Here is a 42,724-nt window from a genome sequence, read left to right on the forward strand (position 1 = left end):
GAAACTCATGCCCATCGTCTGCCCTGGTGCGATCTTCGGCGCCAGACCTCCGCTCTCGATCAGAACGACCGAGTCCTGCAGCTCGGTTTTGCCGTGGTCCAGCCACTGGAAGATCCGCTTGGCCTGTGCGGCAGTGGGCAGTCCGAAGGATGCCGCCTCGAGGTTCACGTACGTCGCGCCATAGTCGTGGACCACGCCGTCGACATCGATGCACTGGATGTACCGGCCGTCTGCATTGTTCCAGAACGTCTCGTTGTAGCGCTTCTGCACCAACGGGCGCAGAGCTCTCAGCTGCTTGGCGCGCTTGGCGTTGTGGACGTGGTCTTCGAGCTGAGCCATCGCCTCGAGAGCACCGTAGAAGTATGCGTTCAGGTAGGCGTCGAGATGGCCGAACGAGGTGATGTCCCAATAGTTGGAACTGACCGCTCCGTCGCGGCCGGTGTGATCGGCCGACGTGATTGTGACGATCCCGCTCGAGCCTCCGAGCGAGTCGAGATAGAAGTCCATCGCCTTTCTCACCCTTGGCAGCATTGTGGCGAGGAAAGAGGAGTCACCGGACCACGAGTAGTACCGCCAGGTGCCGAGGATGTACATGGCGTTCGACGTGAAGTGCCTCGCGTCGTAGAGCGTGGGGTCGGGGAAGGGCCAGCCAGGGGCATCCGTCCACGACCAGACATAGCCATCGTCGTTCTGCTTGATGGCCAGGATGTTGGCAGCCTGCGCCGACCTGCCGGCCGTACCGGTCCAGTCGAGGATGCGCCCGTTCCAGTCGGCCCAATCGGCTGCGTGCCCGTCGAAGCGGAAGCTGAGCGCCCGCTCCCAGTAGAACGCGGATGCCTGTGTCGCCCGAACATTGTCCGAAGCCGTGAAGACCGGGAAGACCGCGGGCAGAGCATCGGAGTGGGCCTGCACGTCGAAACTCAGGCTGCGCGAGATCACCTTCGCCGCGTCGGTGTTCCCGGTGCTCAGCGTGAGCGCCATCGCGTCGGAGGACATGGTGCCATCGAGGATCGGTTGTTGCGCTGTGATGCGGAGGTCGTACGGACCGGTACCGGTCGCGCCGATCCACTTCGTGCCGGGGACGGGGTTCGTCCACGCGGTGCGACGCTTCAGCTGCTGGGCGGGGAGGTAGGCGCCGTTGTCGGCGAAGAATCTGCTGAACAGGACTCCGTCGTCGTAGTCGACGGAGTAGCCGTCTTTGACCCACGATGTGTTCAGCGTCATTCCGATGTCGGCGCGGGGATCGCCCTGCCACGTCATCCCGTAGTTCATGGCGAGCTTCGAGCCGCTGAGCACGAAATCCCACGTTGCAACGCCCTCGACGTTGTAACCGACGACGTCGAGGGTCATGGTCCGACCCGTGAGCTGCACGCGGTCGGCGTACGACGCACCCCCGACGTCAACCGTGGTGTCACCGCTCCTGCCCCACCAGCCGGGTGTGCCCGAGCCATCGGAGGCCTCCAGGTAATACGTGCCGGCCGGCTGCGCCGGCACCTCGACATAGGCCCAGCCGTTGTCCTGCACAGGGTCGATCACCGCACTGCCGATCTCCGTCAGGCCTGTCGCAGGGGTCCCGGAATAGAGCGTGAGCGTGAGGGACGTGGAAGAGCTGCTCCAGGTCGGGAATTGCCCGCCGACCTTGGTGAAACGGAATGCCGTCGATGTGAAGCTCTGACCGAGCGTGTGTCCGGTGCTGAGCTGGATGGGGTCGCTGAGTTGCGCCTGCTTGAGGTCCGTGGCCGAGGGGAGCTGAATTCCGGTCAGGCTGAGCTTTCCCGCGCTCGTGGTCCACGCGACGCCGTCGTTGAAGCCGTCGTCGAAGAAGTCCGTGCCGCCGAGGAAGACCGAACTGAACGCCGTGGGCTCGTAGTTGCCGTGGCCGCTTGGGTCACAGGCCAGTTGCGTGAGCTTGCCGTATGCCCCCGACAGGCTGATGAAGCCGTTCTCGAGGCGATAGGTCTTGTCTTCGGCGGCGGCGGTCGCGCGAATCGGTTGCGTGAGTGCGCTTGCGGTTGCGGTAGCCGCCGCCACGAGGCCGGCACCTTTGAGGAAGGAGCGCCTGTCGGTAGTGAAACGTTCAATATTCGGATGCATCAAGATCTCCGATTTCTGACTCTGGCCATGTGAAAAGGAGGAAGAGTGCCACAGTGCGACTCGCCACCCAGAAGTGAAGCGTTTCAAGAAGGCTATTCACGGGCCTTGGGCGTGTCAATGATTGATCTCGCGTGGGAGACGATCGATGGCTGCGATCGGGGTAGTCGGGGAGGCTGCGATCGGGGTAGTCGGGGATGAGGCGGCCGCGGTCAGGCCGCAGCGGGCGCCGGCCCGCTGCTGCCGCGCGTGATCACGAGTGGGCCGAACGACAGGTTGTACGCGGGCGCCTGCCCGTTCAGCAGGGCCCACAGCCGCTCCCACGCCTGGCGGCCGAGCTCCTCGATCGGCACCGACGCCGTCGTGAGCGGCGGAGTCGTGTAGCGGGCGAACGGGATGTCGTCGAAGCCGGTGATCGAGACATCCTCCGGCACGCGCACGCCCCGCTCGGACAGCGCACTGAGCAGTCCCATCGCGACGAGGTCGTTGAACGCCAGCACGGCCGTATCATCGGATGCCGCCACCGCGTCGGCCGCGGCGTGGCCGTCTTCGAAGCCCACGCCGCCCTGCAGCTCGGTGACCATGACATCCGGATGCCCGTCGGCGAACTCGCTGATCGCCGATAGCCTCTTGCGATTGGACTGCGCCGCCGCACTGCCGGGAAGGTAGGCGATGCGACGATGGCCGAGGCCGTAGAGGTGCTCGAGCAGCTGCTGCATGCCGGAGTGGTAGTCGGCCGAGACGGTCGATGCCTTAGCCGGGGATGGATCGCGGTTGATCAGCACGACCGGCGCCAGCTCCGGGAGCAGGGCTGTGAGCTCCTCGTCTGGCATGCGCGGGGCGCAGAGCACGATGCCGTCGCAGCGACGCCTCGCCTCGACGGCGAGCACGCGCTCCTCCTCGAGGTTCTCGAACGAGTCGGCGACCAGTACGTGGTAGTTCTGGCGCGCGGCGGCGGAGCTCAAACCCCGCAGCATGCCCTGGAAGACGGGGTTCGCGAGATCGGGCACCACGACGGCGACGGTCTGCGTCTTGCCGAGCACCAGGCTGCGTGCGAGCGGGCTCGCTGTGTAGTTCAGAGAAAGCGCTGCCTCGCGCACGCGCTCTGCCAAAGCGGCGTCGACAGTGGTGCTGCCGTTCATCACACGGGACACAGTGGAGAGCGAGACGCCGGCGAGTTCCGCGACGTCCGAGATCGTCCGCCCGCGGGAGGAGGGGTGAGAACGTCGCGCCATCAGGCCTTCCGCCTTTCGCAAGCTGGAGGTCGCAAGCATCCGACCGGTTTCACACTATCGTGTACCGTGAGAGAAAGCGCTTTCTGATGGCAGCGGAACCTGCCTTCCACGCCGTCAGCACCCAAGCGCCCGTTGAACCAGAACCCAGAGAAGCAGGGCCCGCGCAAGTGGTGCCCGCGAAAGCCAAAAGGGAGCAACCGTGCCGCAACGCACGCGCTACGCCATCGTGGGCACCGGCTCACGCGCGGGCATGTACATCGACGCCATCACGGGCGTCCATTCCGACGTCGCCGAGTTGGTGGCGCTGCTCGACCCCAACGCCGGGCGACTCGACCACTACGCCAGGCGCATCGCGGAGCGGTTGCCGGATGCGGGGCGGCCGGTGCTCAGCGATCCCGGCGAGCTCGAGGCGGTCATCCGTGACGAACGCGTCGACAGGGTCATCGTCACGTCGCCCGACTTCACGCACGCCGGTTACGTCGCCCGCTCGCTGAGAGCCGGGGCGAATGTGGTGGTCGAGAAGCCGCTCACCGTCAACGAAGAGGGCAGCCGCATCATCGCCGAGGCGGTCGAGCAGACCGGCGGCGAAGTCGTGATGACCTTCAACTACCGCTACGCCCCCCGAAACAGCGCATTCAAGCGCGTGATCTCCTCCGGCGCGATCGGGCGTCCCGTGTCTGTGCACTTCGAGTGGGTGCTCGACACGTCGCACGGCGCTGACTACTTCCGCAGGTGGCACCGGCAGAAGCAGAACTCCGGCGGCCTTCTCATCCACAAGGCATCGCACCACTTCGACCTGGTCAATTGGTGGATCGCCGACACCCCTGCGCGAGTGTTCGCGTCGGGCGGGCTGCGATTCTACGGAGCCGGCAACTGGCGCGCACGTGGCGGTGGCGAGCGTCCCGAGCGCGGGTCCGGGGCGTGGGAGAAGGACCCGTTCGCCCTCGACCTCGTTCAGGACGAGAAGCTGAGCGAGCTCTACCTGCAGAACGAGTCGTACGACGGCTACCGTCGCGATCAGGATGTCTTCGACAGCGGCATCACGATCGAGGACAACCTCTCGCTGGTCGTGGACTACGTCAGCGGCGCCAGCATGAGCTACTCGCTGAACGCGCACAGCCCGTGGGAGGGCTACCGCATCGCCGTCAACGGCACGGAAGGACGCGTCGAGCTCGACGTCGTCGAGCGTGGCGATGTCGGGCTGGATGCCGAGGGTCGCGTCGTCGACCCGTCCGCCGTGGTCGACACCGCCGGCTCGAACACCCTGCGGCCGCGCGGGGAGCGCATCCTGCTGCAGCGGCACTGGGAGACCCCGCAGCAGATCGAGATCCCTCAGGGCGAGGGCGGGCACGGCGGTGGTGACGCGATCCTGTTGCGCGACGTCTTCGTCGGGCGCAGCGACGACGACCTGGGCCGCGCAGCGGACTACGTCGACGGCGTTCGGGCGATCGCTGTGGGCATCGCGGGCAACCGGTCGCTGGCGACCGAGCTGCCGGTTCGAGTCGACGACCTCGACCTCGGGGTGCGCCTGCAAGGCGCTCACGGCTCTGAGGACGCGAGCGGTGTTCAGGGCACTCGCGGTGTTCAGAATACGGAGGCCGGCGGCCGATGAGCAGGATTCTGGTCACAGGGAGCGCGGGACGTCTCGGCCGCAGCGTCGTCGCCGTGCTGCGAGAGCGAGGCGACGACGTGGTCGAGGTCGACCTCGCCGTGCCTGACGACAACCCGGAGGCGATCGCGACCGACCTGACCGACCCGGCAGCGGCATCCGCCGTGGTCGCCGAGGCCCGGGCGGATGCCGTCATCCACCTCGCCGCCATCGCGGTGCCGTTCAGCGCACCAGAGCAGCACATTCTGCGCACGAACGCGACGCTGGCGATCAACGTGATGCAGGCGGCGGTGGATGCCGGCGTGCGCAAGATCGTGACGGCATCCAGCCCGACCGTGTTCGGGTATGGATCTCCTGCCGGCTGGACTCCGGAGCGCCTGCCGCTGGACGAACAGGTCGAGCCCCGGCCGTGGAATGCGTACGCTCTGTCGAAGCTCGTGGCCGAGCGCACGATGCAGATGTTCGCGGCGCAGCAGGGCGACGCCGTGCGGCTCGCGGCGTTCCGGCCCTGCTATGTGATCGCGCCTGAGGAGTGGGGCGGTGAGCCGACCCAGCAGGGTCACACCGTGCTCGAGCGGCTCGACGACCCGGCGCTCTCGGCGCCCGCGTTGTTCAACTATGTGGATGCCCGCGACGTCGGCGCTTTCCTGCACACGCTGGTCGGCGGGCTCGACGACATCCCGAACGCGCAGACCTTCATCGTGGGCGCCGCGGATGCGCTCGCCCGCCGGCCTCTCGCCGAACTGATGCCGCAGTACTGGCCGCAGACCGCAGCGGTCGCCGCCGAGCTGACCGGAACGTCGCCCGCCTTCTCGATCGAGAAGGCGCGGCGCATGCTGGGCTGGGAGCCCGAACACGACTGGCGCACCGAGTTGCAGCCCGTGGTGCGCGAGACCGAGCCGGCCGGAGGTGCCTGATGCGATTCGATGGTGTTCTGTTCTTTCCGGTGACCGCCTACGCGGCGGACGGGACGGTGGATACCGTCCTTACCGCCGAGCACATCGCGTCGCGCCTCGAGTACGGTCCCGGCGGCGTGTTCGCGGCCTGTGGCACCGGTGAGTTCCACGCGCTGAGTGCCACCGAGGTCGGCGATGTCGTGCGTGCGGCCGTCGATGTGGTCGGCGCACGCGTTCCGGTCGTCTCGGGTGCCGGGGGGCCGCTCGGCCACGCGATCGAGTGCGCGAAACGGGCGGCGGATGCCGGTGCCGACGCCCTCCTCGTGTTGCCCCCCTACCTCGTGTCGGGTCCGATGGCAGGGACCGTCGCGTACGTCGAGGCGCTGCTGGCGGCATCCCCGCTCCCGGCGATCGTCTACCACCGCGGATCTGCGGCGCTGACGGCGGATGCCGCGGCCAGGCTCGCCGACAACCCTCGCGTGATCGGCTTCAAGGACGGCGTCGGCGACGTCGGCGTCGCCCAGCAGATCGTGCGCGCGGTCGAGGCGTCCGGCCGGGACGACATCGCGTTGTTCAACGGACTGCTCACCGCCGAGCTGACGCAGGAGGCGTACCGGGCGATCGGCATTCCGTTGTACTCGTCCGCCGCGTTCGCAATGGCCCCCACGGTGGCGAAGGCGTTCTACGACGCGTACGTCGCGGGCGACGACGCACGGCGGCTCGAGATCCTCGACGCGTTCTACCTGCCGTTGGTGCGGTTGCGCGACGAGGTTCCCGGGTTCGCAGTCGCGCTGGTGAAGGCCGGCGTACGCCTCGGCGGGGCTTCGGTGCGTGGGCTGCCGGTGGGCGGCGTGCGGCCGCCGCTGGTCGATCCGAACGAGCGGCAGGTCGAGGATTTGCGGCGCATCCTCGCGATCGGCGACGAGCTCGTCGCCCGCGGAGCATGAACGCGGCTGAGCCGGCCAACGACGCGGGTCTGGGTCGCAGCACCGGTCCCGGCCCCGGCCTGGGCCGCATCACCGACCTGCGCACACGGGCGATCGACGCTCCATTGATCAGGCCGTGGGGCGCCGACGTGACCGAGCTGCACGTGATCGAGGTGCTCGTCGACACCGAGGCCGGAGTCACGGGTCACGGCTTCAGCTGGACGCCGTCGATCGGGGCATATGCCGTTCGCGGAATGCTCGACCACGACATCCGCGACTTCGTGATAGGCCGACCGGCGGATGCCGTCACCCTCTGGCCGCCGCTTTGGGAGCACCTGCACGAGGCAGGGTCGGGTGGCGTGACGACCATCGCGATGGCCGGGCTCGATCTGGCCCTGTGGGATGCCGCCGGCCGGGCCGCCGAACGGTCCGTCACCGAATTGCTCGGCGTTCGGCGGACATCCGTCGAGGTCTACGGCAGTGGTGTGAACCGGCACTATCCGCTCGACGAACTGGTCGCTCAGGCGCAGCGCTGGCGGGATGCCGGCCACCGGCTCGTGAAGATGAAGGTCGGCCTGCCCGTACTGGCAGATGACGTCGAGCGCGTCGCCGCCGTGCGCGAGACCGTCGGACCCGATGTGCGTCTGGCGATCGATGCGAACCAGCTCTGGGATCTGCCACGCGCGGAGGCCGCCGTTGCGGAACTGGAGCAGTTCGATCTCGCTTGGCTCGAGGAGCCGCTGCGGGCGGACGACCTCGCCGGGCACGCGCGGCTGCGTGCGGGCACCGACGTGCCGATCGCGCTCGGGGAGAACCTGCACACGGTGTACCGCTTCGCCGAGGCGATCGATCTCGGTGCGTGCGACATCGTGCAGCCGAACGTCGTGCGCGTCGGCGGCATCACGCCGTTCCTCGAGATCGCGCGGCTGGCATCCGATCGGGGCGTCCCGCTCTACCCGCACCTGCTGCCGGAGTTGTCGGCGCAGCTGGAGCTCGCGATGGCCGACGTGACCGCGGTCGAAGACGTCGAGGATGCCACGTTCGAGCGGCTGGGCATCCTCGCGGGCCCGTCGCCGATCGTCATCGCCGACGGCGCGGTCTCGTCACGAGGACTTCCCGGCCTCGGCATCGTCTTCGCCTGAGGCGGGCCGCGGCGGGCGCAGGCAACCATCCGATCGCGGCCGCTTCGCGGTTGGCGGTCGGGCGGCGGGTGGTCGGTGGCGGCCGCGGCTAGCGGGCCGGCGCGGATGACTCGCGCACGACGAGCTCGAAGCCGGCGCGTTCCCGGCGGCCGGGGCCCGTGTATCCGGCGATCCGTTCGGCCAGCATCTCGACGGAGCGCCGCGCGATCGCGGCCTTGTCGGGGGCGATCGTGCTGAGCGACGGCATCGCGTAGCGGCTGTCTTCGATGTCGTCGAACCCGACGAAGGCGATCTGCTGCGGAATGCTGAGGCCGCGCTCCCAGGCAGCACGCATGGCGCCCAGCGCGAGCAGGTCGTTGAAGCAGAAGACGCCGTCGGGCGGATCCGGTCGATCGAGCATGGCGTGCATGGATCGCAGACCGCTCTCGCGGGTGTATTCCACACGTGACATATATCGAAAAGGGTCAAGGCCCGCTTGTTCCATTGCGGCGACGAAGCCGGCTTCGCGCTGAGCTGTCGTGCCGGCCTCTCGACTCTGTCGCCCGAGTGCTGCGATGCGCGTTCGACCACTCTCGATGAGATGCGTCGTCGCCACGAAGGCGGCCTCGACGCCGTCCACGGCGACCTGGTCGACGCTCGGTCCGTAGTCCTCTTCGCCGAGCAGCACGATCGGCTGCGTCGCGGCGGCGGCTTCGATGTCGCCGGCCGTGAGGTTGAGCGCGTTGAGCAGCACGCCGTCGAACGTGGCGGAGACCGAGCCGCCTCGGAGCACGGCGCGCTCCCTGGATGCGTCACCGCTGGTCTGGTCGACCACGAGGGTCAGTGATCGCTGGTCGAGCTCGGGGATGAGTGATCGCGCCAGGTCGGAGAAGTACGGGATGTCTAGCTCGGGCACCACGAAAGCGATCAGCCCGGTGCGCCTGGTGCGCAGTCCTCTGGCGTGCGGATTCGGCCGGTAGCCGAGCTCGTCGATCACGGCCTGCACGCGCTTGCGGGTCTCCGACCCGACCCGATCGGGGAGGTTGACCACGTTCGACACAGTGCGCTGCGAGACGCCGGCCACCTTGGCCACGTCGCGGGCGGTCACTGCCATCGAGGCCTCCTGGTGCATCCCTCGAGGGACCGGAACGGCGCGGCCGCGCGTCCGGTGTTCGGGCAAAGGTTACTGCCGCACCCTACGCGGCAAAGGATTTGGCAAACGTTTGCCAATTTCTTGTGCTACGTAGCACAAGCGAATTACCGTAACTCGGGTTCGCCCCCGTGCACGCCGTCGAAGGAGATGCGCACCATGCCAGTCACCACCCCCGTGATCGTTCAGGAGGTCGGATGAGCGCCCTGAACGAACTGCGAGCGCTGAAGGTCCCCAAGGGCACGAAGCGCATTCGGGACAAGTCCGACACCCGCGACAACAAGGCGGCGGCGGTCTTTCTGCTGCCGTGGCTGATCGGCTTCTTCGCGATCACGCTCGGACCGATGGTCGCGTCGCTCTATCTGTCCTTCACCGACTACAACCTGCTGCAGAACCCGAACTTCACGGGGCTGACGAACATCGAGCGGATGCTTCAAGACTCCGATCTCGGAAGCTCGCTGATCGTCACGCTCGTCTACGTCGTGATCTCGGTGCCTCTGCAGCTCATCGTCGCGCTCGCCATCGCCGTTCTGCTGGACAGGGGGATGCGAGGGCTCTCGTTCTACCGCTCCGTGCTGTACCTGCCGTCCCTGCTGGGCGGCAGCGTGGCCATCGCCGTGCTCTGGCGCCTGGTGTTCGGCGGCGAGGGGCTGCTCAACGCGTTCCTCGCGCTGTTCGGCATCCACGGCCCGTCGTGGATCGGGTCGCCGAACACGGCGCTGGGCACGCTGATCATCTTGCACGTCTGGACGTTCGGTGCTCCGATGGTGATCTTCCTCGCCGGCCTCAGGCAGATTCCGCGAGAGCTCTACGAGGCGGCGTCGACCGACGGCGCCACGAGGTGGCGCCAGTTCCGCTCGATCACCGTGCCGATGCTCAGCCCGATCGTCTTCTTCAACCTCGTGCTCGGCATCATCGGCGCGTTCCAGTCGTTCACGCAGGCCTATGTCATCTCCAACGGGTCTGGCGGCCCGACGAACTCGACACTCTTCATCACGTTGTACCTGTACCAGAAGGCCTTCGGGAGCCTGCAGATGGGCTACGCATCCGCCATCGCCTGGCTGCTGCTGCTGATCGTCGGTGCAGCGACAGCGATCAACTTCTGGGCCTCCAAGTATTGGGTTTTCTACGATGACTGATCAGCAGACCATCCAACGTCCGCCGCTGTCCGTGCCCGCGGTCGCCATCCGGCCCGCCCGAGCTCCTCGGGACGCCGCGTCACGGCGCAGGCGTGTCTGGAGCGTACTCAGGCACGTGCTGCTCATCGTGCTGTGCCTCGTCATGCTCTATCCGGTGCTGTGGATGGTGGCGAGCTCGCTTCGTCCCAACGGGTACATCTTCAACAACCCGAGCCTCGTGCTCAACACGTTCGAGGTGCAGAACTACACGCGCGGTTGGGATGCGCTCCAGGCACCCTTCAGCACCTACCTGGCGAACTCGGCGATCATCGTCATCGGGGCGATCCTCGGCAACCTGATCAGCTGCTCCCTCGCCGCCTACGCGTTCGCGCGGCTGCGCTTCCGGTTCAAGCGACTGGCATTCGGGGCGATGCTCGTCACGATGATGCTGCCGATCCAGGTGCTGATCATCCCGCAGTACGTGATCTATGCCCAGCTCGGCTGGATCAACACGTTCGTGCCCCTGATTCTGCCGAAGTTCCTGGCGACCGACGGGTTCTTCATCTTTTTGATGGTGCAGTTCATTCGCGGCATCCCGAAGGAGCTCGACGAGGCGGCGCGCATCGACGGCGCAGGCCACGCTCGCATCTTTCTGCAGATCATCCTTCCGCTGATGAAGCCGGCGCTCGCGACGGCGGCGATCTTCACGTTCATCTGGACGTGGAACGACTTCTTCAGCCAGCTGATCTTCGTCACGGCGCCCGACAAGTACACGGCATCCGTCGCCTTGCGCCAGTTCGTCGACCCGACGGGGCAGTCCGACTTCGGCGCTCTCTTCGCCATGAGCGTCGTCACGCTCGTCCCCGTGTTCCTCGCGTTCCTGTTCGGCCAGCGCTTTCTGCTGCGCGGCATCGCGACCACAGGGGGCAAGTGAGCGGATGGCCGCCCCGGCATCTGCCTGAACCACCCGTCTGAACCACCCGTCACACAGTCCATTCGAAGGAGAATCATGAAACGTCATTCCCGCATGCGTCGTCACGGTGTCGCCGCCGTCGTCGCGGTCTCCGCACTCCTGCTCAGCGGGTGCGCCGTCGGCGGCGGAGGTGCCAGTGCCGACAAGGGCGCCAAGCTCAGCGACAAGCCGGTCACCATCTCGCTCTACTGGTGGGGATCCGCGTCGCGCGTCACGTCGACCGACGCAGCCGTCAAACTGTTCGAGAAGGCACACCCGAACGTCACGGTGAAGCTTCAGTCCACTGACTGGGGCAGCTACTGGGACAAGCTCGCGACCAGCGTCGCAGGCGGACAGGCACCGGATGTGATGCAGTTCGACCAGCTGTACGTCGCGTCGTACGCGCAGCGCGGCGCGCTCGCCGACCTGAACGACTACAGCAAGTACCTCGACACGTCGAGCCTGACGAAGAACGTTCGCGACACGGGCGAGTACGACGGCAACCTCTACGCGGTGCCGATCGGACTGAACTCGGTGGGCGTCGCCGTCAACCGCAGCGTCCTCGACAAGTACGACGTGAAGCTGCCCGACACCAAGTCCTGGACCTGGGACGACCTCGACCGTGTGGCCAAGGAGGTCACGAAGGCGTCGGATGGAAAGGTGCTCGGTCTGGACCCGTTCGGTGGAGACACGCCGTCACTGACGCTCTGGGCGCGGCAGCGCGGGAACACGCTGTTCAACCAGAAGGGAGAGGTCGTGCTGAAGCCGTCGGTGCTGGCCGGCTACTGGCAGTACGCCCTGGACCAGATCAAGGACGGCGTCACTCCGAGCGCCTCGCAGCTCGCCGAGGGCGCCAGCGTGCCGCTCGACCAGTCAGACCTCGCCAAGGGCAAGGTGGCCATGACGTTCCTTCCGTCGAACCTCACCGCCTTCCAGGTGGCTGCGCCGACTCAGAAGCTGGACATGCTGCCCTTCCCGACGACCGACAACGCGAAGAAGGGATGGCAGTACCTGAAGTCGTCCATGTACTGGACGATCTCGAGCAAGTCCAAGCATCCTGCCGAGGCGGCCGAGCTCGTCGACTTCCTGACCACGAACTCGAAGGTCGGCAAGCTGTTCGGTGCCGAGCGGGGCACGCCGGCCAACCCGGACTTCCAGAAGGTGATCACGCCTGATCTCGCCGGGTCCGACAAGATCGTCATGGACTACATCAAGCAGGTCACGGCCGAAGCCGGTACTCCTGCACCCATCACGCCGGTCGGCGGGCAGGATGCCGACAGCCTCCTTGCTCAGTACTGGCAGAACGTGCAATTCGGCAAGGCCACGCCGAAAGAGGCCGCTGTGCAGTACATCGCAGCCTTGAAGAAGGAACTCGCCGCAGCCAAGGGCTGATACCGCAAGGAACCTGCGGTGGGGTGTCATCGGTCGACACCCCACCGCACCGCGCTGTTTTCGACCCCGGTTCGCACGCCACGACTCTTTGGAACGACACACCATGACACACCCACTCACCTTTCCCGCTCCGCTTCCGAACGGACGCGACGACACGCATCCTGGGCCACGACCGGAGTATCCACGACCCCAGCTGGTACGAGACGGCTGGCTGAATCTCAACGGCACGTGGGAGTTCGAGATCGACGCAGGAGACAGCGGCCTCGAACGCGGACTAGTCGAACGCGAGCTGGCCGATCGGATCACGGTGCCGTTCGCGCCGGAGTCGGCGGCATCCGGGATCGAGCACACCGACTTCATGGAGGCGGTCTGGTACCGCACGCGCTTCACGGTGCCGGAGGGCTGGGCCGGCAAGCACGGCATCCTGCATTTCGGCGCAGTCGATCATGACGCGACCGTGTGGGTGGACGGTGAGGAGGCGGTGCGTCACCGCGGCGGATTCACCCCGTTCCGTGCCCAGCTCGGTGAGCTGACACCTGGTGCCGAGGTGACGGTCGTCGTGCGTGCCCGCGATCTGCGGCGTGAGTCGAAGGCCGGTGGCAAGCAGTCCACCTGGTACGAGAACACGGACTGCTACTACACGCGCACCACCGGCATCTGGCAGACCGTATGGGTGGAGGCAGTGGACCCGCTGCACCTGCGGCGTGTGCGGATCACCCCCGACGTCGATGCCCGCGCCTTCCAGTGCGAGCTGGTGCCCAGTCGCAACATTGCGGAAGCGACGGCGACCCTGCGGCTCTACGCGAACGGCTCGCTCGTGGCGACGACGACCGCCGAGCTGGGCACGAGCCTGTCGAGCACAGCGCGGCTCGAGCTCAGCGAGTCGAATGTGCGGCTGTGGTCTCCGCGGGACCCCTTTCTCTACTCGCTCGAGATCGATGTGGCGGATGCCTCGGGTGCGGTCACCGATCGTGTCTCGAGCTACGCCGGGCTGCGCGGTGTCGCCATCGACGGCACGGCGGTGCTGCTGAACGGCGAGCACGTGTTTCAGCGGTTGGTGCTCGACCAGGGGTACTGGCCTGAGTCGCTCATGACGGCGCCGAGCGACGAGGCGTTGGTGCGCGACATCCGTCTCGGCCTCGACGCGGGCTTCAACGGCGCGCGACTGCACCAGAAGGTCTTCGAGGAGCGCTACCTGTATCACGCCGACCGACTCGGATATCTGGTGTGGGGCGAGTTCGGCGACTGGGGTGTCTCAGGTGCCGGAACGATCGGGCACAACCAGGGGCCGACGGCATCCTTCACCACCCAGTGGCTCGAGGCGCTCGAGCGCGATGTGAACCACCCGGCGATCATCGGATGGTGCCCGCTGAACGAGACACATCAGACGCTGCACGACCGCATCACCGTGCTCGACGATGTGACGCGCGGGATGTTCCTGGCCACGAAGCTCGCGGATCCGTCGAGGCCCGTGATCGACGCGTCGGGTTACTCGCACCGCGTGCGCGAGGTGGACGTGTGGGATGCCCATTCCTACGAGCAGAATCCCGCCGCGTTCGCCGAGCAGCAGAGCGGGCTTGCGAGCGGTGACCCGTACTTCAACACCGAGGACGAGCGCCCGATCTCGATCCCGTACGCGGGCCAGCCGTTCTTCGTCTCGGAGTTCGGCGGCATCTGGTGGAACGCGGAACTGGCCAAGGCCGATGACGGCAGCTACTCATGGGGATACGGGCAGCGGGTGGCGAGTCTCGCGGAGTTCCACGAACGGTTCGAAGGGCTCGTCGGTGTGCTGCGCGACGATGCCGGCATGTTCGGCTACTGCTACACGCAGCTCACGGACACGTTCCAGGAGCAGAACGGACTCTACGACTTCGACCGCACGCCGAAGTTCGATATGGATGTGATCCGTGCTGTGCAGAGTGTGGCCGCGGCGTACGAGGGGCGGTCGCGGCAGTCGCCATCCGGGCGCCGATGAGCGTCAGTTGATGATCTCGCCGCGCTCGTCTTCACGGAGCACTGCGAGCCGGTCGCGCCAAGCCTGCAGCGCCTCGGGTGTCAGACGAGTCCAGTCGTGGAATTCGCCGACGACTCTGACCGGCTCGGTGCTGCGGAACGAACGCGTCGGGTTGCCGGGGAACTTCTTATCGGTGACGTTCGGGTCGTCTTCGAACGCTCCGGTCGGTTCGACGATGTAGACCCGTGGCGCTCCGTCACCGGCGGCGAGTTCTGCGGCCAGCCCGGCACCGTCGGGGAGCGCCGTGAAGTAGATGTGGTTCATGACGATCTCGGGACGATAGTTCGATCGGAAGCCCGCGGACAGCAGATCGCCGACCTGTAGATCGGCTTTCGTGCCGTGATAGAACGGTCCCTCGTCCAGTGCTTCAGCCACCGCGACAGCCTACGCGGGTGCGAGGCCCGGAGATGGTGGATGGGCGGGTGCTGGGGTGCTGGGGTGCTGGGGTGTGCTCAGCGCGTCCAGAAGTCTTCGGGACGTGTGCCCGGTCGGAACCCGAAGTACTCGAGCATGGCCATCGCCTCAGGGAAATTCGCTGCCAGAGTGTCGGCGTCGTGAGCGTCACTCCCGAACGAGACGGTGCGCCCGCCTTCCTCCGACCACCACTGTGGGATCCACGGCCAAAGGCGGCGAGTGTTCATCTCGAGAGCTCGACCCGACTGGGCGATGGAGCGCATCGCGGCCCGGAACCCCTCTTCGAACCTGCGCGGATCGAAGGGCCCGGATGTCTCGGCCGGCCACGAACGCACGGCGTAGTCGATGTGCGTGAACACGGCGAAGGAGTTCGAGCCGGCGACCATCCGCGGGACCTCCTCGAGATATGCCCACATCACCTCGTGTGCCGGCCGGTACCGGTAGAGCGTGGTCGGTTCGGTGCGGTCTCCATCGACGAAAGGGAGCATATGCAGTGAACCGTTGACCCGATCGATCGCGCCACTCGACAGCAGGGCGGCTGCCTTCGCGTCCCAGAGGTGCGGCTGGCCGAATTCGACACCGGTGAGGATACGAAGCTCCGGATACTCCCTTCTGGAACGGTCGATTGCATCGAGGTAGCCGCCGATGTCGAAGGACGGCAGCCTCACGTGTCCGGTGTCGTCGACGTACTTCTGCGCGTGCTCGCCGATGTCGCCGTCGTCGACTCTCCAAGCAGCTTCGAAGTCGAGATGTTCTGTGAAGACGACGGCCGGTAAGCCGATCCTGATCGCTCGTTCGCAGGTGCGATGCATCGATCCCGCCGATGCCGGATCGGAACCGGCATCCCACGACCATTCGCTATGCACGTGGGCGTCCGCCGTCAGCATCGTCACCTCGCCGAGGGTACTCGCGGCTGAGTTCCGCGTCGCCCGTCGTAGTGTTTCCGCATGGCTCAAGTTCTGATTTACGGGCGTCGCGATTCGTTGGAACGACGGCGGGCAGCTCTGTCGGATGCGATCCACGAGGCCGTGATGGTGGCACTGGAGTACCCGCCCGAAAAGAAGTTCCAGCGCTTCATCTCGCTTGACGCCGCCGACTTCATCTATCCCGAGGACCGGGGCGAGGACTACACGATCATCGAGATCTCGATGTTCGAGGGCCGCTCGGATGCCGCCAAACGCACACTCATCGCCGAGCTGTTCGCCCGAATCGAGGCGAAGGTCGGTACCAGCCCGCACAGCGTGGAGGTCACGATCACGGAGACGCCGAAGCTCAACTGGGGCATCCGCGGACAGAATGCCGCCGACCTCGAGCTGGGCTACAAGGTCACCGTCTAACGGCAAGCGCGCTGAACGACATCGAAGAGCGAGCGGCATGCGGTGCTATCGCCCGCAGCCTTACGTCACGGGTTCACGGGAAGCCTGGTGTGCGTCATCCGCCAGTTGATCGGGGCCCACGTCGCACCGTCGTCGAACGAGAAGTCCTGCGCCCACACGGGGTTCGGCGTTGTGGTGTCGAGCCATTGAAAGCGCGCGAGATAGTGGATGCCATCGTGTTCGGCCGGTCCGATGAACGTACCGATTCCATCGCTGAAACGACCTCGCACCGGATCGTCCAGCACCCCCGGATGCGACGCGGATGCCCACCAGATGGCCCACTCGTCGGTCTCCGGTGTGTAGAGCCGTAGCGAGTATCCCGCGAAGGGGCTGCCATCGGGGAGGATGCCCCGCGTCTGATCGGCGGTACCGAGGCCGTCGAGGATGTGATCCACCTCGGCGACGGTCTCGAACCTCGACCACGTCGTGCAGCCGGGTTCGAATTGATCGATCAGTCGCTCGTGCCGAACGGCCCATTGGCCGATGAGGAAGTCGAAGTCGGAAGAACTCATCCTGCGACCGTAGGCCGTGCGTGCGACATAGCGGGGAGACGGGCGCCTACTTGGGATCGAGGGCGTCGAGGTAGCCGCGCAAGGCATCCCGCCGCGCTTCCATGCACGCCACGCACCGGCACATCCGCTCCCACTCGTCCTCGACGGTCGAGAGAGTGGCCGGATCGACGTGCTCGGGATAGATGCCGCCGGCATCCGTCAGCGAGTCGATGAGTTCGGCGACGATCCGCGTCGGAAGGCCGGATGCGAGCAGATCACGCGCTCGCGCCGCGCGGTCCAGCTGGGAGGGGTCGTAGATTCGATACCCGTTCGCACCGCGTTCGGCCGGGCCCAGCAGACCGGTCGACTCGTAGTGCCGGATCACTCGTGGGGTCACCCCGAGCGCCTCAGCGAACTCTCCGATCTGCACCGTCACACCCCTTCTGGTTGACCTTGACGCTAGCGTCAACCGGCGACCATCTTCACATGACATCGCAACTGCACTCCGTCGTCCGCGGCTCGGGCACACCGCTCCTGTTCATCCACGGCTTCACCGTCGATCATCGAATCCTGCTTCCGTTCGACCAGAACTTCGCAGCGGATGCCGCCTGGCAGCGCATCTACGTCGATCTGCCCGGTTTCGGGCGGAGTCCGGCGATCGCCCGGCCCTCTAGCGCGGACGAATGCCTTCGCGCGCTGGTCGAGTTCGTCGAGGAACGCATCGGCACTCGACGTTTCGCGGTGATGGGGAGTTCGTTCGGTGGCCTGATGGCACGTGGCCTGGTCGCGGAGTTCGGCGATCAGGTCATCGGACTCGGGATGCTCTGCCCTGTCGTCGGCCCCCTCGCCACGCGCACGCTCCCTGCCAAGAACGTTCTCCAGTCCGACGCCGCGCTCCTTGCGGGGCTCGAGCCCGAGGACGCACGCGACTACGCTGCGATGGCCGTGATCCAGTCGGAAGAGAACTGGGCGCTGTTCCGCGATCACGTGCTCCCTGGCATCCGCTGCCACGATCGCGAGGCAGCAGCCGAGCTCGCAGAACGCTTCGACCTGTCACCCGCGGCCGACGGCCACGACACGTTCACCGGACCGTCGTTGCTGATCACCGGCCGCCAGGACCATGCCGTCGGCTATCTCGACCAACTGGCGTTCATCTCGCGGTACCCGCAGCTGACCAGCCTCACCATCGACGGAGCTGGCCACAACGCGCATTTCGACAAGCCGATGCTCGTGCATGCCGCGTTCCGCGACTGGCTGGCGCGCATGGAGTAGGCAAGTGCCCTGTATCTGCCAGTCCCAGCGCCTAGCCGACACGGCGGATGGGTGGCAGCACGTAAGTTCCGTCGAGGACGGCTTCACGCGGTTGGTAGATGCGGAGCATCGGTCGGAAATCGCCGCTGGGTGCAGGTAGCCAGTTGGCCTTCTTGTCGGCCTCGGCAGGTTCGCTGTGTTGCAGATAGATGGTCAGAGAACCGTCGTCTGCATAGTGGATGCCCGGCGTCCGGTCTCCGATCGAGTAGCGGTCGAGCGGATTCTCGACCAGGTAGTAATCGGGCATCGAGTACATCGTGAGTGACCAGAAGGCGTCCACCGGAGGCAACTCGGTGAAGGTGATCTCATAGTTGCGGCCTCCGGTGAGCTGGTCGCCGTTCTCGTCGACGTAGACCTGCGGGTAGACCGCCTCGTAGGCATGGTTGCCCCACAGGGCATTGCGGGCTGCGACCGCTCGGTCGAGGTACGCGTCGTCGCGGTCGTCGATCTTCCACACGTCGGAGTCGATCGCACCGATACTGAACGCATCGCGGTTGTAGTCGAAGAGGTGAAGGCTCATCTGCCAGCCGTTCACGGCGTTGGAGTCTTTCGCTGTCGCGGCATCCTCGACCCGCTTCTGCCCAGCGAGCAGCCCGGCCGTGAGTGCGTTCGCGAGGTCGGCGGAGGCATCCGGGTAGGGGTTCGTCGCGTCGAGGAGACCGAGCGGCTCGAGCGTCTCGAGGAAAGCAAGGTCCTCGTCTCCGGCGGGAGCGTTCAACCGCGACCACAGGCGCAGCTGGTCCCAGAACTGCAGCGGCTTGGACAGACCGGCGTCGGCCTGCGGGATGCCGGAGGGCGAGGCGTTGCCCACCGCAGGAGTGAGGATGAAACGCTTCTGCAGGGACAGGACCCTCGCGAGATCGTCGATGCCGTCGCAGGCGAGGCGTCCGACGATGCTGACGATCGTGGTCGGTGCGGCGATGATGGGCAGGCCGTTGCTGTCGCCGACCCAATCCGGTGGGGTGATCAGGTACTCGGTTTCGGCAGTGCCGGTGGCGCGGCGGCCGATGTAGGCGAAGTTGTTCGTCCAGGCATCCACGAATTGCAGCACGTAGTAGGCGCCGCCGGTATCGGGCACATGCAGAGTGAGGGGGCCGCCCGAGAGGTCGAGCTGGGCGAGCGCGTACACGGTGTCGTTGTTGACGCTGACGAAGGGATCGTCAGGCGTGGCGAGCTTCTGCGCGAACCCGAACTCGTTGAACGCGGTGGCGGGCAGCGTTCCCATCCCGTTGTGGGCGATCGCCTGAAGCGCGTTGAGGTTGTAGACCAAGGGGTAGCCGAAGACATAGGCATCGGCGGCGAGATCGGCGAGTTCGGTCATCGTGGCTTCCGTTCAGTCGACGCGAGTGATGGCGGGGAAGACGTAGCTCTGGTCGAGGATCGAACCGTCGGGTTCGTACATGCGCATCACGGGCCGGAAGTCGCCCTCGGGAGCGGGGAGCCAGTTCGCGGCCGTCTTCTGCTCGGTGGGCTTCTCGTGGCTGATGGTGATCGTGAGTGCGCCGTCCTCATCACGGATGATGCCAGGGGTGCGATCCCCGATCGAATACCGGTCGATCGGGTTGTCGATCAAGAAGAAGTCGGGCACCGAGTACATGGTGAGCGACCAGAACGCTGATACCGGCGGGGCGGGATCGAGCCGCAACGTGTAGGTGTGGGCGCCGGTGAGTTGCTCACCGCGGTCATCGAGATAGGTCATGACGTACGCGGCCTCATACGGATGGTTGCCCCAGAGTCCGCCGAGGGCGGCGGCCGCGCGTTCGACGATGCGCAACTTCGGGTCGGCGATCTTGAATCGATCGTCGTCGAGGGCACCGACCTCGAAGTAGTCGAGGTTGTAGTCGAAAGCGTGGAAGGTGAGCTTCCAGCCGTTCACCTGCGGGCTCGCGCCGGACACGAGTGCCGTGTGGAGGCTGGCCTGCGCGCCGCCCAGCCCGTCGTCGAGTGCTTTCACGGTGTGATCGGGCAGGCCGACGTAGGGGGATGCCCCGCTCACCGTGATGCCGACGGGCACGAGCGACTGCTGGAGCGGGACGTCGCGCGGCGCCGGCGGGAATTGCTGGGACCAGACCCGAAGCTTCTCCAGGAACGACAGTTCGGCGGGCACTTCAGGGTCCGTCGCGGCCAGGCCAACCGGCGTGGCGCCCGGGTCGAGTGGGCGGAGGACCGTCTGGTCCTGCAGGGCGTGAACGATCGGCAGATCGTCGTCACCCGCGACAGCCCACCTGCCGACGATCGATGAGACCGTCGTGGGAAAGCGGATGATCGTGGTTCCCGCTGGGGCATCACCGTCCCAGCCCGGCGGGACGAGGAGGAAGTCGCCTTCCGCGGTCCCCGTGGCGCGATGCCCGACGTAGGCGAAGTTGTCGGTCCACGCGTCGACGAATTGCAGCACGTAGTATCTGCCCGCGGTGTCGGGAACGTGGAGGGCGACCGGGCCGACACTGAGGTCGACCTGCGCCATCGAGTACACGGTGTCGTTGTTGATCGTGACGAACGTGTCCGCCGGGCCGGCGAGGGCACGCGCGTGGCTGAAGGTGTTGAACGCGGCGGCCGGGTTCGCACCAACCCCCTCGGTGACGTACCTGATGACCTGATCGAGATTGAAGACGAGCGGGAACCCGTAGAGATAGGCCCGGCTGAGCAGGCCGGTGTCGGTACTGAGTTCGGTCATAGCTGGTTCCCCCGTGAACGTGCGCACTCGATCCGCGCGCGTGCGCGGCGGTACGTCCGACCCTACGGGCGGATGCGCGTGCCGTCACTGCGAGTTTCGGCGCGCCCCATAGGGCGGACGCCTTCCGCGGAGATCCCTTGCCAGGGAGCCGAAGAGCCGTCCGACAGGCATCAGCCTTCTGGCGCAGCGCTGGCGGACTCGAAGGGCGAGACGAGGTCCGGATGCGACGCGATCGCTCGAATCGCGCTCGGGTCGCCGCCGGCGATAATGCCGGCTGCGTCGTCCAGCACCCCGTCGTAGTCGGGTCCCGTTGTTCCCTGGTACGCCGCGGTCATCCTGCCCCATTCGTCCCATGGCAGCGTCTCGACCTTGACCAGCGAGGCGAGGTCTCGGACGAGGTTGCCGCGAATCTCCGATGGCCCGAAGTTCGTGGTGCCGTAGACGCCGTAGGTCGACGCGTCGATCTCTCCGCGCCGAAATGCCTGCCACGCCTCGCCTCCCGTGAGGAAGGCTCCCGGAGCCAGGTCATCGGGGGTCGGAACGATCCCGGTGCCGAGGACCTCGGTGTCCATGCGGATCCAGCGCTCCCCGTTGTTCCACTCCACGATCCAGTGGTCCAGCGCCTGACCGGGCTGGAAATAGGTCGCGAACCCGCAGCGCGCCCTGGCCTCGATTCCTGCCCGTCTGAGCAGTGCGACGCTGAGGACTGTGAAGTGACGGCACGTTCCCACGGCACGGTTCTCCACAGCTCTCGGCTGCGAAAGAGATGTCGGGTCCAGCTGCCACAGTGCGTCGACGAGATCGCCGGCCGCGCGGACCTGATTCGTGACCAGCCGATCAGATGGCACGCCGAGGCGCTCCATCTCATACGGCTGAACGAAAAGCGTCGGCACGGCGCCACAGACGTTCGGGGCAGCACCGCCGATGCCCTCGAACCGGTCGGATGGCACGTCTCGCAGGTCGGTGAAGACTCCGGGTGCTGAGTAGTCGATCGTCACGCTCCGACGCTAATGGCAGGCACAGACATCCGCCTGTCCGCGAACCGTTCCTCAACGCTCCAAAGCCACCGGCCGGTCGCGCCCCTCGACGCGCTCGGTCGGCCACCGCTCATCGACCGTGATCGTCTCGATGACCGGTGCATCAGCGCTGCCCGCCAGCAGCACAGTGTCCTCCACCTTCGCGCCCGGCACCCACGGATTCCACGTGAACGCCTGGCCGAGCCGCACGATGTCGTCCGTCGTCGGAGTGGCACGGGGGTCGCGCCCGTTGTAGCCGGCGGCCCCGCCCTGGTGGTGCCGAGTCCACTGATCGGCGGGGAACCCGTTCGCCGGATACGCCGCGGCGATCGTCGCGAGCACATCGTTCAACGGCGTGCCTGGGCGCGTCGCGTCGAACGCCGCGGCTTCCACCTGCAGGATGCGCCGCTGCGCATCCTGCTCCGGCTCCGTCTGCGGACCGAACGACACCCACCGGCTGAGGTTCGCGATGAGACCGTCACGGCGCGCGCAGACCACGACCATCGCGCGTCGGCCGAGCGGGGCATCCGTCGGCAGGGGATGGGGGAGGGACGCCCGCGACTCGCCGGCGACGAGCAGCACGAGCGGATCCGCGCCGACGGAGACGAGCCGTGCGGCGAGTTCAGCGGCGCCACGGCGCTCTGACCACGTCGGATCGGCCTCGAGCAGCACGTCGGTGACGGCGTGGGCGGCATCCTCGCTCAACGCACGGAATCGCGTGAGCTCGCCCGGAAGCAGAACGGCCCTCGCCGCGCGCAGCTGAGGGTCGAGGTCCCGCTCGAGTAGAACGCCCGGCTCGTGCGACGCCTGCAACGGCTCATACCAGGGGCGTTCCCGCACGGTGATGCCGGCCGGCAGCTCTTCCGCGACGAGCCGCGCCGTCTCGTTCGACGTCACGAACGCCTCGTCACCGTCGTGCGAGACGCGCAGGGTGACGATCGGATCCGCCGCGAGGCTCACGTACTGTCGCCCGCCGTCGAGATACCAGGCGACAGCCGTCGCACTCGTGAGCAGAACGGATGCCGCATCCGCCTCCTCGAGCAGCGCGAGCACGCGACCGCGTTTGACGGCCCTGTCGTCCTGCGGTCGGGCCGGAGGGGCCCCGCCGTCGCTCACCGGTCGCCGCCGTCGGATGCGATGGCCTTCGCGATCGCGCTCGCCGCGCGCGCAGACACTCGGCCGTCGACAACGGCGGCGCGGTACGACCGGGCGAGTCCCGACGCGGGGACCGGGGTCGGGGCATCCCACGCGACAGAGGAACCCAGGCCGGGGTAGTCGCGCGCGCGCACGAACCACGGGTCGGATGCAGTGACCGCGTCGCCTGCCGAGAGCACGATCGACGCTTCGCCGGAGCGACCGGCCTCGCCGGCGAACCGCGCGGACCACGCCAGCCACGGGGCGACGGAGCCGTTGACGGCATCCTCGCCCGTCGCATCCGCGGTGAAGACCTCGACATCGGTGCACTCGGGCAGTCGCCAGAAGAACCCGCCGTAGCCGGCGCCGACGCGACCCTTGCTGCCGGGGCTGCCCAGCATCACCTCGGCGCTCGCCGCGGGATTCAGCCGCACGTCGAGGTCGAGCGCCCATGCCGTCGTGCCGTCGGCGTCGAGAGGGTGCCAGCGCACGGAGCGTTGCTCGCGGAGCACCGGCGCGCCGTCCGGCCCGATCCACACGAGGGCGAGGGTCGTGCTGTCTGCACTCGCATCCGTGCCCTCGACCACGATGCTGCCGTGATCGTCGAGCGACTCGTAGCCGCTGTCGCGCACATAGGTGCGGCCGCCCCAGAAGTTGATGCCGGCGGCATCCTGCACAGTGAAGCCCACGCCGGTGTGCCAGTCGTGATCGGCCGGATGCGTCGCCGTCACCGTCACTCCGCCGAGGGTGCGCACCGGATGCAGATAGGGATGCGGGCTCGAGAACGGAATGGTCGCCGTGCCGTCCAGCAGCTGTGCCACCAGCGTGCCGCCCACCTTCGCCTCGGCGAGCACACCGTCGACCGCGCGCACTGCCCAGCTCGTGCCGAGCTCGGTGAAGGTCGAACCCGTCCGTGCCGCGTCGCGCACCGTGTCGACGATGCCGTCGATCACCGGATACGCGTCCTCGCCCTCGCCGTGCCAGACGACCGCGCCCGGATCCACCTTCGTCGGATCCGGCGCGAGGCGGATCGCCTCGACGACCCGCATGAACGCACCCGTCGCTTCGAGCGGCACGATGAGGTCGACCCCGCCGAGACGATGCTCGACGAGGTTGCGGAGCAGGTCGGCGCGGCCGAACGTGCGATCCGCGCCGTCGAGCGTGACGACATCCGTCGTGTACGAGAACGCGGCGGATGCCCGTTCGCCGGTCACCGTCACCGATGCGCCGCGATCCGCAGTGTCGACGTACGACGGCGGTGCACACAGCGTCAGAGCGCACGTCACGGTCGGATGCCCCGGCCCACTGACGCGAATGACAGACGTGTCGTCGGCTTCGATGGCGTTTGCGCGATAGAGATCGACATCGACCCGATCGACGGACTGCGCGGTGTCGTAGCCGGCGATACGCAATGCTGTCGCGACGGCGTGCGCGAGCGGATTCGTGGCGACACCGTCGACGACGGCGTGGCCGTCGAGCATGCGGCGCCCGGCCCAGCGGGCCCGCTTCCAGTACTTCAGGGGGCGGCTCCACAAGCCCGTCGCACTCACGGCGACCGTCGAGCCGAGGCCGAGCGCATCGCCCGCAAACGCCTGGACGGCTTCCGACCCGAGGCTCTGGAAGCCCACCTGCACGGTACGGCCCGTCTCCCGTTGCACCGCGAGGAGCCGCTCGAAGTCCGCCATCGTCGGCACGGGCGGCTTCTCGAGCAGCACGTCAGCGCCCGCCAGCATCGCCTCTTCTGCGAGGTCGGCGTGGGTGTCCAACGGCGTGGCGACGATCACGATGTCGGCGGGTGCGGCGGCGAGGGCTGCACCGAGGTCCGCGTGCACGGGCACCTCGCCGTCGTGGTCGCGCAGGGCAGCGACCGCAGGATCGACCAGCCCCGCGACGTGCAGCAGGCCCTCCGCCTCGAGCCGCCGCGCGTTCTCCAGGTGCAGGCGCCCGTAACCACCGACACCGGTTATCACGACCTGCGGGATCGGACTCGACGGATTCATCTGCCATCACCTCGCTGAGATACGGATGCCGACGCGTTGCGGCGCCGCCCCTCCATCATGTCAGAAAGCGCTTACCGAGGTTCGATGGCCGAGACTCGATGGCCGGGATTCCGCGGCCGAGATGCTGCGCGGATCAGAGTCCGAGCAGAGTGCGCTTCGCCGCAGTGAACTCATCATCGGAGAGAGCGCCGCGGTCGTGCAGTGCGACGAGCTCCGAAAGCCCCGCCGTGCCTGCGACACCCGGGATGCCCATCCGTCGACGCTTCGCAGTTTCGAGGTCGAACCACATTCCCGCGTCGACGCGATCGTGCGCCGACACCGCGAGCACGGTGCTCACGGTGACGAGCATCGCGATGCCGACGACGAGCACGGCGACGCCGACCCACAGCCACACGGTCGCCGTGCGGATTCCGGCGTCGTCTGCGAACCCCGTGCTGTTCGACAGCGTGTGCGTGAACCAGTAGAGGCTCTGCTCGCGGTCCAGGGCGCCCTTCGCGACTCCCCACGCGACGGAGCCGGCGACGGTCAACGTCAGGCCGATGATTCCGAGCACTCGCCATGCCACGCGTCTCTTGTCCATGCCGGCAGCGTAGGGCGACGAATGCCGCTCGCCGCGGGAAAGCAGAAAGGTCTAGCCGATCGTTGGTCGCGGCATCCACCGATCGGTGAGGTCTCGAGAGAAGAGGCTCTCTGAAGAAGCACGGATGTCGGAATCGCGTCTCATTGTTCGACGCCAAGACAGACCCGCCGACAGGCGGGACAGGAGGCATGATGTACGACACACTTCGCTCGGCCACACCTCGCCCGACCTCACTCGGTGCCCGAACGCCGCGCGCCGAGCGCGCCGCCGTGTTCGCCCTGTTCGCGACGGCCGGACTGCTGATCGGCATCTGGGCGGCCACGATCCCTGCCGTCTCGCACCGCGCCAACGTGTCACCAGCGGAGCTCGGCGTGCTGATACTGATCAGCTCGATCGGCATCGTGGTTGGCGCCCAACTCGGCGGACGTCTTCAGGCCCGCCACGGAAGCATCGGATTGTGCCTCGGCGGTCTCGTCACCGCCGCGTTCGGAGCCGCGATGATGGGTCAGTCCGGAGACGCCGGAGTGCTCTGCGTCGCCATGACGATCTTCAGCTTCGGCATGGGACTCAACGACGTCGGCATGAACCTGCAGGCGGTGTTGGTCGAGCGCGCCTACCGGCGGCCGATCATGGCCGCGTTCCACGCGTTCTTCTCGCTTGGCGGCGTTGTCGGGGCCCTGCTCGTGCTCGCTCTCGCCTCCGCCGGGTGGGATGACCGCACCCAACTGCTCCTGACGGCTGTCGTCGTCGCGGCGAGCGTGAGTGTCGCCTGTCGGTGGTTGGTGCGGACTCCGCTGCCGCTCGCGCCAGGCGGTGCGCTGAGCGCAGGGGGTGGGCGTGAGGGGCGGACATCCGATGCCTCCCAGCGTGTGCCGACGGGGCCGGCAGGCTGGCCGGACGATGAGTACGCGGTGTCCGTGTCCGAGCGTGAACCGCAGCCGCGTCGCGTACGGGTACGGATGACTCGCGTGGCGTGGATGCTCGGCCTCAGCGCCCTCGTGCTGATGTTCACCGAAGGGGTCGCCACCGACTGGAGCGGACTGCAGCTCACCCAGGCATTCGGGGCCGCTGCCGGCGTCTCCGCCTTCGGATACGCCGCGTTCTGCGTGACCATGACCGGCGGTCGGCTGCTCGTGGATCGCGTCGTCGCCGTCGTCGGCCCCGTGGTCGTTGTGCGCGTCGGCAGTGTGGTCGCCGCGGTCGGTCTCGCGACAGTCGTGTTCTCGCCGTCCATCTGGGTGACGCTCGCAGGCTGGGCGATCCTCGGCGTCGGACTCTGCGGATGCGTGCCCCAGATCTTCAGCGCCGCGGGCAACCAGCCGGGTTCAGGAGTCGTACTGTCCCGCGTGATCACGCTCGGGTACGTCGGCATCTTCGGCGGGCCTGCGGTGATCGGATGGCTCGCCGGAGCGACGAACGTCACTGTCGCACTCGTCATGCCGTTCGTGCTGCTCGCCGTGCCCGCGGTACTGGCGTCGGCAGTGAGGCGACCCGGTAGCGAGACCGCCGGGCTCAGGCCTTCTGCGCGGCCGCGCCGTCGCCCTGCACCTCGGGGAGCGTGATGCCGCGCGTCGGCACCGCGAACGTGACACGCACGCGGCGCTCGGCGATGGCGAAGCGCATCCCCCGGAAGTGCACCATGTAGTAGATGCCGATCACGGCGGCCGCTATGCCGGATGCTCCGCCCACGACCAGCGCCCAGCGCGGCCCGAAGGCGTCGGCCACCCACCCCACGATCGGCGCGCCGATCGGCGTTCCGCCCATGAAGATCGCCATGTAGATCGCCATCACGCGGCCGCGCAGGAGTGGATCGGTCGACAGCTGCACAACGCCGTTGGCTGTGGTGTTGAAGGTCTGGGATGCCACCCCGACGATCGCGAGCATGGCGCCGAAGAACCAGTAGCCTGGCGCCGCGGCGGCGGCGATGCATCCGATTCCGAAGATGACGGCTGCGACAGCGAGGAGCGACCCTCGTGGTTTCTCGCGCCGGGCGGCGAGCAGCGCGCCGACCACCGAGCCGACGGCCATCACCGACGACAGGATGCCGTACTCCCCAGCCCCCTTGTGGAACACGGTGCTCGCCATGCTCGCCACGAAGATCGGAAAGTTGAGGCCGAACGTGCCGATGAGGAAGACCATTGCGAAGATGGCCAAGAGGTCTGGTCGACCGCGCACGTAGCGGAAGCCCTCGACCAGACTGCCGCGCGACCGGCTCGCGCGCTTCTCGGTGTGGAGCTGAGCCCGCCTCATGAAGTTCAGCGAGATCAGCACAGCGACGAAGCTCACGGCGTTGATCAAGAAGACCCAGCCGGCGCCGACGGCGGCGGTGAGCAGCCCGGCGACGGCCGGCCCGATCAGGCGCGCCGCGTTGAACGAGGCGGAGTTGAGGGCGACGGCATTGCCGAGCAGCTTCGGCCCGACCAGGTCGCCGACGAACGTCTGGCGGGCGGGTGCGTCGAATGCCGCGACGATGCCGAGCAGCAGCGCGAAGATGTAGACCTGCCAGAGCTGCACGGTGCCCGAAATGGTCAGGATGCCCAGCCCGAGCCCCAGGATGCCCATGCCGGCCTGCGTCGCCATCAGCAGTTTGCGCCGGTCGAGGCGATCTGCGGCGTATCCGGTGATCGGCAGCAGTACGAGCTGCGGCCCGAACTGCAGCGCCATCACGATGCCGACGGCGAGGGCGTCGTTGTGGGTGAGCTGGGTCAGCACGATCCAGTCCTGCGCGGTGCGCTGCATCCAGGTGCCCACGTTGGACACCAGGGCGCCGGCGAACCAGATGCGATAATTCAGCGCCGTCAGGGAGCGGAACATCGCGTTCACGAGTCGGCGAGCTCTCTGATCACCTTCGCTGCTTCACCGAGCAGGGCCCGCTTCGCGGGAGGAAGCTTCGCCAGACGCTTGTCGAGCCAGGCGTCGCGGCGGCGGCGGGTCTCTGCGACGAGCTCGCGGCCGGCATCCGTCGGAATGAAGTACACCTTGCGGCGATCGTCGACGGATGCTCGACGCACCAGATACCCGGCGGCCTCCAGCTGGTTGACGGTGCGGTTCATCGACGGCGGCTTCACACGCTCGAACTCGCTGAGCTCGCCGAGGGTCTTCTCGCCCTCGCGGCAGAGGAAGGCGAGCACGCTGTACTGGCCGTCGCCGAGCTCGTTGTCGGCTTTCTCGGCGCGGAGCCGTCGTGACAGCCGGGTGACGGCGACACGCAACTCCGACGAGAGCTCGTGCGTCGTGATGCGCTTGCCCACGGGAGCCGAGTCTGTCGAAGTCATGATGTTTAGCATAGCAAATTAGCCAGGCTAACTATTCCGCGTGGAGGGCGAGTCTCGAATGTACTGGCCCGAGTCGTCCGGCGCAGCCACAAATCAGGACATGCGGGCAGTCGCCGACATATCCGGTTCCGCTGCCGGTATGTCCTGAATCATGGTGGATCCCGACGGCCGCCCCGCCCACCCAACTGAGATGCGAGAATCAGCCCGTGCCGAGCTTCGAAGATGAACAGGGCGTCACCGTCACCTACTACGTGTGGAAGGTCGAGCATCCGCGTGCCGTGATCAACCTGGTGCACGGGCTGGGTGAATACGCCACGAGGTATGAGCCGCTGATCGCGGTGTTGAACGAGTCGGGCTTCAGCGTCTACGCGGCCGACCAGAGGGGACACGGACAGACCGGCCTCGATCAGTGGCACGGCGATCGCGCGAAGCTGGGGCGGCTGGGACCGGGCGGGCTGCGGGCGGCCGTCGAGGACATCCGTCGGCTCGGCCGCATCGTCCGCGAGGAGAACTCCGGCGTTCCGCTGGTGCTGCTCGGGCACAGCTGGGGGTCGCTGATGGCGCAGATGCTGGTGAACGATCATTCCGACGAGCTCGACGCGCTCGTGCTCACCGGAACCGCGTACCGGATGCCGCTCCACATGGAATCCGGCGACCTCAACAAGCATCACAAGCACCTCGGCACCACCGGATACGAGTGGCTCAGCCGCGACGAGCAGGTCTCCGCGGACTTCGCAGCCGACCCGCTCACGTTCGACGCCGACGTGCTGAAGCTGTTCGGCGTCGCGGACGGGCTGCGTCTGTTCGGGCGACCGCGGGCGGGCATCCGCGACCTGCCGCTTCTCGTGATGATCGGCGAGGAGGACTCGCTCGGTGGGCCCAAGAGCGTTCGCATGCTCATTGCGGCATATGAGAAGCGGGCCGGGTTCACCGACACGACGCTGAAGATCTATCCCGGTGCGCGGCACGAGGTGTTCAACGAGACCAATCGCGACGAGGTCATCGCCGATCTCGTGCACTGGCTGGATGCTCGGTTCCCCGCCTTGGTCTGAGGTTCGACGGCAGGGTGCCCGCTCGCGCGCGCGTCGCCCGAACGAGGGGCATCCGTCGTCTTGACAGTGGGCACCACGACGCCCACACTACTGAGAGCGCTCTCTCGGTTGCGGAACCCTGAGGCGCGACATCGGTTCACTCCGATCGGCTGCAAAGCCATACGATCGCGGCGGATGCCGGGGGCATGGCCCGGCATCCGCCGCGTCTTCGTCAGCGGCCCTCGGCCAGCGGCCTGCGGCCCTCACCCGCGCGAGCGCCGCGCCATACTCTTGAGGGATGCACGGTGAGTACAAGGTCCCTGGCGGAAAGCTCGTGGTGGTCGACTTCGACGTCGTCGACGGTGGGATCGCGAACTTCCACCTGGCGGGCGACTTCTTCCTCGAACCCGACTCGGCCCTCGAGGCGATCGACGCCGCGGTGAACGGGCTGGCGGCCGAGTCCGATTCCGCCGCCATCGCCGACGCCGTTCGTCGGGCCCTGCCGGCGGATGCCGTACTGCTCGGCTTCTCCCCAGAGGCCGTCGCCGTGGCCATCCGTCGTTCTCTCTCGAACGCGACCACCTGGCGCGACTACGACTGGGAGATCGTGCACGCGAAGGCCGTTCCGCCGCGCCTGCACCTCGCCCTCGACGAGGCCATGAGCAACTCGCTCGCGGAGGGGTTGCGGAAGCCGACCCTGCGCATCTGGGAGTGGGACGAATCCGCCGTCGTCATCGGCAGCTTCCAGTCGGTGAAGAACGAGGTCGATCCACAGGGCGCACAGCGCTACGGCTTCGACGTCGTGCGCCGCATCACCGGCGGCGGCGCGATGATGATGGAGAAGGGCAACGTCGTCACGTATTCGCTCTACGTGCCCGCAGAGCTGGTCTCGGGCATGAGTTTCGCCGACAGCTACGCCTACCTGGACGACTGGGCCCTCGTCGCCCTCCGATCGCTCGGGGTCGACGCCACCTACAAGCCGCTCAACGACATCGCCAGCCCGCAGGGCAAGATCGGCGGAGCAGCCCAGAAGCGTTTCAAGAACGGCGCCGTGCTGCACCACGTGACCATGAGCTACGACATGGACGGTCAGAAGATGACCGAGGTGCTGCGCATCGGCCGCGAGAAGATCAGCGACAAGGGCATCACCTCGGCCGCCAAGCGCGTCGATCCCCTTCGGGCTCAGAGCGGGCTCAGCCGCGCCGAGATCATCGAGCGCATGAAGCAGACCTTCACCGAGCTCTACGGTGCCGTCCCCGGCGACATCACGGATGCCGAATATGCGGAGGCGGAGCGCCTCGTCGCCGAGAAGTTCGGCACCGACGACTGGCTCTACCGTGTGCCGTAGGGGAAGCATCCGCTGAGCCCGAGGCTCTCGGCTTGTCTGTGCAGTAGTGATGCCCGACCCTGAATGCGGGTGCACAACGAGGTATACGAGCTCCACTAAACTACCCGCGTGGGTTGGTGGGTACTGGTCGGCGTGATCGCGGTCTGCGTGCTGCTCTGGGTGGCCCATCGGCTCGGCTGGATCGATCTCTCCGACAAGAGCCGGTCGTCGTCGAGCGGCTCGCGAAGCGGCGGCGGCGTGCTCATGATCGGCGATGAGGTCTTCGCACCGGCGAAGCACGAGGCCCAGCTCGAGCTCGACAGGCAGGCGCGTCTGCCGGTCCCTGCTCCCATTCCCGGCGACGGCGACAAGGGCATCTTCGGCGACGGCCCAGTGCGCATCGAACTGGATGCCGAAGGCCGCCCGCGCCGCTGAGCGTCGTCACGCGAGATGATGGCCGCATGGATGCCATCGATGCACTGAACGAGATCGCGTTCCTGCTCGAGCGCGACCTCGCGCCCCGGTTCAAGGTGCAGGCGTTCCGCAGGGCGGCCGGCGCGATCGAGGGGATGAGCGCGTCCGAGCTGGCCGATCGCCTCGACGACGGCCGCCTCGCGCACACCAAGGGGATCGGCGCACGGACCCTCGAGGTCATCACGCAGGCGGCCGCCGGTGAGACGCCCGACTACCTGGCGTCGTTGCGGGCGCAGCAGAAGGATGCCCCAGCCTCCTCGCTCGCCGCAGCCCTGCGCGGGGACCTGCACTCGCACACGAACTGGTCGGACGGCACCGTTCCGATCGACGCGATGGCGGATGCCGCCACAATGCTCGGCCGCGAATACCAGGCCATCACGGACCACTCGCCGCACCTCACGGTGGCCAACGGGCTCAGCACCGAGCGCCTCACGCAGCAGCTCGCGCGCATCGCCGAGTGGAACGCGACGCATCAGGGGGAGGTGACGTTGCTCACGGGGATCGAGGTGGACATCCTCGACGACGGGTCGCTCGATCAGACCCCCGACGTGCTCGCAGCGCTTGACGTGGTCGTGGCGAGCGTGCACTCCAAGCTCCGTGCCGACGAGACGGTGATGACGAGGCGGATGCTCGCGGCCGTGCGCAACCCCGCCACCGCCGTGCTCGGACACTGCACCGGCCGGCTGGTTCAGGGGTCACGCGGCACGAGACCGCAGTCCGCGTTCGATGCGAAGCGCGTCTTCACGGCGTGCGCCGACAACGACGTGGCCGTCGAGATCAACTCGCGTCCGGAGCGGCAGGATCCGCCGGACGACCTCATCGCCCTCGCCCTCGACACAGGATGCCTGTTCAGCATCGACAGCGACGCCCACGCTCCGGGGCACCTCGACTTCATCGCCCTCGGCGCGGCGCGAGCGGAGGCAGCGGGCATTCCGGCGGACCGCATCGTCACGACGTGGCAGCTCCCGCGGCTGCGCACCTGGCTCGACACCAAGCGCTGACGATTACTTCTGCAGGTCCTGGTAGTCCGGGTGGCGCTGCAGCCACGCACGCACATACGGGCAGAGGGCCACGACGCGCAGCCCCGACGCGCGAACGTCGTCCAACGCCGCCTGCACCAGATCGGACGCGAGACCCTCGCCCTGATGACCCTCGTCCACCTCGGTGTGCGTGAAGACGATGTGGTCCGGATACCTGTTGTAGTACGAAGCGCCGACCATATTGCCGCCGACCTCGATGACGTAGCGGGAGGCATCCTGGTCGTCGCGTACCTGTGCACTCATGTCGCCACTCTATGCACACCGTGCTGTGGCGGTCGGCCGAACCACGACAATGGAACAATGCCCGCTTGGACTTCCGATGGCCAGAACTGCGTGTTCGAGGCCGACAACCTGGCGGTGCTTCCAACCCTTCCGGATGCCGCATTCACGGTCATCTACATCGACCCGCCGTTCAACACGGGCCGCAGCCAGCAGCGGCAGACGCTCACCGTCGTGCGCAGTGAAGCCGAGGGATCGGTCGCCGGATTCCAGGGCCGCAGCTACGAACGCATCAAGGGCGACCTGCTGCGCTACGACGACCGGTTCGACGACTACTGGGAGTTCCTGGAGCCGCGCCTGATCGAGGCGTGGCGGCTGCTCGCCGACGACGGAACCCTCTACCTGCACCTCGACTACCGCGAGGCCCACTACGCGAAGGTGCTGCTCGACGCGCTGTTCGGCAGGGCGTCGTTCCTCAACGAGATCATCTGGGCATACGACTACGGCGCGAAGGCGAAGCGGCGCTGGCCGGCAAAGCACGACACGATCCTGGTCTATGTGAAGAATCCGCACGCCTATCACTTCGACTCGGATGCCGTCGACCGCGAGCCCTACATGGCGCCCGGTCTCGTCACGGCGGAGAAGGCATCAAGAGGCAAGCTGCCGACGGATGTCTGGTGGCACACCATCGTGACGACGACCGGCCGCGAGAAGACGGGCTACCCGACCCAGAAGCCGGAGGGCGTGGTGCGGCGCATGGTGCAGGCATCCTCTCGTCCTGGCGACTGGGTGCTGGACTTCTTCGCGGGAAGCGGAACAACCGGCGCGGTGTCAGCGGCGCTGGACCGCCGCTTCGTGCTCGTCGACAGCAACCCCGACGCCGTCGCGGTGATGCGAACGCGCTTCGCACGGATGCCCGACGTCGTCTTCCGCTGAGCCGCGCTGATCCTTCGCTACTCGACCACGGGGTCAGCTCGAGCCGCGCACGATGAGGCGCGTCTGCAGGATGGTCTGATGTTCAACGTCCTGACCCTCGATGCTCTTCACCAGTGTGCTCGCCATCACCGCGCCCAGCTCGTTCGCCGACTGGTGCATGGTGGTGAGCGCCGGCGAGGCGGCAGACCCGAGGGCGTCGTCGTCATATCCCACCACCGCGATATCGCGGGGGATGCTCAGACCGTTCTCGGCGATGACGGCGTACGCACCGAGCGCCATCTGATCGTTCGCGGCGAACACGGCATCGATCGGAGTGTTCCGGGCGAGAAGGCGACGCATCGCCATGGCGCCGGATGCGGGCGAGAAGTCGCCCCACTCGATCAGCGAGGTGTCGAACCCGGCTTCGTCCATGGCCCGTCGCCATCCGAGTTCGCGATCGAAGCCTGCGGGCATGTCGGCCGGTCCGGCGATGGTGGCGATGTTGCGTCGTCCGCGCTCGATCAGGTGCCGCGTTGCGGTCATCGACCCCGAGATGTTGTCGACGTCGACGAACACGCTGTCGTTGTCTTCCGCGTGCAGCGGCCGGCCACCGAACACCACGGGAACCGACCTGCCCAGCCTGGCGTAGGAGTGGTCGCCGGAGTGATGGGAGACGACAAGGGCTCCGTCGATGTTGCCGCCGGTGAGGTAACGGCGGGTCTTGTCGGGGTTCGCTTCCGACGCCACCACGATGCCGAGCGTGTAATCCGTGGTCGCCAGGTGCATGGCGACGCCCTGGATGATCGAGGCGAAGAACGGATCGGTGAACACCCTCGACGTCGACTCGGGAATGACGAGCGCGATCGACTCCGTGCGGCGGCTCGCAAGCATGCGCGCCGCGCGATTCGGAACGTAGTTCAACTCGGCGATCGCCTCGTTGACCGCCGAGATGAGTTCCGGTTTCACCTTGGGCGAGCCGTTGACGACGCGTGAAACCGTGGCTCGCGAGACGCCGGCTCGCGCCGCCACCATCTCCAGCGTCGGCGCCTGTGCCTGCGCATTCACGCTCATGAAAGTCCCTTCCCGCCTGTGCGAACCTACCGCGATTCCGGCGGTAAGGCGACTCTCCGTGAGAGCGCGCTCATTTGTGCCCGCGAACGGGAGCGGGCCGGCACAACGAAGGATGCCGCGACCCGGGACGAACCCGTGGCCGCGGCATCCGCGTTGCTGTCGCTCCGGTCAGGGAGTGGCGACCTCGCCCGTTCCACCGTTGTGGCGCGGCGGGTGGTGCGGATGTGCCCCGGCGGCGTCGTCGACACCGACGGCGCGCCGTCCGTGCCCTGTCGGCAGGTCCGTTGCGATCACGCGATCGTCGTCCGCGACGGCATCGGGGAGAGCGAGCGAACCGGTCTCCACTGCGGCGACCTTGGCGAGCGTCGCCTCGTCGTCGGCGGCCTCCTCGAGTGCCGACTTCGCGCGCAGCGGCGGCGTCTTGAAGAACAGCGACAGGATGAAGGCGAGCAGCACCACGAACATCGCGACCCAGTAGACCAACACCGCCGACGCGTTGAAACCGACCAGGAACGGCTTCGACAGCCGGTGGTCGGCGCCCTTGAGGAACGACGTGTCGTTGATCGCGTTCCCGTTGACGCTGGAGGTGCTGCCGGACTTGGCGAGCTGCGTGTGCAGCGTGGGCTCGATGGTGTCGACGAAGTCGCTGCGCTGGGATGCGTTCGTGAAGTCGAGCGTGACGGTTCCGTCAGACGCCACCCGTGCGACGGGAATCTGCTTCTGGATGGCGGTGGCCGCAGCCTGTTGCGCCTGCTGCACTGCCTGTGCTTCCGCAGCAGCCTGGGCATCAGCCGGGATCAGGCCCGCCGCGACCTGCTTGTCGACGGCGGCCTTGGCGGCGGCCGTCGCCTTGTCGACGCCGGCTTGCGCCTGCTTGGTGGTCTGTTTGGTCACGTTGTTCACGATCGGGTCGTAGATCGTGCCCATGATCCCCTTGTTCTCGGGGGCCTTCGCCACGGCAGGATCGAACGCGGCGTTCAGCGCTGCGGTCAGGGTCGGCTTGTCGCTCAGCGACGACTGGATGTTCGACGGCATCACCGCGAACAGCAGCGAGATGAGCACCGCGGTGCCGAGCGTTCCACCGATCTGACGGAAGAACGTGGACGCACTGGTTGCGACACCCATGTCACGCAGGCCCACCGAGTTCTGGCTCGCGATGGTCAGCGTCTGCATCAGCTGACCCAGACCGAGGCCGATGAGCAGCATGGCACCCGCGATGAACCAATACGAGCCGTCGTACTTCAGGAACGTCAGCCAGAAGAACCCGCCGGCGAGCATGGCCGTTCCGATGATCGGGAACTGCCGGTAGTGCCCGGTGCGGGCTATCAACTGGCCGCTCGCGATCGAGGCGATCATCAGCCCCAGGATCATCGGGAGCAACTGCAACCCGCTCTCGGTCGGGCTCGCCCCTAGAACCAGCTGCAGATACAGCGGCAAGGTGAGCATTGCGCCGAACATGCCGAATCCGACGAGCACACCGATGACAGTGGCCATCGAGAACGTGGACGAGCGGAACAGCTTCAGCGGGATGAGCGCGTCATCCTTCATCAGCATCTCGGCGATGATGAACGCCACGATGCCGATAGCTCCGATCACGTAGCAGGCGATCGACTCGATGCTGCCCCAGCCCCAGTCCCTGCCCTGCTCGGCCACAAGCAGCAGCGGCACGAGAGACAGCACGACGAAGCCCGCACCCCACCAGTCGATGCGCACCCGGCCGTGGCTGTTGTGCGGGATGTGCAGGAAGCGCAGCACGATGATGAGCGCGACGATGCCGATCGGCACGTTGATGAGGAACACCCAGCGCCAGCCGGCGATCCAGAGGATCTGGTTCGCACCGGCGAAGAGACCGCCGATCAGCGGTCCGAGCACACTCGACACACCGAAGACGGCGAGGAAGTAGCCCTGGTATTTGGCGCGCTCGCGGGGAGCGAGGATGTCGCCCATGATCGCCAGCGGCATCGACATCAAACCGCCGGCGCCCAGACCCTGGATGGCGCGGAACGCCGCGAGCTCGATCATCGACGTCGAGAACGAGGACAGGATCGAGCCGACGACGAAGATGACGATCGCGATGATGAAGAGCGGGCGACGGCCGAAGATGTCGGAGAGCTTGCCGTAGATCGGCGTCGCGATCGTGGAGACGATCAGATAGGCGGTGGTCACCCACGCCTGCTGGCTGAGGCCGTGCAGATCGTCGCCGATGGTGCGGATGGCGGTACCGACGACCGTCTGGTCGAGTGCGGAAAGGAACATGCCCGCCATCAGTCCGAAGATCACGAAGAGGATCTGCCGGTGGGACATGATGGGAGCTCTGGGCGCGGATTGCGCCGACGCGGGCGTGGCGGCTTCTGACATGGATCCCCGAAGTTCTGAAGTGAATGAGAGCGGAGACAGGCCGAACGACGTGAATTCCGCCGTCGTTGGCTGATGAAGAAAAAATTGCGGAGACTGCAAATTTACACCCGCATGGTTGCGACGTCGAACGATCCGGCAAGACGGGCCGCAGAGTTCGCCCCGGGCGAACGGATGCTCGTGCGAGCGCCCACAGCCGCCGCTACGCCTGCCCCCCATGCGCGCGTCACCGGAGATTCCAATACTCGTCACCTAACGTGGTGTGGTCATGTCTTACGCCCCCGATGAATCGACGAGCCGAGATCAGGCCGCGCAGCACGAGTTCGCGCGCGGAGTGCAGACCCGATCGGATGCCGGTCTCCACCTGCCGTCTCGGCGCCAGGTGATGCTGGCTGGCCTGGGTGCGGCATCCGCGCTGCTTCTTGCCGGATGCTCGGCCCCCGCCGACGCCGTTCGCGGTTCGGCGACCCCGTCGACGACGCCCGTTGCGGTGAAACCGGCGGTGGCGGCGGTGTCGCCTGCACAGGCATCCGTCATCGGGCAGCACGTGACGATCACGGGCACCGGGCTGAAGGATGTCAAGCAGGTCACGTTCGGAACCACGAAGGTCCCGGTGACATCGGCGAGCGCCACCAAGGTCGTGGTCGCCGCGCCCGCCGCAGCGAACTACCAGCCTGGGACCGTGGACGTCGCGCTGCTCGACGGCACCGGTGCGACCCTGGCGAGCAAGCCCCAGGCCCTGACGTACGTCGTGACGGCGGGCGTCGGTGCCCAGATGCAGTACGCCCTCGCGCACTGGACGAACTACAACACGGCCGAGTACGGCGACCTGAACCCGGTAGGTGGCGACTGCGCCAACTTCGTGAGCCAGACGCTCATCGCCCGCGGCTGGACCATGACCGACCAGTGGTACAACCACAACGCGGCCGCCGACTGGGGCTCGCCGTGGGGCTACGTGCCGTCGATGGACACCTACTTCGCCGACAACGCCGAGTCGCTCGGGCTCGAGAAGCTCACCTTCAGTCAGGAGGATCGGGCGAAGGTCGGGCTCGGCGACGTGGGCATCTTCTTCTGGGGAGACGACACCGAGCCGGACCACACCGAGGTGGTCGACAAGATCGAGAAGGTCGACGGCCAGTACAAGATCTCCCTCGCCAGCCACAACAACGACGTCGCGTTCCGCGACCTCGACACCACGATCACCACAGAGCATCCAGGGTCGACCGGGCACTTCTGGCACCTGACACGCTGACGCGCTGGCGCATCCGGCTTGCACTCAATCCGCTGGGCATTCACGGGGCGCGCGGTTCGCTCGGCGATCGCCAAGGCGCCCTGCCCTAGCGTCGAAGACGTGATCACGCAGAGCCGAACCGGAATGTCGAAGCGGAGGCGGGGCATCCGCTGGCGGTGGGCGTGCGTGTTCGCGATGTTCGCGGTGCTGACGCTCGCCGGATGCACGGCGTCGCCGCCCGCGCTGCCCGCGCCCATTCAGAAGCAGCTCGACTACGCGAAGGCGCACTGGGATCACTACAACACCAAGGTCTACGGCGACCTCAATCCGGTCGGCGGCGACTGTGCCAACTTCGTGAGCCAGACGCTCATCGCCCGCGGCTGGAAGATGAACGACCAGTGGTACAACCACGATGCGGCCGACGACTGGAGCCCCGCGTGGGGGTACGTGCCGTCGATGGATGACTACTTCCGCGCCGATGCGAAGTCGCTCGGCCTGACCGAGTACCCGTTGAACAAGCGCTCGAAGATCGCCGTCGGCGACATCGTGATGTTCGACTGGGAGAACAACGGCGTGCTCGACCACGTGGAGATCGTCAGCAAGGTGATCGACACCACGGTGAACGGCAATAAGCACGTGGAGATCAAGATGGCCGGTCACAATCGCGACAGCATGTATCGCGATCTCGACTACGTGCTCACGAAGCTGTATCCGCACGCGTCCGGCCACTTCTGGCACGTGGCACTGCCCCCGACGGCGAGCCCGACCCCCTCGAAGTAGCCGGCGCCTCTGCTGGTCGAGTAGTCGCCACCCCTCTGCCGGTCGAGTAGCGCCGCCGAAGGCGACGCGTATCGAGACCCATCGCGCATGGTGTCACGAAGTTCCATTTCACTGTTGACATGACACCAAGGTGGTGTCACCATGGTGTCATGGAACTTGGAACATACGTCGATGAACTGCAACGTCAGCTGGCCGCTGCCGCTTCCGCGGGCGGCGACGAGGTGCGCGAGACGGCAGAGCGCCTGACCACCGCGCTGGATGCCGCAGCCCGGCTCATGCTGCTGGAGGCGCTCGGCGCCGCCGTCAGCGAGATCAGCACGGAGCTCACGCCCGGCTCCGTCGACCTGCGGCTGCGCGGCAGGGAGCCGGAATTCGTCGTCACGCCTGCCCCGCAGTGGTCGGAGTCGGAGGCGCCATCGACGTCGCCGCAGACGGCACCTGCGGCATCCATCGCGGTAGACGGCGAGGAAGGTGCCACCACACGCACCACTCTCCGACTGCCCGACGAGCTCAAGGCCCGCGTGGACGCGGCCGCCGCCGCGGCCGGGGTCTCGGTCAACGCCTGGTTGGTGCGCGCCGTCGCATCCACCCTCGACACCACGACGAACCGCCCGCCGGCGAAGGAGACGCACGGAACGCGCGTCACCGGATGGGTTCGGTGAACGACATGACAATCACAACCTCGACGATCCGGAGGGACGCCATCATGAGCACGGACTACACCACACCGGATCCCATCCGGGTCATCCTCGACCTTCTCGTCGGCGCCACCGTTACGGTCACCGCGGCGGAGACGACAACCACGACGGTCTCGATCACCCCGAACGATCCGACCAAGAAGGACGACCTGCGGGCGCTCGACGAAGTGGTCGTCGACTTCGTCGACGGCGTGCTGGGCGTGCGCATCCCGCGCACGCTGCGCTACTACACCTGGTTCAGCGGCAGCCCGCACCTCATGGTCGACATCACGGTGCCGACCGGGTCGAGCCTCGAAGGCAAGATCGGCGCGGGCAACCTCAGTACCGTCGGCATCCTCGACGGATGCGAGGTGCGCACCGGCGCGGGCGAGCTCCGCGTGGAACAGGCGGGCAAGACCACCCTGTACTCGGGGGCAGGCTCGATCCAGGCAGGCCGCATCGGCGGACCGCTCCAGGTGACGAACGGTGCAGGATCCATTCGGGTCGGAACGCTCGAGGGCGCAGGCACGATCAAGAACTCCACGGGACGCACCACCTTCGGCGAGGTCGAGGGCCCGCTGAACGTGAAGTCCTCGACCGGGGACGTCACGATCGAGCAGCTGAACGGCTCCGCCGAGATCAAATGCGCCCACGGCGAGGTGCGCATCGACAGGGTCGGCACCGGAGAGGTGAAGATCGAGGGCGGCTACGGCTCGATCGAGGTCGGAGTGCCGGAAGGCACGGCCGCCTGGCTCGACATCGCATCTCGGCACGGCGTGCTGCGCAACGAGCTGGACCAGGCATCCGCTCCCGTGCAGGATGACCGCACCGTCGCCATCACGGCGCACGCGGACTACGCATCGATCACGATTCGCCGACCGATGGGGTAGCAGCCCGCCCTTCGACCCGCTTCCCTCGCTCAGGGAGCTGAGGCACTGCACAACGAACGCCCGGACGTGGGCGCTGATCGTCGAGCCCGAAAGCGGCGCGCCGAACCACCACCAGATACCGATCCATCACCGCAAATCCAGAACGGACAGACCATGAACGCAACGCAAACCCAGGGTCCCGCGATCCATGTGCAGGGCCTGGTGAAGTCATACAAGAAGCTCGAAGTGCTGCGCGGCGTCGACTTCGACGTGGCGCCCGGCACCATCTTCGCCCTGCTCGGCTCGAACGGGGCGGGCAAGACTACCGCCATCCGCATCCTCTCGACGCTGCTGCACGCCGACGGCGGCACCGCGACCGTGAACGGATACGACGTCGCTGCGAACGCGGCGGACGTGCGGGCATCCATCAGCCTCACCGGGCAGTTCGCTGCCGTCGACGAGGTGTTGTCTGGCAGGGAGAACCTGGTGCTCGTGGCGCGGCTGCGGCACCTCGACAACCCAGCAGCGATCGCGGACGGACTGCTCGACCGCTTCTCGCTCGCCGAAGCCGGCGCCCGCAAGGTGGCGACCTACTCGGGCGGCATGCGGCGCAGGCTCGACATCGCGATGAGCCTCATCGGCAACCCGCCGGTGATCTTCCTCGACGAGCCGACGACCGGGCTCGACCCCGAGGCCCGCATCGAGGTGTGGGATGCCGTCAAGGAGCTCGCGGCGCACGGCACGACGGTGCTGCTCACCACGCAGTTGCTCGACGAAGCCGAGCAGCTCGCCGACCGGATCGCGATCCTGCACAAGGGACGGATCATCGTCAACGGCACCCTCTCAGAACTCAAGCAGCTGCTGCCGCCGGCCGAGGTCGAGTACGTCGAGAAGCAGCCCAGCCTCGAGGACGTCTTCTTCGCCATCGTCGGCGACTGACGCTCAACCGAACCACGAAAGGACACGCATCATGACCACCATCACCGCCACCAGGGCTCCGAGCACCACGGGCTCGCACTTCTTCGCCGACGCCGCCGTTCTCACCGGCCGTTCGCTCAAGCACATCACGCGCAGCCTCGACACGATCATCACCACCTGCATCACGCCGATCGCACTGATGCTGCTCTTCGTCTACGTGCTGGGCGGCGCGATCAACACCGGCACGGATGTCTCGTACGTCAGCTACCTGCTCCCCGGCATCCTGCTCATCACCGTCGCATCCGGCGTCTCGTACACCGCGTTCCGGCTCTTCCAGGACATGCAGGGAGGCATCGTCGAGCGATTCCAGTCGATGCCGATCGCCAGGTCGTCGGTGCTCTGGGCGCACGTGATCACGTCGCTCGTCGCCAACCTGGTGTCGATCGTCGTGGTCGTCGGCGTCGCCCTGATCATGGGGTTCCGCACCGGCGCGAGCGTGCTGGACTGGCTCGCCGTCGCGGGCATCCTGATTCTGTTCACGCTGGCGCTGACGTGGCTCGCCGTCATTCCGGGGCTCACGGCGAAGACGGTCGACGGAGCGAGCGCGTTCTCGTACCCGCTCATCTTCCTGCCGTTCATCAGCTCGGCCTTCGTGCCGACGGCATCCATGCCGGGGCCGGTGGCGTGGTTCGCGCAGTATCAGCCGGTGACGCCGATCGTGGACTCGATCCGTGCCCTGTTCACCGGGCAGCCGGTCACCGGTGACATCTGGATCGCAATGGCGTGGATGGTCGGCATCCTGGTCGTGGCGTACGCCTTCGCGACGAACATTTACCGCAGGAAGGTCAGCTGAGCCCGGCGTCGGCCACCCACCTTCCCAGCCGAACCGCTGCAGTTTGAGCGAACCGCGCGTGCCGATGACCCGCGTGTCTGCCCAAACTGCAGCGGTTCGGGGGTTCGGTGGGTGGGTGGCGCTAGGTGTCTTGAGTCGCGACATAGGTGACATCTGAGTCGCGACATGGGAGACGTTCATGAGCGAGAG

At 67.0% G+C, this 42,724-nt stretch carries 40 protein-coding genes (1 of these 40 only partly in view); 22 read left to right on the top strand and 18 right to left on the bottom strand.

Translation table 11 applies throughout. The features are described from left to right. On the bottom strand, positions 1-2,094 hold the 5' portion of the coding sequence (locus MJ603_RS17345) for a GH116 family glycosyl hydrolase (RefSeq protein ID WP_243065015.1). The gene continues 933 nt to the left of window position 1, outside the view; only the first 2,094 of its 3,027 coding nucleotides appear in the window; it begins with the start codon at positions 2,092-2,094; its stop codon lies beyond the left edge, outside the window. Positions 2,095-2,303: 209 nt separating this feature from the next. Beyond that, positions 2,304-3,326 (bottom strand): LacI family DNA-binding transcriptional regulator, encoded by a 1,023-nt coding sequence (locus MJ603_RS17350; protein WP_243065016.1) that lies wholly within the window; start codon positions 3,324-3,326, stop codon positions 2,304-2,306. 199 nt (positions 3,327-3,525) lie between these two features. On the opposite strand from MJ603_RS17350, the gene MJ603_RS17355 reads away from it, so the two are divergent. The 4 genes from MJ603_RS17355 to MJ603_RS17370 are packed head-to-tail and all read left to right on the top strand — an operon-like array spanning position 3,526 to position 7,899. Then, positions 3,526-4,938 (top strand): Gfo/Idh/MocA family oxidoreductase, encoded by a 1,413-nt coding sequence (locus MJ603_RS17355; RefSeq protein WP_308220614.1) that lies wholly within the window; start codon positions 3,526-3,528, stop codon positions 4,936-4,938. Further along, positions 4,935-5,852, top strand: a complete 918-nt coding sequence (locus MJ603_RS17360) for an NAD(P)-dependent oxidoreductase (protein ID WP_243065017.1) — start codon at positions 4,935-4,937, stop codon at positions 5,850-5,852. The genes MJ603_RS17355 and MJ603_RS17360 overlap by 4 nt, the downstream gene beginning before the upstream one ends. Beyond that, positions 5,852-6,778, top strand: coding sequence for a 5-dehydro-4-deoxyglucarate dehydratase (locus tag MJ603_RS17365; RefSeq protein ID WP_243065018.1), 927 nt, complete (start codon positions 5,852-5,854; stop codon positions 6,776-6,778). The genes MJ603_RS17360 and MJ603_RS17365 overlap by 1 nt, the downstream gene beginning before the upstream one ends. Further along, the gene (locus tag MJ603_RS17370) at positions 6,775-7,899 is read left to right on the top strand and encodes a mandelate racemase/muconate lactonizing enzyme family protein (RefSeq protein ID WP_243065019.1); all 1,125 of its coding nucleotides are present in this window, start codon (positions 6,775-6,777) and stop codon (positions 7,897-7,899) included. The genes MJ603_RS17365 and MJ603_RS17370 overlap by 4 nt, the downstream gene beginning before the upstream one ends. Before the next feature lie 88 nt (positions 7,900-7,987). Here the strand turns inward: MJ603_RS17370 and MJ603_RS17375 are convergent, their stop codons facing one another. Then, positions 7,988-8,992, bottom strand: a complete 1,005-nt coding sequence (locus MJ603_RS17375; protein ID WP_243065020.1) for a LacI family DNA-binding transcriptional regulator — start codon at positions 8,990-8,992, stop codon at positions 7,988-7,990. Positions 8,993-9,225: 233 nt separating this feature from the next. Between MJ603_RS17375 and MJ603_RS17380 the strand changes: the two genes are divergently transcribed. The 4 genes from MJ603_RS17380 to MJ603_RS17395 all read left to right on the top strand — a co-directional run bounded on the left by MJ603_RS17380 (position 9,226) and on the right by MJ603_RS17395 (position 14,465). Next, positions 9,226-10,167, top strand: a complete 942-nt coding sequence (locus tag MJ603_RS17380) for a carbohydrate ABC transporter permease (protein WP_243065021.1) — start codon at positions 9,226-9,228, stop codon at positions 10,165-10,167. After that, positions 10,160-11,080 carry a carbohydrate ABC transporter permease gene (locus tag MJ603_RS17385; protein WP_243065022.1) on the top strand — a complete coding sequence of 307 codons (921 nt, stop codon included), beginning with the start codon at positions 10,160-10,162 and terminating at the stop codon, positions 11,078-11,080. The genes MJ603_RS17380 and MJ603_RS17385 overlap by 8 nt, the downstream gene beginning before the upstream one ends. Before the next feature lie 75 nt (positions 11,081-11,155). Beyond that, on the top strand, positions 11,156-12,490 hold the full coding sequence (locus MJ603_RS17390) for an ABC transporter substrate-binding protein (RefSeq protein ID WP_243065023.1): 1,335 nt from the start codon (positions 11,156-11,158) through the stop codon (positions 12,488-12,490). Positions 12,491-12,593: 103 nt separating this feature from the next. Beyond that, a complete protein-coding gene (locus tag MJ603_RS17395) occupies positions 12,594-14,465 on the top strand; it encodes a glycoside hydrolase family 2 protein (RefSeq protein WP_243065024.1) in 1,872 nt (623 codons plus the stop codon). 3 nt (positions 14,466-14,468) lie between these two features. On the opposite strand, the gene arr is transcribed toward MJ603_RS17395, so the two are convergent. Together arr and MJ603_RS17405 are read right to left on the bottom strand one after the other, a co-directional pair. Next, on the bottom strand, positions 14,469-14,879 hold the full coding sequence (gene arr / locus MJ603_RS17400) for an NAD(+)--rifampin ADP-ribosyltransferase (protein WP_243065025.1): 411 nt from the start codon (positions 14,877-14,879) through the stop codon (positions 14,469-14,471). Between the two features lie 77 nt (positions 14,880-14,956). Further along, a complete protein-coding gene (locus MJ603_RS17405; protein ID WP_243065055.1) occupies positions 14,957-15,805 on the bottom strand; it encodes a PHP domain-containing protein in 849 nt (282 codons plus the stop codon). A gap of 60 nt (positions 15,806-15,865) precedes the next feature. On the opposite strand from MJ603_RS17405, the gene MJ603_RS17410 reads away from it, so the two are divergent. Further along, the gene (locus MJ603_RS17410; protein WP_243065026.1) at positions 15,866-16,255 is read left to right on the top strand and encodes a tautomerase family protein; all 390 of its coding nucleotides are present in this window, start codon (positions 15,866-15,868) and stop codon (positions 16,253-16,255) included. A gap of 65 nt (positions 16,256-16,320) precedes the next feature. Here the strand turns inward: MJ603_RS17410 and MJ603_RS17415 are convergent, their stop codons facing one another. Then, entirely contained in the window at positions 16,321-16,806 is a 486-nt protein-coding gene (locus tag MJ603_RS17415; protein WP_243065027.1) for a hypothetical protein, read from the bottom strand. A gap of 46 nt (positions 16,807-16,852) precedes the next feature. Next, entirely contained in the window at positions 16,853-17,215 is a 363-nt protein-coding gene (locus MJ603_RS17420) for a MerR family transcriptional regulator (RefSeq protein ID WP_243065028.1), read from the bottom strand. A 56-nt stretch (positions 17,216-17,271) separates the two neighbouring features. On the opposite strand from MJ603_RS17420, the gene MJ603_RS17425 reads away from it, so the two are divergent. After that, complete coding sequence (locus MJ603_RS17425) at positions 17,272-18,057, top strand: alpha/beta fold hydrolase (protein WP_243065029.1); 786 nt, start codon at positions 17,272-17,274, stop codon at positions 18,055-18,057. A 31-nt stretch (positions 18,058-18,088) separates the two neighbouring features. Here MJ603_RS17425 and MJ603_RS17430 read toward each other — a convergent pair whose 3' ends face one another. From MJ603_RS17430 to MJ603_RS17455, 6 genes are all read right to left on the bottom strand, one after another. After that, the gene (locus tag MJ603_RS17430) at positions 18,089-19,417 is read right to left on the bottom strand and encodes a DUF1254 domain-containing protein (protein WP_243065030.1); all 1,329 of its coding nucleotides are present in this window, start codon (positions 19,415-19,417) and stop codon (positions 18,089-18,091) included. Positions 19,418-19,429: 12 nt separating this feature from the next. Continuing rightward, complete coding sequence (locus tag MJ603_RS17435; RefSeq protein WP_243065031.1) at positions 19,430-20,770, bottom strand: DUF1254 domain-containing protein; 1,341 nt, start codon at positions 20,768-20,770, stop codon at positions 19,430-19,432. Between the two features lie 170 nt (positions 20,771-20,940). Then, a complete protein-coding gene (locus tag MJ603_RS17440; RefSeq protein ID WP_243065032.1) occupies positions 20,941-21,768 on the bottom strand; it encodes a transglutaminase-like domain-containing protein in 828 nt (275 codons plus the stop codon). Positions 21,769-21,819: 51 nt separating this feature from the next. After that, positions 21,820-22,902: a Xaa-Pro peptidase family protein gene (locus MJ603_RS17445; protein WP_243065033.1), complete on the bottom strand. Its 1,083-nt coding sequence runs from the start codon at positions 22,900-22,902 to the stop codon at positions 21,820-21,822. Then, positions 22,899-24,920: a DUF6807 family protein gene (locus tag MJ603_RS17450; RefSeq protein ID WP_243065034.1), complete on the bottom strand. Its 2,022-nt coding sequence runs from the start codon at positions 24,918-24,920 to the stop codon at positions 22,899-22,901. The genes MJ603_RS17445 and MJ603_RS17450 overlap by 4 nt, the downstream gene beginning before the upstream one ends. 133 nt (positions 24,921-25,053) lie before the next feature. Next, positions 25,054-25,500, bottom strand: a complete 447-nt coding sequence (locus MJ603_RS17455; protein WP_243065035.1) for an SHOCT domain-containing protein — start codon at positions 25,498-25,500, stop codon at positions 25,054-25,056. Between the two features lie 191 nt (positions 25,501-25,691). Here MJ603_RS17455 and MJ603_RS17460 point away from each other — a divergent pair, with 191 nt between their 5' ends. After that, positions 25,692-27,062, top strand: coding sequence for an MFS transporter (locus MJ603_RS17460; RefSeq protein WP_243065036.1), 1,371 nt, complete (start codon positions 25,692-25,694; stop codon positions 27,060-27,062). Here MJ603_RS17460 and MJ603_RS17465 read toward each other — a convergent pair. Together MJ603_RS17465 and MJ603_RS17470 are read right to left on the bottom strand one after the other, a co-directional pair. After that, on the bottom strand, positions 27,013-28,314 hold the full coding sequence (locus tag MJ603_RS17465) for an MFS transporter (RefSeq protein ID WP_243065037.1): 1,302 nt from the start codon (positions 28,312-28,314) through the stop codon (positions 27,013-27,015). The two genes, MJ603_RS17460 and MJ603_RS17465, sit on opposite strands and share 50 nt — an antisense overlap. A 5-nt stretch (positions 28,315-28,319) precedes the next feature. Next, positions 28,320-28,775, bottom strand: coding sequence for a MarR family winged helix-turn-helix transcriptional regulator (locus tag MJ603_RS17470; protein ID WP_243065038.1), 456 nt, complete (start codon positions 28,773-28,775; stop codon positions 28,320-28,322). 206 nt (positions 28,776-28,981) lie between these two features. Between MJ603_RS17470 and MJ603_RS17475 the strand changes: the two genes are divergently transcribed. From MJ603_RS17475 to MJ603_RS17490, 4 genes are all read left to right on the top strand, one after another. Beyond that, positions 28,982-29,827, top strand: a complete 846-nt coding sequence (locus MJ603_RS17475) for an alpha/beta fold hydrolase (RefSeq protein ID WP_243065039.1) — start codon at positions 28,982-28,984, stop codon at positions 29,825-29,827. 277 nt (positions 29,828-30,104) lie between these two features. Then, positions 30,105-31,154, top strand: coding sequence for a biotin/lipoate A/B protein ligase family protein (locus tag MJ603_RS17480; RefSeq protein WP_243065040.1), 1,050 nt, complete (start codon positions 30,105-30,107; stop codon positions 31,152-31,154). A gap of 108 nt (positions 31,155-31,262) precedes the next feature. Continuing rightward, on the top strand, positions 31,263-31,568 hold the full coding sequence (locus MJ603_RS17485) for a hypothetical protein (protein ID WP_243065041.1): 306 nt from the start codon (positions 31,263-31,265) through the stop codon (positions 31,566-31,568). Positions 31,569-31,594: 26 nt separating this feature from the next. After that, positions 31,595-32,608 carry a PHP domain-containing protein gene (locus tag MJ603_RS17490; RefSeq protein ID WP_243065042.1) on the top strand — a complete coding sequence of 338 codons (1,014 nt, stop codon included), beginning with the start codon at positions 31,595-31,597 and terminating at the stop codon, positions 32,606-32,608. 3 nt (positions 32,609-32,611) lie between these two features. Here the strand turns inward: MJ603_RS17490 and MJ603_RS17495 are convergent, their stop codons facing one another. Continuing rightward, on the bottom strand, positions 32,612-32,890 hold the full coding sequence (locus MJ603_RS17495) for a GNAT family N-acetyltransferase (RefSeq protein ID WP_243065043.1): 279 nt from the start codon (positions 32,888-32,890) through the stop codon (positions 32,612-32,614). A 57-nt stretch (positions 32,891-32,947) separates the two neighbouring features. On the opposite strand from MJ603_RS17495, the gene MJ603_RS17500 reads away from it, so the two are divergent. Then, positions 32,948-33,802 carry a site-specific DNA-methyltransferase gene (locus MJ603_RS17500; RefSeq protein ID WP_243065044.1) on the top strand — a complete coding sequence of 285 codons (855 nt, stop codon included), beginning with the start codon at positions 32,948-32,950 and terminating at the stop codon, positions 33,800-33,802. Between the two features lie 33 nt (positions 33,803-33,835). On the opposite strand, the gene MJ603_RS17505 is transcribed toward MJ603_RS17500, so the two are convergent. Continuing rightward, positions 33,836-34,852, bottom strand: a complete 1,017-nt coding sequence (locus tag MJ603_RS17505; RefSeq protein ID WP_243065045.1) for a LacI family DNA-binding transcriptional regulator — start codon at positions 34,850-34,852, stop codon at positions 33,836-33,838. A gap of 168 nt (positions 34,853-35,020) precedes the next feature. Next, positions 35,021-37,156, bottom strand: a complete 2,136-nt coding sequence (locus MJ603_RS17510; protein ID WP_243065046.1) for an MDR family MFS transporter — start codon at positions 37,154-37,156, stop codon at positions 35,021-35,023. 319 nt (positions 37,157-37,475) lie between these two features. Between MJ603_RS17510 and MJ603_RS17515 the strand changes: the two genes are divergently transcribed. The 6 genes from MJ603_RS17515 (at position 37,476) to MJ603_RS17540 (ending at position 42,535) form a co-directional block, all read left to right on the top strand. After that, positions 37,476-38,459, top strand: coding sequence for an amidase domain-containing protein (locus MJ603_RS17515; protein WP_243065047.1), 984 nt, complete (start codon positions 37,476-37,478; stop codon positions 38,457-38,459). 99 nt (positions 38,460-38,558) lie between these two features. After that, entirely contained in the window at positions 38,559-39,218 is a 660-nt protein-coding gene (locus MJ603_RS17520) for an amidase domain-containing protein (RefSeq protein ID WP_243065048.1), read from the top strand. A gap of 149 nt (positions 39,219-39,367) precedes the next feature. After that, on the top strand, positions 39,368-39,880 hold the full coding sequence (locus MJ603_RS17525; protein ID WP_243065049.1) for a toxin-antitoxin system HicB family antitoxin: 513 nt from the start codon (positions 39,368-39,370) through the stop codon (positions 39,878-39,880). A 5-nt stretch (positions 39,881-39,885) separates the two neighbouring features. Then, positions 39,886-40,785, top strand: a complete 900-nt coding sequence (locus tag MJ603_RS17530; RefSeq protein WP_243065050.1) for a DUF4097 family beta strand repeat-containing protein — start codon at positions 39,886-39,888, stop codon at positions 40,783-40,785. A 153-nt stretch (positions 40,786-40,938) separates the two neighbouring features. Next, positions 40,939-41,703 (top strand): ABC transporter ATP-binding protein, encoded by a 765-nt coding sequence (locus MJ603_RS17535; RefSeq protein WP_243065051.1) that lies wholly within the window; start codon positions 40,939-40,941, stop codon positions 41,701-41,703. Between the two features lie 31 nt (positions 41,704-41,734). Further along, positions 41,735-42,535 carry an ABC transporter permease gene (locus MJ603_RS17540; protein WP_243065052.1) on the top strand — a complete coding sequence of 267 codons (801 nt, stop codon included), beginning with the start codon at positions 41,735-41,737 and terminating at the stop codon, positions 42,533-42,535. Positions 42,536-42,724: the final 189 nt, after the last annotated feature.

This window comes from Humibacter sp. RRB41, assembly GCF_022761015.1.
Classification (GTDB): domain Bacteria; phylum Actinomycetota; class Actinomycetes; order Actinomycetales; family Microbacteriaceae; genus Humibacter.

Excerpts from the sequence above, each read along its gene's own strand:
- MJ603_RS17350 (WP_243065016.1), bottom strand. The coding sequence starts at position 3,326 with ATGGCGCGACGTTCTCACCCCTCCTCCCGCGGGCGGACGATCTCGGAC.
- MJ603_RS17360 (WP_243065017.1), top strand. The coding sequence starts at position 4,935 with ATGAGCAGGATTCTGGTCACAGGGAGCGCGGGACGTCTCGGCCGCAGC.
- MJ603_RS17365 (WP_243065018.1), top strand. The coding sequence starts at position 5,852 with ATGCGATTCGATGGTGTTCTGTTCTTTCCGGTGACCGCCTACGCGGCG.
- MJ603_RS17370 (WP_243065019.1), top strand. The coding sequence starts at position 6,775 with ATGAACGCGGCTGAGCCGGCCAACGACGCGGGTCTGGGTCGCAGCACC.
- MJ603_RS17375 (WP_243065020.1), bottom strand. The coding sequence starts at position 8,992 with ATGGCAGTGACCGCCCGCGACGTGGCCAAGGTGGCCGGCGTCTCGCAG.
- MJ603_RS17380 (WP_243065021.1), top strand. The coding sequence starts at position 9,226 with ATGAGCGCCCTGAACGAACTGCGAGCGCTGAAGGTCCCCAAGGGCACG.
- MJ603_RS17385 (WP_243065022.1), top strand. The coding sequence starts at position 10,160 with ATGACTGATCAGCAGACCATCCAACGTCCGCCGCTGTCCGTGCCCGCG.
- MJ603_RS17390 (WP_243065023.1), top strand. The coding sequence starts at position 11,156 with ATGAAACGTCATTCCCGCATGCGTCGTCACGGTGTCGCCGCCGTCGTC.
- MJ603_RS17395 (WP_243065024.1), top strand. The coding sequence starts at position 12,594 with ATGACACACCCACTCACCTTTCCCGCTCCGCTTCCGAACGGACGCGAC.
- MJ603_RS17405 (WP_243065055.1), bottom strand. The coding sequence starts at position 15,805 with ATGCTGACGGCGGACGCCCACGTGCATAGCGAATGGTCGTGGGATGCC.
- MJ603_RS17410 (WP_243065026.1), top strand. The coding sequence starts at position 15,866 with ATGGCTCAAGTTCTGATTTACGGGCGTCGCGATTCGTTGGAACGACGG.
- MJ603_RS17415 (WP_243065027.1), bottom strand. The coding sequence starts at position 16,806 with ATGAGTTCTTCCGACTTCGACTTCCTCATCGGCCAATGGGCCGTTCGG.
- MJ603_RS17425 (WP_243065029.1), top strand. The coding sequence starts at position 17,272 with ATGACATCGCAACTGCACTCCGTCGTCCGCGGCTCGGGCACACCGCTC.
- MJ603_RS17430 (WP_243065030.1), bottom strand. The coding sequence starts at position 19,417 with ATGACCGAACTCGCCGATCTCGCCGCCGATGCCTATGTCTTCGGCTAC.
- MJ603_RS17435 (WP_243065031.1), bottom strand. The coding sequence starts at position 20,770 with ATGACCGAACTCAGTACCGACACCGGCCTGCTCAGCCGGGCCTATCTC.
- MJ603_RS17450 (WP_243065034.1), bottom strand. The coding sequence starts at position 24,920 with ATGAATCCGTCGAGTCCGATCCCGCAGGTCGTGATAACCGGTGTCGGT.
- MJ603_RS17455 (WP_243065035.1), bottom strand. The coding sequence starts at position 25,500 with ATGGACAAGAGACGCGTGGCATGGCGAGTGCTCGGAATCATCGGCCTG.
- MJ603_RS17460 (WP_243065036.1), top strand. The coding sequence starts at position 25,692 with ATGTACGACACACTTCGCTCGGCCACACCTCGCCCGACCTCACTCGGT.
- MJ603_RS17465 (WP_243065037.1), bottom strand. The coding sequence starts at position 28,314 with ATGTTCCGCTCCCTGACGGCGCTGAATTATCGCATCTGGTTCGCCGGC.
- MJ603_RS17470 (WP_243065038.1), bottom strand. The coding sequence starts at position 28,775 with ATGACTTCGACAGACTCGGCTCCCGTGGGCAAGCGCATCACGACGCAC.
- MJ603_RS17480 (WP_243065040.1), top strand. The coding sequence starts at position 30,105 with ATGCACGGTGAGTACAAGGTCCCTGGCGGAAAGCTCGTGGTGGTCGAC.
- MJ603_RS17490 (WP_243065042.1), top strand. The coding sequence starts at position 31,595 with ATGGATGCCATCGATGCACTGAACGAGATCGCGTTCCTGCTCGAGCGC.
- MJ603_RS17495 (WP_243065043.1), bottom strand. The coding sequence starts at position 32,890 with ATGAGTGCACAGGTACGCGACGACCAGGATGCCTCCCGCTACGTCATC.
- MJ603_RS17500 (WP_243065044.1), top strand. The coding sequence starts at position 32,948 with ATGCCCGCTTGGACTTCCGATGGCCAGAACTGCGTGTTCGAGGCCGAC.
- MJ603_RS17505 (WP_243065045.1), bottom strand. The coding sequence starts at position 34,852 with ATGAGCGTGAATGCGCAGGCACAGGCGCCGACGCTGGAGATGGTGGCG.
- MJ603_RS17510 (WP_243065046.1), bottom strand. The coding sequence starts at position 37,156 with ATGTCCCACCGGCAGATCCTCTTCGTGATCTTCGGACTGATGGCGGGC.
- MJ603_RS17515 (WP_243065047.1), top strand. The coding sequence starts at position 37,476 with ATGTCTTACGCCCCCGATGAATCGACGAGCCGAGATCAGGCCGCGCAG.
- MJ603_RS17525 (WP_243065049.1), top strand. The coding sequence starts at position 39,368 with ATGGAACTTGGAACATACGTCGATGAACTGCAACGTCAGCTGGCCGCT.
- MJ603_RS17530 (WP_243065050.1), top strand. The coding sequence starts at position 39,886 with ATGACAATCACAACCTCGACGATCCGGAGGGACGCCATCATGAGCACG.
- MJ603_RS17535 (WP_243065051.1), top strand. The coding sequence starts at position 40,939 with ATGAACGCAACGCAAACCCAGGGTCCCGCGATCCATGTGCAGGGCCTG.
- MJ603_RS17540 (WP_243065052.1), top strand. The coding sequence starts at position 41,735 with ATGACCACCATCACCGCCACCAGGGCTCCGAGCACCACGGGCTCGCAC.